The 57,671-nt window shown below is 67.3% G+C and carries 48 protein-coding genes and 1 pseudogene (2 of these 49 cut by a window edge); 33 read left to right on the top strand and 16 right to left on the bottom strand.

The features are described from left to right. Positions 1–627: the 3' portion of a hypothetical protein gene (locus HGBR_RS09355; RefSeq protein ID WP_019159082.1), read on the top strand. It extends 51 nt beyond the left edge of the window; only the last 627 of its 678 coding nucleotides appear in the window; the start codon falls outside the window, past its left edge; it ends in the stop codon at positions 625–627. Next, positions 627–1,136, top strand: a complete 510-nt coding sequence (locus HGBR_RS09350; RefSeq protein WP_019159081.1) for a DUF4303 domain-containing protein — start codon at positions 627–629, stop codon at positions 1,134–1,136. Before HGBR_RS09355 ends, HGBR_RS09350 begins: the two co-directional genes overlap by 1 nt. Before the next feature lie 29 nt (positions 1,137–1,165). Here HGBR_RS09350 and HGBR_RS09345 read toward each other — a convergent pair whose 3' ends face one another. Together HGBR_RS09345 and HGBR_RS09340 are read right to left on the bottom strand one after the other, a co-directional pair. Continuing rightward, a complete protein-coding gene (locus tag HGBR_RS09345) occupies positions 1,166–1,828 on the bottom strand; it encodes a hypothetical protein (RefSeq protein ID WP_019159080.1) in 663 nt (220 codons plus the stop codon). Positions 1,829–1,854: 26 nt separating this feature from the next. Then, positions 1,855–2,424 (bottom strand): TetR/AcrR family transcriptional regulator, encoded by a 570-nt coding sequence (locus HGBR_RS09340; RefSeq protein WP_019159079.1) that lies wholly within the window; start codon positions 2,422–2,424, stop codon positions 1,855–1,857. Between the two features lie 159 nt (positions 2,425–2,583). Here HGBR_RS09340 and cutA point away from each other — a divergent pair, with 159 nt between their 5' ends. Further along, on the top strand, positions 2,584–3,003 hold the full coding sequence (gene cutA, locus HGBR_RS09335) for a divalent-cation tolerance protein CutA (protein ID WP_019159078.1): 420 nt from the start codon (positions 2,584–2,586) through the stop codon (positions 3,001–3,003). A 31-nt stretch (positions 3,004–3,034) separates the two neighbouring features. Here cutA and HGBR_RS20805 read toward each other — a convergent pair whose 3' ends face one another. Next, positions 3,035–3,430 carry an Ltp family lipoprotein gene (locus HGBR_RS20805; protein ID WP_245533310.1) on the bottom strand — a complete coding sequence of 132 codons (396 nt, stop codon included), beginning with the start codon at positions 3,428–3,430 and terminating at the stop codon, positions 3,035–3,037. Between the two features lie 335 nt (positions 3,431–3,765). Between HGBR_RS20805 and HGBR_RS09325 the strand changes: the two genes are divergently transcribed. Together HGBR_RS09325 and HGBR_RS09320 are read left to right on the top strand one after the other, a co-directional pair. After that, positions 3,766–5,151 (top strand): FAD-binding oxidoreductase, encoded by a 1,386-nt coding sequence (locus HGBR_RS09325; RefSeq protein WP_019159076.1) that lies wholly within the window; start codon positions 3,766–3,768, stop codon positions 5,149–5,151. A 4-nt stretch (positions 5,152–5,155) separates the two neighbouring features. Next, positions 5,156–6,349 carry a benzoate/H(+) symporter BenE family transporter gene (locus HGBR_RS09320; protein WP_019159075.1) on the top strand — a complete coding sequence of 398 codons (1,194 nt, stop codon included), beginning with the start codon at positions 5,156–5,158 and terminating at the stop codon, positions 6,347–6,349. A gap of 96 nt (positions 6,350–6,445) precedes the next feature. On the opposite strand, the gene HGBR_RS17315 is transcribed toward HGBR_RS09320, so the two are convergent. The 3 genes from HGBR_RS17315 to HGBR_RS09305 all read right to left on the bottom strand — a co-directional run bounded on the left by HGBR_RS17315 (position 6,446) and on the right by HGBR_RS09305 (position 10,737). Further along, complete coding sequence (locus HGBR_RS17315) at positions 6,446–8,452, bottom strand: TRAP transporter permease (RefSeq protein ID WP_019159074.1); 2,007 nt, start codon at positions 8,450–8,452, stop codon at positions 6,446–6,448. 75 nt (positions 8,453–8,527) lie between these two features. After that, a complete protein-coding gene (locus HGBR_RS09310; protein ID WP_019159073.1) occupies positions 8,528–9,655 on the bottom strand; it encodes a TAXI family TRAP transporter solute-binding subunit in 1,128 nt (375 codons plus the stop codon). Between the two features lie 215 nt (positions 9,656–9,870). Further along, positions 9,871–10,737 (bottom strand): LysR family transcriptional regulator, encoded by an 867-nt coding sequence (locus tag HGBR_RS09305; protein ID WP_218915959.1) that lies wholly within the window; start codon positions 10,735–10,737, stop codon positions 9,871–9,873. A 151-nt stretch (positions 10,738–10,888) separates the two neighbouring features. Here HGBR_RS09305 and HGBR_RS09300 point away from each other — a divergent pair, with 151 nt between their 5' ends. Then, complete coding sequence (locus HGBR_RS09300) at positions 10,889–11,518, top strand: TetR/AcrR family transcriptional regulator (RefSeq protein ID WP_019159071.1); 630 nt, start codon at positions 10,889–10,891, stop codon at positions 11,516–11,518. Between the two features lie 67 nt (positions 11,519–11,585). On the opposite strand, the gene HGBR_RS09295 is transcribed toward HGBR_RS09300, so the two are convergent. From HGBR_RS09295 to HGBR_RS09285, 3 genes are all read right to left on the bottom strand, one after another. Further along, positions 11,586–12,299: a sulfite exporter TauE/SafE family protein gene (locus HGBR_RS09295; RefSeq protein WP_019159070.1), complete on the bottom strand. Its 714-nt coding sequence runs from the start codon at positions 12,297–12,299 to the stop codon at positions 11,586–11,588. 117 nt (positions 12,300–12,416) lie between these two features. Beyond that, positions 12,417–13,655 (bottom strand): type 2 periplasmic-binding domain-containing protein, encoded by a 1,239-nt coding sequence (locus HGBR_RS09290; protein WP_161601859.1) that lies wholly within the window; start codon positions 13,653–13,655, stop codon positions 12,417–12,419. An 86-nt stretch (positions 13,656–13,741) separates the two neighbouring features. After that, positions 13,742–14,407 (bottom strand): TetR/AcrR family transcriptional regulator, encoded by a 666-nt coding sequence (locus HGBR_RS09285; protein ID WP_019159068.1) that lies wholly within the window; start codon positions 14,405–14,407, stop codon positions 13,742–13,744. 150 nt (positions 14,408–14,557) lie between these two features. Here HGBR_RS09285 and HGBR_RS09280 point away from each other — a divergent pair, with 150 nt between their 5' ends. Continuing rightward, positions 14,558–15,460 carry an NYN domain-containing protein gene (locus HGBR_RS09280; RefSeq protein WP_019159067.1) on the top strand — a complete coding sequence of 301 codons (903 nt, stop codon included), beginning with the start codon at positions 14,558–14,560 and terminating at the stop codon, positions 15,458–15,460. Between the two features lie 74 nt (positions 15,461–15,534). Here HGBR_RS09280 and HGBR_RS09275 read toward each other — a convergent pair whose 3' ends face one another. The 3 genes from HGBR_RS09275 to HGBR_RS17310 all read right to left on the bottom strand — a co-directional run bounded on the left by HGBR_RS09275 (position 15,535) and on the right by HGBR_RS17310 (position 18,254). After that, a complete protein-coding gene (locus HGBR_RS09275) occupies positions 15,535–16,275 on the bottom strand; it encodes a 3-hydroxyacyl-CoA dehydrogenase (protein ID WP_019159066.1) in 741 nt (246 codons plus the stop codon). A gap of 112 nt (positions 16,276–16,387) precedes the next feature. Continuing rightward, on the bottom strand, positions 16,388–17,173 hold the full coding sequence (locus HGBR_RS09270; protein ID WP_019159065.1) for an SDR family NAD(P)-dependent oxidoreductase: 786 nt from the start codon (positions 17,171–17,173) through the stop codon (positions 16,388–16,390). A gap of 67 nt (positions 17,174–17,240) precedes the next feature. After that, a complete protein-coding gene (locus HGBR_RS17310; protein WP_019159064.1) occupies positions 17,241–18,254 on the bottom strand; it encodes a 3-hydroxyacyl-CoA dehydrogenase family protein in 1,014 nt (337 codons plus the stop codon). 194 nt (positions 18,255–18,448) lie between these two features. Between HGBR_RS17310 and HGBR_RS09260 the strand changes: the two genes are divergently transcribed. From HGBR_RS09260 to HGBR_RS09235, 6 genes are read left to right on the top strand one after another with little or no spacing between them, the layout of a single operon-like run. Next, entirely contained in the window at positions 18,449–19,525 is a 1,077-nt protein-coding gene (locus tag HGBR_RS09260; protein WP_161601858.1) for a LacI family DNA-binding transcriptional regulator, read from the top strand. 1 nt (position 19,526) lies between these two features. After that, complete coding sequence (locus HGBR_RS09255) at positions 19,527–20,285, top strand: SDR family oxidoreductase (RefSeq protein ID WP_019159062.1); 759 nt, start codon at positions 19,527–19,529, stop codon at positions 20,283–20,285. Positions 20,286–20,327: 42 nt separating this feature from the next. Continuing rightward, a complete protein-coding gene (gene kce / locus HGBR_RS09250) occupies positions 20,328–21,260 on the top strand; it encodes a 3,5-dioxohexanoate:acetyl-CoA acetone transferase (RefSeq protein ID WP_019159061.1) in 933 nt (310 codons plus the stop codon). 57 nt (positions 21,261–21,317) lie between these two features. Then, positions 21,318–22,352 (top strand): TRAP transporter substrate-binding protein DctP, encoded by a 1,035-nt coding sequence (gene dctP / locus HGBR_RS09245; RefSeq protein WP_019159060.1) that lies wholly within the window; start codon positions 21,318–21,320, stop codon positions 22,350–22,352. Next, the gene (locus tag HGBR_RS09240; protein ID WP_019159059.1) at positions 22,349–22,969 is read left to right on the top strand and encodes a TRAP transporter small permease; all 621 of its coding nucleotides are present in this window, start codon (positions 22,349–22,351) and stop codon (positions 22,967–22,969) included. The genes dctP and HGBR_RS09240 overlap by 4 nt, the downstream gene beginning before the upstream one ends. Further along, positions 22,966–24,240, top strand: a complete 1,275-nt coding sequence (locus HGBR_RS09235) for a TRAP transporter large permease (RefSeq protein WP_019159058.1) — start codon at positions 22,966–22,968, stop codon at positions 24,238–24,240. The genes HGBR_RS09240 and HGBR_RS09235 overlap by 4 nt, the downstream gene beginning before the upstream one ends. Positions 24,241–24,342: 102 nt before the next feature. On the opposite strand, the gene HGBR_RS09230 is transcribed toward HGBR_RS09235, so the two are convergent. Next, the gene (locus HGBR_RS09230; protein WP_019159057.1) at positions 24,343–25,341 is read right to left on the bottom strand and encodes a LacI family DNA-binding transcriptional regulator; all 999 of its coding nucleotides are present in this window, start codon (positions 25,339–25,341) and stop codon (positions 24,343–24,345) included. A gap of 101 nt (positions 25,342–25,442) precedes the next feature. Between HGBR_RS09230 and hisD the strand changes: the two genes are divergently transcribed. Further along, positions 25,443–26,762: a histidinol dehydrogenase gene (hisD, locus tag HGBR_RS09225; protein ID WP_019159056.1), complete on the top strand. Its 1,320-nt coding sequence runs from the start codon at positions 25,443–25,445 to the stop codon at positions 26,760–26,762. 104 nt (positions 26,763–26,866) lie between these two features. Here hisD and HGBR_RS09220 read toward each other — a convergent pair whose 3' ends face one another. Next, on the bottom strand, positions 26,867–27,913 hold the full coding sequence (locus HGBR_RS09220; RefSeq protein ID WP_019159055.1) for an NAD(P)-dependent alcohol dehydrogenase: 1,047 nt from the start codon (positions 27,911–27,913) through the stop codon (positions 26,867–26,869). 167 nt (positions 27,914–28,080) lie between these two features. Beyond that, positions 28,081–29,262 (bottom strand): ABC transporter ATP-binding protein, encoded by a 1,182-nt coding sequence (locus HGBR_RS09215; RefSeq protein ID WP_019159054.1) that lies wholly within the window; start codon positions 29,260–29,262, stop codon positions 28,081–28,083. A gap of 244 nt (positions 29,263–29,506) precedes the next feature. Here HGBR_RS09215 and HGBR_RS09210 point away from each other — a divergent pair, with 244 nt between their 5' ends. From HGBR_RS09210 to HGBR_RS09180, 7 genes are all read left to right on the top strand, one after another. Beyond that, entirely contained in the window at positions 29,507–30,742 is a 1,236-nt protein-coding gene (locus tag HGBR_RS09210; RefSeq protein ID WP_019159053.1) for an acyl-CoA dehydrogenase family protein, read from the top strand. A gap of 147 nt (positions 30,743–30,889) precedes the next feature. Further along, positions 30,890–31,942, top strand: coding sequence for an aldo/keto reductase (locus HGBR_RS09205; protein WP_026077468.1), 1,053 nt, complete (start codon positions 30,890–30,892; stop codon positions 31,940–31,942). A gap of 93 nt (positions 31,943–32,035) precedes the next feature. Beyond that, positions 32,036–33,496, top strand: coding sequence for an NtaA/DmoA family FMN-dependent monooxygenase (locus HGBR_RS09200; RefSeq protein WP_019159051.1), 1,461 nt, complete (start codon positions 32,036–32,038; stop codon positions 33,494–33,496). A 67-nt stretch (positions 33,497–33,563) separates the two neighbouring features. Beyond that, entirely contained in the window at positions 33,564–34,931 is a 1,368-nt protein-coding gene (locus tag HGBR_RS09195) for an ABC transporter substrate-binding protein (protein ID WP_019159050.1), read from the top strand. Positions 34,932–34,956: 25 nt separating this feature from the next. Then, positions 34,957–35,805: a carbohydrate ABC transporter permease gene (locus tag HGBR_RS09190; RefSeq protein ID WP_019159049.1), complete on the top strand. Its 849-nt coding sequence runs from the start codon at positions 34,957–34,959 to the stop codon at positions 35,803–35,805. After that, positions 35,798–36,613: a carbohydrate ABC transporter permease gene (locus HGBR_RS09185; RefSeq protein ID WP_019159048.1), complete on the top strand. Its 816-nt coding sequence runs from the start codon at positions 35,798–35,800 to the stop codon at positions 36,611–36,613. The genes HGBR_RS09190 and HGBR_RS09185 overlap by 8 nt, the downstream gene beginning before the upstream one ends. Positions 36,614–37,071: 458 nt before the next feature. After that, positions 37,072–38,415, top strand: a complete 1,344-nt coding sequence (locus HGBR_RS09180) for an SIR2 family protein (RefSeq protein ID WP_161601857.1) — start codon at positions 37,072–37,074, stop codon at positions 38,413–38,415. A 38-nt stretch (positions 38,416–38,453) separates the two neighbouring features. Here the strand turns inward: HGBR_RS09180 and HGBR_RS09175 are convergent, their stop codons facing one another. Further along, positions 38,454–39,047: an NUDIX hydrolase gene (locus HGBR_RS09175; protein WP_019159046.1), complete on the bottom strand. Its 594-nt coding sequence runs from the start codon at positions 39,045–39,047 to the stop codon at positions 38,454–38,456. A gap of 108 nt (positions 39,048–39,155) precedes the next feature. On the opposite strand from HGBR_RS09175, the gene HGBR_RS17305 reads away from it, so the two are divergent. The 12 genes and pseudogenes from HGBR_RS17305 to HGBR_RS09120 all read left to right on the top strand — a co-directional run. Continuing rightward, a complete protein-coding gene (locus tag HGBR_RS17305) occupies positions 39,156–40,757 on the top strand; it encodes an ADP-ribosylglycohydrolase family protein (RefSeq protein ID WP_040364934.1) in 1,602 nt (533 codons plus the stop codon). After that, complete coding sequence (locus tag HGBR_RS09165; RefSeq protein ID WP_019159044.1) at positions 40,750–41,529, top strand: hypothetical protein; 780 nt, start codon at positions 40,750–40,752, stop codon at positions 41,527–41,529. The genes HGBR_RS17305 and HGBR_RS09165 overlap by 8 nt, the downstream gene beginning before the upstream one ends. A gap of 128 nt (positions 41,530–41,657) precedes the next feature. Next, the gene (locus tag HGBR_RS09160; RefSeq protein WP_019159043.1) at positions 41,658–44,555 is read left to right on the top strand and encodes a PD-(D/E)XK nuclease family protein; all 2,898 of its coding nucleotides are present in this window, start codon (positions 41,658–41,660) and stop codon (positions 44,553–44,555) included. Then, positions 44,552–47,956, top strand: coding sequence for a UvrD-helicase domain-containing protein (locus HGBR_RS09155; protein ID WP_019159042.1), 3,405 nt, complete (start codon positions 44,552–44,554; stop codon positions 47,954–47,956). The genes HGBR_RS09160 and HGBR_RS09155 overlap by 4 nt, the downstream gene beginning before the upstream one ends. Then, a complete protein-coding gene (locus HGBR_RS18865; protein ID WP_019159041.1) occupies positions 47,953–48,606 on the top strand; it encodes a DUF6308 family protein in 654 nt (217 codons plus the stop codon). Before HGBR_RS09155 ends, HGBR_RS18865 begins: the two co-directional genes overlap by 4 nt. A gap of 124 nt (positions 48,607–48,730) precedes the next feature. Continuing rightward, positions 48,731–49,575 (top strand): annotated as a pseudogene (locus HGBR_RS17295) (IS5 family transposase). A 295-nt stretch (positions 49,576–49,870) separates the two neighbouring features. Then, on the top strand, positions 49,871–50,110 hold the full coding sequence (locus tag HGBR_RS20800) for a hypothetical protein (protein ID WP_019159038.1): 240 nt from the start codon (positions 49,871–49,873) through the stop codon (positions 50,108–50,110). 24 nt (positions 50,111–50,134) lie between these two features. Beyond that, complete coding sequence (locus HGBR_RS17290; protein ID WP_390620765.1) at positions 50,135–52,756, top strand: SNF2-related protein; 2,622 nt, start codon at positions 50,135–50,137, stop codon at positions 52,754–52,756. A gap of 57 nt (positions 52,757–52,813) precedes the next feature. After that, positions 52,814–53,272, top strand: coding sequence for a hypothetical protein (locus HGBR_RS09135; protein ID WP_019159036.1), 459 nt, complete (start codon positions 52,814–52,816; stop codon positions 53,270–53,272). A gap of 25 nt (positions 53,273–53,297) precedes the next feature. Then, complete coding sequence (locus HGBR_RS09130; protein WP_245533309.1) at positions 53,298–54,695, top strand: tyrosine-type recombinase/integrase; 1,398 nt, start codon at positions 53,298–53,300, stop codon at positions 54,693–54,695. An 11-nt stretch (positions 54,696–54,706) separates the two neighbouring features. Continuing rightward, positions 54,707–56,455 (top strand): hypothetical protein, encoded by a 1,749-nt coding sequence (locus HGBR_RS09125; RefSeq protein ID WP_019159034.1) that lies wholly within the window; start codon positions 54,707–54,709, stop codon positions 56,453–56,455. Further along, a protein-coding gene (locus HGBR_RS09120; protein ID WP_083882821.1) for a site-specific integrase crosses the window boundary here: on the top strand, positions 56,452–57,671 show its 5' portion. Its footprint extends 628 nt past the window's final position; the window shows 1,220 of its 1,848 coding nt (coding positions 1–1,220); the start codon lies at positions 56,452–56,454; its stop codon lies beyond the right edge, outside the window. Before HGBR_RS09125 ends, HGBR_RS09120 begins: the two co-directional genes overlap by 4 nt.

The following is a 57,671-nucleotide window of genomic DNA, read 5'->3' as shown; positions in this document are numbered from 1 at the left end:
GTGCGGGCGAGCATCGCAGAGGCTTTCGCCTATCAGCTTGAGGAGATCCTCTACTCGTTTGAGCAGCACAGCGACCGGTTGTACGACGGCTACACCATGCAGTACGGGTGGGGTCCGATTTTCGTCGAGGACCTCCCGGGCGAGGAGAACGCCGGCGTCATGACGCTGCGCACCCCCGACTATCAGGGGGACGCCGCGAACGAGCGCACACAGGACCTCACCATGGCGATCTACACGTACGCGCAGCAGATGAGCTTCGCCCGGAACTGCGGGGAGCCTGCGGAAGAGGTGCACTTCTGGCAGGACGTGCTGGCGGCCCCGGGGTGGGAGGACTTCGAGGACTTCAGGATCCAGCGGCTGGACACCGGCGTGGAGCAGTTCTCGGGCTGGATGATGATCCCCGTCGACTGGGACTTCGGCGACATGGTCCCCAAGGAGGAGGTCGCGTTCGTGCCCGCGTGGAAGGTGGCGCAGGTGCACCCCTCGGCCGCCCGGGCTCTCATGATGCCGACGTGGTCGGGGGTGGAGATGCGCGGCGGTGACGTGACGCGGATCGTCGAATGGGGCGACACGGATGGCTCAGAGCGGCTCATCTTCTCCACGGATGAGAAGGAAGGAGACGACTGATGACACTGACCACCACCCTGCACGAGGCGTTCGCCGCAGGCTTCACCCCGCTGATCGCCGGGCGCGACGCCGGTGAGATCGTCGGGTACGGCGTCTGCAGTGACAGTGACGCGAGCTCGCTCTACCTGGCGGCGCACACGCGCTCCGCGCGAGACGAGCAGGTCGCGGAAGACCCGAAGTACGCCTCTAGCTACGTCTGGAACCCGGACGAGTGGGACCTGCCGGATGAAGACGACATCGACAGCGACCTCGTGCCCGCCGCGAACCAGGCGATCGAAGCACTGGACGACAGCGACATCGCCGCTCACCGCGAGACGGTCTGGTCTGCAGTCGTCGATGCGATGGCACAGCTTGTCGATGAGGGATTCTTCGCGCGCTCGCCCCAGGCGATCCGCGTCGTCCTCGTGACGGATGGCGGCGACGAAGCCACGCAGTGCGACTGGAACGTCCGGCTCAACGGCGAGGACTGCCGCCCCGAACTCGTCGAGTTCTTAGGCCTCGAGGAGTAGGCACAGTCCTGACCGGACTGCGTCACGGCCTACCCGCTGACGCGTGCCTCGCGTCCGCTGCGCAGGACTGCGACTGCCATCCACACCGCCGAGGTCGCCAAGACGATTCCGTGCGCCACCCGCACTCCTGGGGTTGCGAAGAACTGCGGGAGGTAGAGCGCCACAACGATGGCCAGTGGGACGGCGCTCCAGCGGGGGAGCGCGCCGCCGCGCTGTACGGCGAGCGCCAGCAGGGTCGCACCGGCGGCGACGAGGAGGAGCCCCACGCCGAAGAGGGTGAGCTGGGTGGTGCCTTCGCGGACGGCGGCGATGAGTGCCTCCGTCTGATCCGTGGGGGAGGCGGCGAGGGCGTGGAGGGCGAAGGTCTCCGCGCCGTAGTACAGAAGCGTGCCTCCGGACCCCACGGCCAGCACGAGTGCGCCGATCCTCGCACCCCGCTGGCCGGGAGTGCCGCGATGGAGATCGCGCAGACCGACCGCGGCGAGAGTCAGGGCGACGAAGCCGAAGGCGCCTGCACAGTGCGCGACGACCCACAGAGGTGAGGCCATCGCGTCGATCAGGCCGGCGCTCGTGCCGTCCTTGTCACCCCAGGGGCGCAGCAGCGGGAACGCGGCGAAGAGGAGTGCGGCGATGAGGAGGCACGCGGACGTGAAGCGGGCGACGGATCCGTGGGTGGCGGTGGGACTGACCATGATGACTCCTCAGGGGTCTGTGGTCCTCAGGCGGTGTGCTGATCCTCAGGCAGTGCCGCGGTGAACGTTCGGACGAGTCGGTCGAAGCTCTCGTCCACGTCCTCGGACAGGCCGAACCCGCCTGCGGCCTCGATGTGGGCGAACCCGTGCACCACGGCGCGCAGGCCGCGGATGGTGTGGACGGCCTCTGCGCCGGTGATCCCGCACCCCTGCAGCACCGTCTGGATGACGGCCAGCTGCCGGCCGGCGGCCTCCGCGAGAGCGGGGTCGTGCAGGGGGTCCGCGGGGACGGCGGCGTAGCGGGCGGGATGGGCGACCGCGTACGCGCGGTAGGCGTGCAGGAGCGCGGCGACGGCGGTGGGCCCGCTGCGACCGATCGCAGCCTGCGTGAGCGCGGCGGTGAGCTCGTCCAGGACGCGGATCGACACCTGTGTGCGCAAGGCCGGGAGTCCCGCGATGTGCTTGTAGAGAGACGGCGGGGCCACGCGTGCGTGCTCGGCGACGGCGCGGAGCGACAACGCGTCCGAGCCGTCGGAGTCCACGATCGTGAGCGCGATGTCGACGACCGCGTCGCGCGTGAGTCCGGCGCGAGCCATCAGTTGGCCGACCGAGTGCGACTGTTCATAGCTTCAAAGCTAATGGCGTTAGCCGCAATGCGCAAGAGCCAATCACTACACTGCAGGCGAGGCCCTGCCCGGGCGCGGACGCGTTGCGGGCTGCCTGATCGAATCGGACCTCGGCGAACAGGATCAGTGATGTCGATGAACCCCTCCACCCCGGAACCGCAGGCCCAGCAGGATGCTGCCGCTCCCGTCGACGGGAGCGCGCGGGAGGCCTCGAGTCGCGATCTGCCGGACTGCGTGACGGCGCAGACGACCGTCGCTTCGGCTGAGGCCGCGGAGGCGCTCGCCTCCGCCCTCATCGAACAGGGCCTGGCCGCGTGCGTGCAGGTCGCCCAGGTCCGCAGCTACTACCGCTGGCAGGGCCAGGTGCACAACGTTCCGGAGTGGCTGCTGACCGTCAAGACCACCGCCGAGGCCGCCGCCGGCCCCCTGCGCGACCACATCGCCCAGCGCCACCCGTACGACGAGCCGGAGTTCATCGTCCAGCCGATCGTCGACGGCAGCGAGGACTACCTCACTTGGATCCGGGAGTCGGTCCAGCCGCAGGTGTGAGACGGTGCGAGCGCGTCAGCAGGCAGGGTGCTCAGTAGGCCTGGTTCGCTCCGTACTCGGCCTGTGACGGGGTGAAGCCCTCGTACTCCAACTGATCGATGAGCCCGCTCAGCGAGAAGGAGCTGTATTCGAGGTACGACTCCGCAGACTTGACGGCCTGCTCGTTCCAGTCTGCGTTGACGGCGTCGACCGCGTACTCGGCATCAGCCCGGCTGAACTCCTCGTACTCGAGCTGCTCGATGAGCCCCTCGCGCGAGAAGGCGCTGTATTCGAGGTAGGACTCCGCGGACTTCCGCGCGTTGCGCTGTCCGGACGTCTCGTCGCTCTGCACTGACGACCGGGCCCCGCCTGCGGAATCTGCGCTCTCCGCAGACACATCCTGCGCCTCGACGTCATCGTCCGGATCAGCAGTGACTGTGACCGTCACGGTGGGAGCGGGCTCTGCCTCCGCAGTCACGGTGACCGTCTCGACGGGAACGGGCAGCTGTGAGCTCGAGTCGGCGGCGCCGCAGCCTGCGAGAGTGAGGAGGGCAAGAGAGCTGAGCGCAACGAGGGGACGGTATGTCACTGCGGGGTTCCTGGTCCAGGAGGATCGGCGCGACATATGCGCCGATTTTCGAGAGAGATCCCGATGATCATACAGCAGAAGTTGAACCTTCAAGTTCATCGGGCAGAAGCACCGTTCGCCACCTCATTCGCCCCGCGCACCCCGCCTGACCAGCGCGGTGGAACAATGGCCCCAGCCCCACGCGAAGGAGATCCATGGACCTGCAGACGCTCGCAGCGCAGCTGACCGACGGCGCCCTGACGACCGACCCGGACGTCGTCGCCGCGCACTCGAAGGACGAGGCGCTCTTCTGCCCGCACGACGGTGCGATCGCGCTGGTGCGGGCGAAGACGGTCGAGGACGTCCAGGCCACGGTCCGCTTCGCCCATGAGCACCGCATCCCGGTCGTCCCGCAGGGTGCCCGCAGCGGCATCTCCGGGGGAGCGAACGCCACGGAGGGCTCGATCCTCCTGAGCGTTGCGGGTATGAAGGACGTCCTGGAGGTCAACACCTCCGAGCGCACCGTCCGCGTCCAGCCGGGCATCATCAACCAGGACCTCAAGGACCACCTGCGGTCGTTCGGCCTGTCGTACCCGCCGGATCCGGGCTCCGTGGGGATCTCGTCGATCGGCGGCAACATCGCGACGAACGCGGGCGGTCTGTGCTGCGTGAAGTACGGGGTGACCCGCGATTTCGTCCGCAGCATCGACGTCGTCCTGGCCGACGGCACTCTCACCACCTTCGGCCCCCGCACCGCGAAGGGTGTGGCGGGCCTCGACATGCGCGGCCTGTTCATCGGATCCGAGGGCACCCTGGGCATCGTCGTCGAGGCCACCCTCCGCCTCATCCCGCTCATCCCCGACCCGGTCACGGCGGTCGCCGTCTTCCCGGACGAGCGCTCCGGCCTGCAGACGGTCGCGGACTTCATGGCCGCCGGCGGCCAGCCCAGCCTCTTCGAGTTTCTCGACCGCGCCAGCATCCAGATGCTCAACGCGTACGGCGACTTCGGCCTGGACGCGGACGCGAGTTCGATGCTGCTGGTCCAGTTCGACCAGCCGGCCCAGGCTGCGGACATGCTCGCCTCCTTCCAGGCCGTCGCCGAGGCCGCGGGCGCCCTGGACGTCGCCGTCTCCGACGATCCCGCGGACTCCGCCGCTCTGGTCGCGGCCCGCAGGTCGATCCAGCCGGCGTACGAGAAGTTCGCACACGCCCACGGCGGCGGTCAGCTGCTGGACGACGTGTGCGTGCCGCGTGCGGCGATGCCGGAGTTCTGCGATCGGCTGGACGCACTGCGGGACTCGACCGGGCTGACGATCGCGCTCGTCGCGCACGCGGGGGACGGCAACACCCACCCGTCCGTCTTCTTCGACGCGCAGGATGAGCAGCAGACCGCGACGGCGGAGCAGGCGTTCGAGGAGATCATGCAGATCGGCCTGGACCTAGGCGGCACGATCACCGGCGAGCACGGCGTGGGCTATCTCAAGAAGGGCTGGCTGGCGCAGGAGCTCGACGAGGGCTCCCGCTGGGCGCAGCGTGCGGTCAAGGAGGCCCTGGATCCGCGCGGCATCCTCAACCCGGGCAAGATGCTCGCAGACATCTGACCCCGTGGACCAGCCCGCTCAACCCACGCAACCCTCCCTCGCCCAACCCCTGACCGCCGGGGTCGTCTCCGCGCTCGTCGCGTTCACCAGCTCGTTCGTCGTCGTCCTCACGGGCCTCGTGGCAGTGGGCGCCACGCCCCAGCACGCGTCCAGCGGCCTCATGGCCGTCACCGTCCTCATGGGTGTGGGCACGGTCATCCTGGCGGGGTGGACGCGCATCCCCATCACGGTCGCGTGGTCGACGCCGGGTGCCGCACTCCTCGTGACGACCGGTGCGGTCGAGGGCGGCTGGCCCGCAGCGGTCGGTGCCTTCCTCGTGGCCGGTCTGCTCATCGTCCTCACGGGCCTCATCCCGCCGCTGGGCGCGCTCATCGCCCGCATCCCCACCTCGGTCGCGCAGGCGATGCTCGCCGGCGTGCTCCTCCAGCTGTGCCTGGCCCCCATCACCGGGGCGGTCGAGAATCCCGCCGGAGTCCTCCCCGTCATCGCCGTCTGGCTGCTGGGCATGCGGTTCTTCCCGCGCTGGGCCGTGCCCGCCGCCTTCCTCGTCGCGGCCGCGGTCGTCGTCATCCACGTCGTGACCACCGACGCCGAGGTCGAAGTCGCCTCCCTCGTCCCGCGGCTCGACTTCGTCGTCCCCCAGTTCACACTGTCGGCCGTCGTGGGCCTGGGCCTTCCGCTCTACCTCGTGACGATGGCATCCCAGAACGTACCCGGCATGGCGGTCATGAAAGGTCTGGGCTGGGACGTGCCATGGCGGCCCGCCATCGTCCTCACCGGCGTGGGCTCGGTTCTCGCGGCACCTGCCGGCGGGCACGGCATCAACCTCGCTGCGATCAGTGCGGCTCTGACCGCCGGGCCCGAGGCCGGCCCCCACCGCGACCGCCGCTGGATCGCGAGCCTCACCTCCGGCGTCCTCGCGATCCTCATCGGGATCGGCGCCGCCGCGTTCGGAGCACTCGTGACACTCGCACCCGAGGGCGTCATCCTCGCCGTCGCGGGCCTCGCCCTGCTGGGCACGTTCGCCTCCTCGCTCAAAGCGTCTCTTGAGAACACCGAGGATCTTCTGCCTGCCGTCGTCACGTTCGCGGTGGTGGCGTCCGGCATCACGATCGGCGGCATCAGCTCCACCTTCTGGGCGCTGCTGGCTGGACTGGTGGTCCGCGGCGTGCTGCGCCTGGGTCGTCGCGAGGTTTGACGTACGCGACTCCGCGGGGTGCGAGTACGCGGTGTGCCCACCTGCTACAAGCAGGTGGGCACACCGCGCGGAAGACCCCCTGACGGGGAGCGGAGCTCAGATGGGCTGGGGCTTCGCCTCGTCCGTCTCGGCGAGGTCGTCGTCGGGGTGGGACAGAGCCTCGGCGACCTGCGTGTCGTCGAAGGAGACGGCCTCGCTGGGTGCCCCACCCGCGTTGACGAACCGGGTGAGCACCATGACCGCTGCGCCGACGGCCAGGCCGGTGAGGCTGGAGACGAGTTCCGGAGCGAGAGACGCGAGGCCCGCCGCAGCCAGAACGACCCGGGTGATCGCGTGCATCCGTCGCTCGACACCGATGAACCAGCCCTCGAACGCGCAGCCCAGGAAGAAAACTCCGATGATCGCGAACACGAACGTGTACGCGATCTCCAGGCCGCTCGCGTCCTGTGCCAGCAGTGCCGGGTTGAAGACGAACGCGAACGGGATGATGTACTTGACCGCCCCCAAGCGCATCGCGATCAGCGATGTCGACATGGGCGGTGTCTTCGCGATGTTCGCCGCGGCGAACGACGCCAGGGCCACCGGCGGCGTGATGTAGGAGACGGTCGCCCAGTAGATGACAAAGAGGTGTGCGGCGATCGGGTTGATGCCCAACTGCACGAGCGCCGGAGCCATGACGATCGCCAGGAAGACATAGACCGCGGACACGGTCATGCCCATGCCCAGGACGAACGATGTGATGGCGCCCGCGATGAGGATGAGGATCATGCTGCCGCCCACGGCGGCGACGAGCTCGCGGGCCAGCGACAGGGACACGCCCGTCATCGACAGCCCGCCCACGATGAGGCCCACTCCGGCGATGATGCCGATGATCTCTCCGATCGTCTTGCCGGAGGAGAAGAGGAACTCATAGATGAGTCCCGGCGTCTTCCGCAGATCGTGGCTCAACGCGAATTTCACGATCTCGACGAACAGCAGGAACGCGATGACGAAGTACGGTGCCTGGACTTCGTTCTGGTAAACCATGAGGATCGCGATGAGTCCCACCAGCGCGGCCAGGTACGGCCAGCCGGTCAGGAGCACCCTGCCGATCCGTGGCAGCAGGGACTGCTGCAGACCGCGCAGGCCGGACTTCGCGGAGTAGGCGTCGATCTGCACGAAGATGCCCAGGAAGTACAGGGCTGCCGGAATGGCCGCGGCCAGTGCGATCTCCGCATAAGGCACACCCACGAAGGACACCATGAGGAACGCAGCGGTACCCATGATGGGCGGCGTGATCGTGCCGCCGGTCGACGCGGTCGCCTCGATGCCGGCGGAGTACTTCCCGCTGAACCCGGAGCGCTTCATCGCGGGGATCGTCATGGGGCCGGTCGTCAGCACGTTCGAGACGGCGGAGCCGGACATCATTCCCATGAAGCCGGACGAGATGACGGACACCTTCGCGGAGCCGCCGCGGAAGCGGCCGAACGCCGCCTGCGCCAGATCGAAGAAGAAGCCCGCCCCGCCGGTCCGTTGGAGCGCGACGCCGAACATGAGGAACCCCACCAGGATGGAACCGCCCACCTGGAGCGGCAGCCCCAGGATCGAATCAGCACCCAGAGCGTGGATCTGTGCGGTCGTCTTCAGGTCGAACGACAGTCCGCGCATGAAGCTGATCGGGATACTCGCTGCGAAGAGCGGGTAGAGCGAGAAGAGCAGTGCGATGATCGTGACGACCAGTCCGGCGGTACGACGCAGCCCCTCCAGCACGGTCGCCCACAGGACGAATGAGGCGACCGTTGCCAGCGTCGGTGCGGAATAGTCCCATCCCATCGTGATGATCGTCTCGCCGTTGTAGCCCAGGTAGGCGCACGTGGCGAAGACGAGTGCCGCAAGGGCCGAGTCGTAGAAGGGCAACGGCTTGTCCTCGAGCGACTTCGCGATCGGATAGCAGAGGAAGACGATCGGCAGGAAGCACGCGAGGATGTAGTAGAGGTACGAGTTCTGCATGAGGGAGAATCCGCCGGGATTCCAGAAGAACGCCTGGTTGAGGGCGATGAGCACTCCCGCCACCGTCAGGACGATGACGACGACCTTCGTGCCGCGATTCACGCGCTGAGACATGGGGTATCCATTCCGTGAGGGTCGGAAGCCGGTGCCCGACCGGAGAGCGGTCGAGCACCGGCTTCCGCAGTTACGTCAGTCGGAGAGGTTCTCGTCCTTCCAGGAGTTCCAGTCCTCGTGGCTGATCTCGTCAGCCTGCTCGACGTACTCCTCCCATTCGGCGCGCAGTGCTTCCCCGCGCTCAATGAGCTCGTCATTCTTCTCCTGAGCCTCCTGGGTCCACACGCCCTGCTCGTCGAGGAAGCGGACCAGCCCCTCGTGGAACGGAACCTCGGTCGGCTCGACCTGCGCCTCGTCGATGCTCCACCCCTTCGTGGTCTGCGTGACATCCTTGTAGGCGTCGAAGTTCTCATGAAGCGCGCTGACCACTTCGTAAACTGTGTCCGCGTCTGTGCTGGTCTTCGTGATCATGGGGACGGAGTAGTAGACGGCATTGTCCTCCTCGCCGTCCTCCTGGCCGGGCCCGTTCGAGAATGAATCGATGAAAGTCGACGGCGCGACCTCCTCGACGGCATCCGCTTTCTCGCCCTCCGTCTCCGACATGTCGACCCACTGCACGTCGGTCGTCGCCTCGAGTTCGAACAGCGAGGAACCGTACACCTGCTGGTAGACCGCATCGATCTGGCCGTTCTTCAGACCATCCGCCTGATCCCCGTAGCTGATGTCGACCAATTCGACGTCATCCTTGGTCAGACCGCCGTAGGCCAGGATGGCCTCTGTCTTGTTCTGCACGGAGGGGTTCGCCGTGGCCCACGGGACCTTCTTGCCCTCGAGGTCTGCCGGTGTCTCGATGCCGGAGTCCGCTTTGACGAGGAGGCTGTGCGGGGCCGTGGGCGCCCACGTCACCTGCACGTCCTGCGGGCCCCAGTTCTCGACCGCGAAGTCGTGGTCGGCCTCGAACGCGTAGATGTACGCGTCTCCCGTGCGGGTGAACATCGCCTGGTCCTCGCGCAGCGGGGTCAGCTGACCGATCGCCGTGTCCGAGGGGATGATGCGGATGTTCGCGCCCTCACCGGACGTCAGCGCCTCGGCCACGGCTGCGGTGTCCGCATATGTGGAGGTGCCCGTTCCGTACGTCGACCACGCCATCTGAGCGGGGAGTCCACCTTCGGTCGTCGCGGTCTCGCCGCCACCACCGCCGCAGGCGGAGAGGACGAGCCCGGAGGCGAGGATGGCAGAGCTGATTCCCAGGAGCTTCTTCATTGATCGTTCCTTCGAGTTTCTGTGAGGGACACGCTCCGGTCGTGTGCTTCCTCGCACACGCGGCTTATGAGCGCTGTCACAAACCATAGGTCGGAATGAACGACCCGCGGATCACGGTCACGCGTCGAATTGCGCCAATCGATCGGCTCTGCTTATCGCGAGATTGCGCCGCCCAATCAGTCGGAAGACCGACTATCGTTCGTCTTCGATGTCGCTCACTGGCCCCCGAATGCATCGTGGAGGCTGTCGAACACCTGCCCCACCGCGCTCGTCGAGTCCGACTCCCGCATGACGATCCACGAACGAGACCGCACGTCATCGGACACATGCGCCGCCGCGACGAGATCGGGATTCTGATCGGCGATGATCGCAGGCAACAGGGAGTAGCCCAGGCCGCTGCGGACCAGCGACACCACCGCGGCCCATGTCATCGTCTCGTAGCGGACCTGGGGCACGAAGTCTGCGATGCCGCAGACGGTGACGGCCTTCTCCCAGTAGTCCGGCGATACATCCCGCCTAACTGTCACGAAGGGCAGATCCCGCGCGTCCGCCAGGCTGCGCACCAACTTGTCCGGTGCCGCGCACAGGCGTAATTCCTCGTTCGCAACGCGCACGCGCCGTAGCTCCGAGCCCTGGCCCGGCGCGTGGGAGCACGCAATGTCGATCGCGCCGACGGACAGCTGCTCCATCTGCGTCGTCGTGTTGAGCTCGACGAGGTGGATGGCGATGCCCGGCCACGTCTCCTCGAACGCCGCGACGACGTCCAGCAGGCCCCGCAGGAAGAAGCTGGGCACGCAGCCGATCGTCACGCTGCCCTGCACGCCTTGAGACAGCTGCTGTGCCTCGACTTCGAATCGTTCGACGGCCGCCATGAGCGTCCGTGCCCGATTGACGAGCGCCTTCCCCTCGCGGGTGAGAGCAGGCCGAGGCTTGCGCGTGAAGAGCATGATCCCCAGCTCCTCCTCCAGCTTCTTGATCTCACCGCTGAGCGCCGGCTGCGACACACCCATCGCCTCGGCGGCTCCGCCGAAGTGCAGGGTGTCGGCCAGCGCCACGAAATACGACAGGCGCTTCAGGCTCATCTGTGACATGCGCCATCATAGGCACGGTTCGAAGGACAACGTGTCCTTTCGAACGCTGCACCCTGAACATCCGTCCAGCCGCTTCCCCGCCAAACGCCCCCACCCGTGGAAGAATCACGGGAAGCATCCGGACCGGCAGGAGGGACACGCAGTGGAGGGCACGCACACGGAGGAGCCGCCGCCCGTCAGCGACTTGGCGAGCGTCGAGCGGATCCGCGCCGCAGCGCTCCACCTGTTCGCGGCCCAGGGGGTCGCCGCGACCCCGCTGCGGGCCATCGCCGCCGAGGCCAGGGTCACCGTCGGCCTCATCCCGCACCACTTCGGGTCCAAGACGGGTCTGCGCGACGAGCTGGAGCGCTGGATCGCCCGCCAGTTCGTCGATGCGATGCAGCGTGCCAACGAGAAGAAGGGCGGAGCCGGAGCGAATGCGGCGGATCGCCAGGTGGCCGTCCGCGAGCTGGTCGACGAATACCCGGACATCCGCGACTACATGCGCCGCGAACTCCTCCACCCGTTCCCCGGCGGCCGCCTGCTGGTGCTGCTCACCCAGATGGCGACGGAGAGCGTCGACGACATGCGCGAGCGCGGTCTGGTCTCCACGGACCGCGACCGCTCCGACCAGATCCTCCTGACGATGGTGCGCCAGCTGGGCTCGCTGTTCGTCCAGCCCCTCGTCGATCAGGTCATCGAGGCCCTGCCGGAGGGCGAACGCCCCGCCGTCACGCCCGCACTCCTCGTCGACATGCGCTACCCGGAGGACCGGCCGACCTCCGCGGACTGATCGCCCCGCAGGCAAGACCGCCGCACCGCGGATCGCCCGCAGTCTCACCGGCAGACCACACCGGCCCTCACCCCAGCAGCGCCTGCCCGATGACGATGAGGGCGCCCAGGACGGAGATGCCCGCCGCGAGCGCCTGCAGCACCGGAGTGCTCGCCCGCTTGATGACGAACCCGGACAGCAGGATTCCCACGACCATGAACGGTGCCCACCCCGCCGCGTAGAGGAGGTGGGTGAGCGACAGCTGCCCGCCCACCGCCAGACCGGTGAGCGACAGCACGCTGCCCACCACGAAGTAGGCGCTGATCGTGGCCCGCGCGGTCGACCCGTCCGCGGACCGCATGATGAGCGCGATGGGCGGACCGCCGATGCCCGTCGACGTGCCGAACAGGCCCGAGGCCGCCCCGGCGATCATCATGTTCGGCCGGCTGGGCGCGGGCTTCCACCCCACGAGGGTGAACGCCACACCGATGAGCACGGCGGTCGCGAGTGTGAGCGACAGGCCGGTATGGGAGAACGTCGCGACGGCGATCGTCGCGGCGACGATGCCGGGGATCCGCCCGATCGACGCCCACAGCACGACCGACCAGTCCACCAGCCGCCGTTCGCGCAGGAACGCGGCGATGGAGATGTTGATCGCCAGCAGGATGATCGTCGCCGGTACAAGATCCGGCCGCACGATGACGAGCAGGGGAGAGGCGATCATGCCCAGGCCGAACCCGATCGACCCCTGCATGCACGAGGCGAACAGCACGACGAGTCCGATGACGACGAACTCGATCACAGTGCGGTCTCCTGGAGGGTGCGCACGCTCATCGTGCGGGACCCTCCCACCCTACGCCGAGGCCGTGGTCGGCTCGTCCGCCGCCCTCACCAGGACGCCGACGCAGGTACCTGCGACTCACTCCGGCCGGTGGTCCACGAACACGTCCTCGTAGAGGGTCGTCGTGTACGGGAGGAAGTTCGCGTCGTCGTTCGAGTACCAGGAGCTGATCGACTGGAGGTCGCCGCCGTCGGTGAAGCCCAGCTCGTTCGCCCGCTCCACCCACGCTTCCCCCAGAGCAGCAGGATCCTGCTCGAGCGCCTGCGCGATCGCGGGCGACTCGCCGTCGTCCTCGAGCAGCGCCCCCTGCGATTCGAGGATCCGCTCCTGCACCTCCTCCGGCAGAGCGGAGATCGTCCCGCCCTCGTCGTTCGCCTGATCGATCGCCAGGACATTCGAGTCCGCCAAGTGCTGGGTCCACAGCGCGAAGTACTCCGGCTGCGCGTCGAAGATGATCTGCTGATAGGCCAGCGGCAGGTTCGCATACCCGGTCCCGCCCACGTGCGCAGCAGGGGAGCGGCCGGCGAACGATCCTTCCGTCAGATAGCTGATGTTGGGCGCGGCGGTGGGCACACCGAAGGAGGCGGCGGAGCCCAGTTGCGTCATCGTGCAGTCGATCGTGCCGCGCTGCAGTCCCTCGAACGCCTCGACGTACTCCAGGGAGACGGGATTCGCGCCCATGTCCCGCACCGCGGACTCGCCGGCCTGGGAGCCGATGCGGACAGATCTGCCTGCCCAGGCCTCGGCGGTGGTGGTGTCGTTGTCCGGGTTGCAGAGGAAGAAGTACTCGCCGCTGTTGGCCTGCGGGGTCAGCGGGGTGAGGCCCGCGTCCTCGAACTCCTGCAGGACGGCCTCGTTGCTCCAGGCGAGCTCGTTGAGCATGGCGCTGGTCGCCATCTCGCCCACCAGTGGGGAGGTGGGGGCCAGCTGCGAGACGGTCATGAGGTCGTTGAAGGCGGGAAACTCCGCGGGCAGGTAGGAGGGGACCAGGTGGGCGATGTCGACGCGGCCGTCGACCAGGGCGTCGGGCAGTTCCGTGTACGTGGCGATGGCCTGGCCGTAGACGATCTCGACCTCGATCTGACCGTTGGAGCGGGACTCGATCGACTCCTTGAAGGCCTGCGCGGACGGGGCGGCGGTGTCGTCTGGCGAGCTGGAGGCCGGCTGGTAGGTGAGGGTGACGGGGTCCAGGCCCTCGATCGCGGCGGTGACCTCCTGCTGGTCGGCGCCGTAGGCGAAGCCCTGGCCCCCGGACTCGCCGGAGGAGCCGGCGATGCTGCCCGCGCAGCCGGTCGTCAGCGCGAGCGTGACGGCCACACAGACAGAGGGCATCAGGGAACGAAGAACGGGCATGGGCGGCTCCTCATCGAGCGGGGGTGACCATCGAGCGGGGTGGGTCCGGATCAGGCGGCGGGGGTGAGGCCCAGGGCGTTGGTCCAGAGGGTGGACAGCGTGCGGCTCAGTTCCTCGCGGCCCTCGTCGGTGAGGTACGCGGGGTCCTTGTCCTGGACGTAGACGCGGTAGCAGAGCCGGCTGACCATGAGCGAGAGTGCGCGGGCGACCAGGTCCGCGTCCAGTGAGGCGTCGACGGCTCCGTCCTGCTGCAGGCGTGCGATCGAGCGGGCGTTGCGCTGGACGAACGCTGTCGACCGGGCCTCCCGCAGCGTCCGGATGTCCGCGTCGACGTGCGCCACCTGCTCCATGACGGCCATGAGGTCCGCGTTGCGGCTGTAGGAGTCGATGTAGTGGCGGTTGGCGCGCTGGATGCGGGTGACGGGGTCCGTGTCCGGTTCCTCCGGTGCCGGTGCGTGCAGGACCGTCTCCTGGTACTCCTGGATGATGGCGGCCAGGATGTCCTCGCGGTTGCGGAAGTACGTGTAGAGGGTGCCGGTCGAGCAGCCCACGCGGTCCGTGATGTCCGTGAGCCGGCACGTGAAGTAGCCCTGCTCCGCGAACACCTCGCGGGCCGCGGCGATGAGCTGGGCGCGGGTCCGCTGCCCCTTGGTGAGCTTGGCGGACGGGTCGTCGGAGGCGCTGGCCTGGGCTGCCGTCGCCGGTCTGGTCGTCACTGGGGTGTCACCTCGCGCAGTCGGGTGGCCGGGGCGCGGCGGGAGAGCCGACTCCGCCGCACCGAACAAATCTGACGTCAATGTCAGAATATTAGTGAGCATGCATCCTCACGAGCGAGGATGTCAAGGCCTCCGCGTACAGTGAGGGGTATGGCGAACCACGGATCCCCTGCCCACGACGATACCCGGATCGCAGTCCTCATCGACTGCGACAATGTCTCGCCCAGTCATGCGGGCGCGATCCTGGAGGAGATGGCCGCGCACGGCACACCCACGATCAAGCGCGCGTACGGCGACTGGACGACCTCTCAGCTGAACGGCTGGAAGAAGGAGCTCAACCGCTGGGCGATCCAGCCCGTGCAGCAGTTCGCGTACACGGTGGGGAAGAACTCGACGGACTCCGCACTCATCATCGACGCGATGGACCTCATGTGGATGGGGAACGTGGAGGCGTTCGCGATCGTGTCCTCCGATTCCGACTTCACGCGCCTGGCCACCCGCCTGCGCGAGTCCGGCAAGCGCGTCATCGGCCTGGGCCGTCGCAAGACACCCGTGTCCCTGCGCAACGCGGTCGACCAGTTCATCTACCTCGAGCTGCTGGGGGAGGGCGACTCCCACGACGACGAAGCTCAGCAGGAGCCTGCGGCCCGGCAGGAGCCGAAGAAGTCCTCCGGCCGCGGGTCCAAGACGCAGGACACCAAGCCCGAGGCCGCAGAGGCGTCCAGCACGTCGGACCCGGACGCGAGCTCGGGGGCGGGGTCCGGGCTCACCCTGGTGCCCACGTTCAGCAGCGCACCGGAGCCCCAGTCCGGCATCAATCTGCAGAGCGCGCTCACGAAGGCCGTGAACGCGACCAGTGGCGATGACGGCTGGGCGAGCATCAGCCTGCTGGGGCAGCACTTGAACAGGGCGCACGCGGACTTCGACTCCCGCGACTTCGGTCATCGTAAGCTCAGCGACCTCGTGACCGAGCAGTCGTACCTGGACCACCGGACCGACGGCGGCCAGATGTGGGTGCGCCTCCGCGGCGGGTCCCGAGGTCGGAAGGGCTGAGCGGCGGAACGACTGAGCGGTCGCGGGTTCCTGACCCGCGACCGCTCAGTCGTTCCAGTGTCCCGGCTGGTTGATCAGCGCGGTGCCATGCGGATCGCACCGTCCAGGCGGATGACCTCACCGTTGAGCATGCGGTTCGTGACGATGCTGGAGGTGAGCGCCGCGTACTCGCTGGGGTCGCCCAGGCGGGAGGGGAAGGGCACCTGCTGGCCCAGCGAGTCCTGCGCGGCCTGGGGGAGTCCCGCCATCATCGGCGTGAGGAAGAGGCCTGGTGCGATCGTGACGACGCGGATGCCGGAGCTCGCCAGGTCGCGAGCGATCGGCAGGGTCATGCCCACGACGCCGCCCTTGGATGCGGAGTAGGCGGCTTGGCCGATCTGGCCGTCGTAGGCGGCGACGGAGGCGGTGTTGATGATGACGCCGCGCTCGCCGTCCTCACCGGGCTCGTTGTTCTGCATCGCGGCGGCTGCCAGGCGGATGACGTTGAAGGTGCCGATGAGGTTGACCTGGATGACCTTGGTGTAGGCGGCGAGGTCGTGGGGACCGCTCTTGCCCACGGTCTTCTGCGCGACGCCGATGCCCGCGCAGTTGACGACGCCCGCCAGCGTGCCCTCCGCGTTCGCCTGCTCGACGAGGGCGGTGACGCTCGCTTCGTCCGTGACATCGGTCTGGACGAAGGTGGCGCCTTCAGGCGCCTCGCCCTTGACGTCTGCGACGAACACTGTCGCGCCCTGCTCGATGAAGGCGGCGGTGGTCGCGGCACCCAGGCCGGATGCTCCGCCCGTGACGATGAAGGTCTTTCCCTGGAACTGCATGCGTAGTCCTCGATCCCGGCTGGCGCCATTGGAAGTGGTGGCAGTCACAGTTCTATCGCAGGCTCTACAAGTGTTCAAAATCTCCCTGTGACGGGGGAAGTGCTGAGGGAAATCACGACCCCAGCCAGCCGCCGTCCACGTTGAGGATCTGGCCGGACACGTAGGACGAGGCATCGGAGAGGAGGAACGCGATGGTGCCGCCCAGCTCTTCCGGCAGTCCGAACCGCTTCATCGGGATCCGCGCCATGATCCGGTCGTGGTCCGCGGGGTTGTTCAGCAGGGTCTCCGTCAGGGCGGTCCGGTAGTAGCCGGGGCCCACCGCGTTGGCGCGGATGCCGCGGCCGGACCATTCGGTCGACAGCGCGCGGGTCACGCCCACCAGTCCCGTTTTCGATGTCACATACGGGACATTGCGCGGCAGGCCGATGCTGCTGTTGAGGGACCCGATGAAGACATGCGATCCGGCGAGCCCGTCTGCCAGCTGCCGCTTGGCGATGGCCTGACTGAGGAAGAACGGTGCGTCCAGGTTGAGTGTCATGACCTCCCGCCAGATCTGCGGAGTCACGTCCTCTGCATCGAGGCGGCGCTGCACGCCCGCCGCATGGATGACCCCATAGAGGGGAGCGTGCGCGTGCGCATCCGAGGCCAGGGTGTCCAAGCTGTCGAGGTCCGCGACGTCTGCGGGCGCGATCCGGACCTCACCGGGCAGGCCGGCTGCGGCCTCGGCTGTGGTGTCCAGCTGGTCAGCGGACCGGGACACGGCGGTGACCGTCGCACCGAAGGCGGCGGCGGTGAGGGCCATGGACTGGCCCAGCCCGCGGCCGGCACCGGTGACCAGCACATGGCGACCGGTCAGATCGAATGACTGCGGGGAGGCGTGGCCGGGGGTGGGGTTCATGGGGATCCTTCGAGTCGGAGGGTCAAGGGAGAAGGCTGGAAAGTACTGGGAGCGTGCGGCGGCGGGCTCAGGCGCTGGTGTCGTCCGTGGCCGGAGTCGGCGCGGATTTCGCCGGCGCACTGCGGAGGTCCTCGAGTCCGTCGATCGAGTCGAGCAGTGCGGTGAGACCGCGGAAGTACTGGTTGCGGATCGCGCTGACCCGCTGCGGGTCGTGGGAGGCCAGCGGGGTGATGCCGCTGCCATTCTTCAGTCCCAGGTCGCCCGCGTCGACCCGTTCCTCCAGCAGTGGGGTGGAGGCGAAGCGGTCGCCGTAAGCGGCGGACTCCGTCTGCAGGCACGCCTGGTAGACGTCCAGTCCTGCCATGTCCGCGACCTCGAACGGGCCGAACGCGGCCAGGCGGTAGCCGAAGGAGTTGCGGGAGACCTCGTCGACGACCTCGGGGGTGGCGACGCCCTCGTCGACCAGCTTGAGCGCCTCCGCGAACAGGGCGTGCTGCAGGCGGTTCGCGATGAAGGCGGGGACATCGCTGATCGTGGTGGGCCGCTTGCCCACGTGGCGGTGGAAGTCGGTGGCCGCAGCAGTCGCGGACTCCACGGTGTGCACGCTGGGGATGATCTCCACGCCCGGGATCAGCCGGGACGGGTTCATCCAGTGGCAGCCCAGGAAGCGCTCCGGCCCGGTGACGGACTCCGCGAGCGTGCCGATGGGCAGGGTGGATGTGTTCGAGGCGATGATCGCCTCCGGGTGCGCGGCGGCGGAGACGCGGGCCAGCGTCGAATGCTTGAGCTCGAGCACCTCCGGCACCGCCTCGATGATGAAGTTCACGCCGTCCAGCGACTCCTCGATGCCGTCGCCCGCGATCAGGTTGGCGGCGACGACGTCCGCCTCCGCGGCGTCGAGAAGGCCCTTGTCCACCCAGTCGCGGGACTCCGCGAGGAGCTCGCCCACGCGGCGCCGGCTGGTCGCCGGATCGATGTCGATGAGCACGCAGGGCACTCCCGCTCCCGCGATCGTCGCGGCGATCCCGCCGCCCATGTATCCCCCGCCCACGACGGCGGCGCGTGTGATCGATCCAGTCATCCTCGACTCCTCCGGGTGTCGCATCATCGGCGGTCTGCGCTTCGAATGATCGCCGGTGGTCAACATCTGTGCCGCTTCGCGGCGGCCGTGTTAAGTAACAGTAGCGATTCGACTTAACATCACTTAACCCGAGACTCAGGGTCTAGATTCATCAGCATTCACGAGTTTCGGGAGCACGAGGAGGTGACCCAGTGGTGCAACAGCGCCTGGATGACGCTGATCCTTCAGATCCGACGCAGGTTTCGGCAGCGAGCATCGCGCGCGAGCTGGGTGTGTCCGCCGCCACTGTCTCGTACGCGCTCAACGGGAAGTCCGGGGTTTCCGACCAGATGCGGCGGCGGATCCTTAAGCTCGCCAATGCTCGGGGGCTGCGCCCAAGCGCGACCGGGTCCGCAGCCTCCGCGTTGACGCGAGTGATCGCGCTGATCGTCCCGAATCTCACCAACCCCATGTTTCCGTACTGGTCGCACGAGATCCTCGAGGTCGCGGCGGCAGAAGGGTTCGAAGTCCTCGTCGTCGCGACGGACGACGACCCGGCGCGGCTGGAAGCCGCGGCACGGACCCTTGTGAACCGGAACATCGACGGCGCGATCGTCCTTGCGTCCCACCGCGAGGATGCGACGGCGCTCCTGACGCTGCGAGAAGAGCGGATCCCCTTCACGTTCCTGTCGCGTCGTTCCGAGTACGTGTCTGCCGACTTCGTGGGGATCGACGACTACACGGCCTCGCGACAGGTTGCGCAGCACGTCGTGAGTCATCATCCGCGGCGCCCCGCAACAGTCGTCGGCCCGCGATTCAGCACTGCGTCTGCTCAGAGGGAGAAGGGCATGAACGACGCGCTGTCGAATGCGCGTCTGCACGTCCCGACCGAGAGGAGGATCGCCACCGACCTCTCACGCGCTGGCGGTCACCGCGCCGCCCGGCACCTCATGGAACTTCCAGAGCGTCCGGACGCGATCTTGTGCGGGAGTGACGAGATCAGTCTGGGCGTCATGGAAGCGCTCGCCGAGGACGGGATCGAAGCAGGCCGCGACATGATCGTCACCGGGTTCGACGGGCTCCGGCACACCACGTCACCCCTCATCGGACTGACGACCGTCATCCAGCCGCTCAAGGAGATGGGCAGCACTGCCGCCCACCAGCTCCTCCACCGTCTCCGTTCAGGCACGCACGACGAACACCGCACGGTGATCGTTCCGCACACGCTGCATATCGGCCGCACGTGCGGCTGCCCCCGCACCACCACGCACTTCACTCGAAAGGACACCTGACATGGGTCAGCGCATCGCAGTCGTCACCGCCGGAGCCGCAGGGATCGGCCGCGCCATCGCGGACCGGCTGGTCGCAGACGGCTTCACCGTTCTGGTGACGGACGTGTCCGCCGAGGCCGTCGAGGACGCCCAGCGCGCCGGACTGCACGCTGTGGTCGCCGATGCGTCCAAGCCCGAGGACGCGGCCGCCCTGGCAGAGCAGGTGCGGGAGACGTTCGGCCGGCTCGACGTGCTGGTGAACAACGCGGGTGTCGCCGGCCCCACCGCCCGTGTCGAGGACATCGAGCTGACGGACTGGGAGCGGACCGTGTCCATCAACCTCACCGCGCAGTTCCTCCACGTCAAGGCGCTGCTGCCGCTGCTGCGGGAGTCCGAGGCGGGTCGCATCGTCAACATGTCGTCCGCCGCCGGCGTGTTGGGCATGTTCGGCCGGTCCGTGTACTCCGCCTCGAAGTCCGCCGTCTTCGGGTTCACGAAGTCCCTGGCGATCGAACTGGGACCGGAGGGCATCACGACGAACGCGATCTGCCCCGGCGCGGTGGGCGGCCCCCGGATCGAGGGCGTCATCGAGGCGAAGGCCGCAGTCCTGGGCTCCTCGGTGGAGGAGGTCGCCGCCGACTACCGCAACCAGAGCGCGATCGGCGAGTTCATCGATCCCGCATCCGTTGCGGGGATGGTCAGCTTCCTGGTGGGCCCCGACGCTCGCCAGATCAACGGCCAGATGCTCTCCGTCGACGGCTTCACCCAGAAGCTCTACTGACCCGCACCGCACGTACTGCCCGCACCCCGAAAGGAACGCACCATGGCATCCAAGCGCAAGATCATCATCACCTGTGCTGTCACCGGATCGATCCACACTCCCAGCATGTCCCCGCACCTGCCGGCGACCTCGGATGAGATCTCAGACGCGTCGATCCAGGCGGCGCAGGCCGGCGCGTCGATCGTCCACCTGCACGCGCGCAAGCCGGAAGACGGTCGTCCGTCGCAGGATCCCGATGACTTCGCGCCCATGATCGAGAAGATCAATGCGTCGACCGATGCAGTCATCAACCTCACCAGCGGCGGATCGCCGCACATGAGCGTCGAGGAGCGCATGCAGCCGGCGATGACGTTCGAGCCGGAACTCGCGTCCCTCAACATGGGGTCGATGAACTTCGGCCTGTTCCCCATGCTCAAGCGCTTCACGGAGTTCGAGCACCAGTGGGAACGCGACCACTTGGAGAACAGTCGCGACCTGATCTTCAAGAACACATACTCGGACATCGAGACGATCCTGACGCGCGGTACGGGCAACGGCACGAAGTTCGAGTTCGAGTGCTACGACACCTCGCACCTCTACAACCTCAAGCACTTCGTCGACGAGGGGCTGGCACCGGATCGTCCGTTCGTCCAGACGGTGCTGGGGCTGCTGGGCGGAACCGGCGCATCGACGGAGAACCTCATGCACATGCGCCGCATCGCGAATGAGCTGCTGGGCTCGGATTACGAGTGGTCGGTGCTGGGGGCGGGCCGCCACCAGATGCCGCTGGGCGCGGTCGCCCTGGCATCCGGCGGCCACATCCGTGTGGGTCTCGAGGACTCGCTGTGGATCGGTCGCGGCGAGCTCGCGCAGTCGAACGCGCAGCAGGTGGAGCGCGCCGTCCAGCTCGTGGAAGCGCTGGGCATGGAGGTCGCGACTCCGGACGAGGCGCGGGAGATCCTGGGCCTCAAGGGCAAGGAGAACATCTCGATCTGAGATTCCTCGCCACGAGGACGTGGCGACGGACTACCGATTCAGAAAGGAGGGGCCGCAATGCGGGGATGGAAGAAGCTGAGAGTCATCGCGATGGCTGCGGCTGCGAGTCTGCTGCTGTCATCGTGCGGTGCGATCGTCAGCAAGGATGACGACTACGAGGGCACCATCAACTTCAGCCTGGCGCTGGGTCCGGATTCTCACCATCACGAGGGTGGGAAGGCGTTCGCGGAGAAGCTCTCCGAGCTCACGGACGGCCGCATCGGAGTGAAGTTCTACTACAACAACGCGCTGGGCGGTGAGCGCGAGGTCGTCGAGGGCATGTCGATCAACTCGATCCAGATGGGCATGGCGTCGACCGGCCCTATGGGCGGTTTCGTCCGCTCGTTCATGCTCTTCGACATGCCGTACCTCTTCGAGGATCTGGACCACGTCTACGGCGTGCTGGACGGCGAGATCGGACAGGAGCTCGCGGACGAGTTCCTGGAGACGACGAATGTCCGCATCCTGTCGTGGACGGAGAACGGCTTCCGCTACGAGACGAACTCGAAGCGTCCTATCGAGACGCCCGAGGACCTGCAGGGCATCAAGCACCGGACGCAGGAGAGCACGGCTCAGATCCAGACGTGGTCCGCGTTGGGCACGGACGCGATCCCGATGGCATGGCCGGAGGTGTACACAGCTCTGCAGCAGGGTGTCATCGACAGCCAGGAGAACCCCATCGCGACGATCGCGGACGTGCGCTTCTTCGAAGTGCAGGACTACGTCGCGATGACGCAGCACGTGTACTCGCCCGCTCCGATGATGATCTCCGAGAAGTACTTCCAGTCGTTCTCCGAGGCTGACCAGCAGGCCATCCTGGAGGCCGGTGAGTATGCGACTGACATCCAGCGGGAGGCCAGCGCCATCCAGGAGGACGAGGCACTTCAGCTCATGCTCGACGAGGGCATGGAGAAGACGGAGATCGACCGCGATGCATTCGTGGACGCGACCCGCCCTGTTCTGGATGCCTGGCAGGACGAGATCCCTCGCGATCTCATCGGTCGGGTCTTGGAAGAAGCCCCCAGCACCCGGTCCGAGGAGGCAGACGGATGACTGCGTTCATGGAGCAGTACAGGCGAGTGGTGGACGGGCTCAATATCGCCGTCCGGTGGATACTCGCGGCACTCATGCTCGTCATGACGGTGCTGATCGGATGGCAGGTGATCGCCCGTTTCATCGTGGGAGAGTCTCTCACCTTCTCCGAGGAGGTGTCCCGCTTCGTCATGGTGTGGCTGGTCATCGTCGGAGCCGCTTACGCGGCGAAGAACGGCCGTCTCATGAAGGTCGACCTCGTCGAGCACATATTGAGCGGCCGGGCGAAGACCACCGTGATCATGATCGCCGGGATGCTGTCGATCGTGTTCTACCTGGTGCTGGTCGTCTTCGGGTTCTTCATCGTCAACGCGGTGTCGTACCAGCTGACCCCGGCGACCGAGGTGAGCATGAGCATTCCGATGGCGGCGCTGCCGGTGGGTGGACTCCTCCTCATCATCAACACGATCCACCAGATGTTCGGTGTGGCGCTGGGTGTCGAAGAGGAGTCGGGGGTCGAGGAGCTCGTGGCTGAAGCGGAAGCCGACGCACATGCCGATGCGACACGGCTGAGCGAGGCGGATGACGCGGATGCGACCGATTCGAACGGTTCGCAGAAGGGCGGTGATCGCTCATGATGGTCCTCATCATCTGTGCTGTCATCCTGCTGTTCGTCGGCGCACCGATTGCCGTCGCGATCGCGGGATCCACGACGGTGGCCATCGGCACGTCGGGCATCTTCGGGCTGGAGGTCGTTCCCCAGCAGATGTTCATCGCCCTCAACTCGTTCCCCCTCATGGCGATCCCGTTCTTCATCCTCGCGGGGCACCTCATGCAGGTGGGCGGGATCTCCGAGCGCCTCATCGACTTCGGCAGTGCGCTCATCGGTCACCTGACCGGTGGTCTCGCCATGGCGGCGGTCCTCACCTCGATGTTCTTCGCCGCGATCTCCGGATCCGGTGCGGCGACGGTGGCTGCGATCGGATCGATCCTCATCCCGGCCATGCTGGCGCACGGCTACGGGCGGGGCTTCACCGCCGCGAATCAGGCGGTCTCCGGTGCGCTGGGTGTCATCATCCCGCCCAGCATCCCGCTCATCCTCTTCGCCGTCGCAGCTAATGAGTCCGCGGGTGACATGTTCATGGCCGGCATCCTGCCCGGTGTCGTCGTGACGATGTCGCTGCTACTCATGGCGTACTTCTCCTCACGCAAGCGGGGGTACAAGGGTGTGCAGAAGGCGACCGGCAGAGAGTTGCTGGTCGCATTCCGCAGGGCGATCCTGGCACTGCTGATGCCGGTGCTGGTGCTGGGTGGAATCTACGGCGGAATCTTCACACCCACGGAAGCCGCGGTGGTGGCCGTGCTGTACGCGCTCATCGTCGGCTTCGTCTACAAGCGATTCACGCTGAAGAAACTGGCGGATGCCTTCGCGGATTCAGCGGTGACGTCTGCGATCGTCATGATCGTCATCGCGGCGGCAGGCCTCTTCGCGTTCTACATCAACGTGTTGGGTTTCCCGGATCAGGTCCTCGGCTTCATGGAATCGATCAACTTGGGTGTCATCGGCTTCCTGATCCTGGCGAACGTGCTGCTGCTCATCGCGGGCATGTTCGTCGAGGCTGCGGCCGCAATCCTGATCTTCGTCCCGATCCTGCTGCCGATGGCGGTGGGTCTGGGGATCGACCCGGTGCACTTCGGCATGATCATGGTGGTCAACCTGTCCGTCGGAATGGTGACACCGCCGGTGGGCTTGAACCTGTTCGTCGCATCCGATCTGGCGAAGCTGTCGCTGTCCGCACTGTCGAAGGCGGTCATCCCGTTCATCCTGGTGCTTCTCATCAGCATCGCGATCGTGTCCGGTGTCCCGCAGCTGTCGCTCTGGCTGCCGAACCTGGTCTCCGGAGGCTGATCAAGTGCCCGTGCTGTCCCGTGGGTGGGACTGCACGGGCACACCGCCACCGAGGCGCCGCTGCCATGGACTGGCAGCGGCGCCTTCCGCGTGCGGCCGGGTTCAGGAACCCTGGGCGGGGACGCCAGCCGTGCTGGTGCGGACGACGAGCTGCGCCGGGAACGTGCGGTGCTCGCAGTCGGAGCCGCCTTCAGTGATGCGCCGCAGCAGCATGTCCGCGCCGGCGCGCGCCATGTCACGGCTGTGCTGGCTCACGGTGGTGAGCCCGATGACCGGCCAGCCGGCCATCGCGACATCGTCGAAGCCCACGACCCAGGTGTCGTCGGGGACGCGGACGCCGTCGACGGCCAGAGCGTTGAGTGCGCCGAACGCCATGAGGTCGTTCGCGCAGAACACGGAGCGCGGCACGCCGTGGTCGGCGATGTGCGCGCGGACCGCCTGCTGCGCGGTCTCCGCGCTGTAGTCCCCGTCGACGATGGCCGGGGGCGGGGCTCCCGCTTCGGAGAGGCCCGCGAGGAACCCCTCCGCCCGGTCGTGGGCGGTGCTGGTCCCCAGGCGCCCCGCGACGAAGAGCGCCGGCCCGGGCCGATGCGCAGCGAGGTAGTGGGCGACCAGGCGGCCGCCGGCGCGGTTCTCACTGGTGACGGAATCGAAGCCGGTGCCCGTGGGACGGCGGTTGAGCATGACCACGGGGCGGCCGGAGGCCAGCGCCGCCTGCATCGCGGGGGAGTCGTCCTGCCAGGCTGCGATGACAACGCCGTCCACCGTCCGATCACGCAGGGCGTGGATCGCGGCGTCCTCGTGGTGGGAGGGGTCCCAGACCAGGACGCGCTGCCCGGCATCCGCGAAGACCTGCGCCAGAGACTCGAGGACCTCGACGAAGAACGGGTTGCTCAACTGGTCGATGATGATGCCGATCGTGCTCGTGCGACGGGTCTTCATCGAGGCCGCGGCCGCGTTCGGGTGGTAGTCCAGCGCGGCGATCGCGTCCTGGACCCGGGCGACCGTCGCGGCGGATACGCGGGGGGAGCCATTGAGGACGCGGGACACCGTCGCCTGGGATACCCCGGCGTGCTGGGCGACGTCTCTGCTCGTGACCATCCCACCATCCTGTCACCTCGTGCGGCCGTTGCGGACACACATGTATACGTATACATTCAGGGTATCCCACCACCCCGGAATGCTTTGTCGAAGGAGAGATCATGACCGCAGTCCCGTACACCGTCTTGAAGGCGCGCACCCAGACGGAGGTCCAGCGCAGTGCAGATCCCACCGTCCAGCAGGCGGTCGCGGATGTGATCGCGGACGTCCGCGACCGCGGCGATGAGGCGGTGCGCGAGTACTCGCTGAAATTCGATGACTACGGGCCAGATTCCTTCCTGCTCACCGCGGAGCAGATCGCGGAGGTCATGGCGCGGGTGCCGCAGCAGGTGATCGACGACATCCGCTTCGTGCAGGATCAGGTGCGCAGGATGGCGGAGGCGCAGCTGGCGTCCCTGGGCGAGTTCGAGATCGAGACGCTGCCGGGTGTGAAGCTGGGGCAGAAGAACGTGCCGATCAATGCGGTGGGCGCGTACGTGCCTGGTGGCAAGTACCCGCTGCTGGCCAGCGCGCACATGACGATCCTCACCGCCAAGGTGGCCGGGGTGAGGCGCGTCGCCGCGTGCACTCCGCTGATCCAGGGGGAGATGCCGGACGCGACGATCGTGGCGATGCATCTGGCGGGAGCGGATGAGATCTACCTGTTGGGCGGCATCCAGGCGATCGCTGCGATGGCGGTCGGCACGGAGACGATCGAACCGGTCGCGATGGTGGCGGGCCCCGGCAACGCGTTCGTCGCGGAGGCGAAGCGGCAGCTGTTCGGCGAGGTCGGGATCGACCTGGTTGCGGGTCCCACGGAGGTGCTCATCGTCGCGGATGAGACGGCGGATCCGTTCATCGTCGCAGTGGACCTGCTGTCGCAGGCGGAGCACGGGCCGGAGTCGCCGGCGGTGCTCATTGCCACGGATGAGGCGGTGGCGCGGAAGACGATGGAGCACATCGAGGAGCTCCTGCCGGGGATGCCGACGCGGGATTACGCGGAGCAGTCGTGGCGCGAGTGGGGCGAGGTGCACGTCGTCCGCACGATCGACGATGCTTTCGCGTTGGCGGATGAGTACGCGTTCGAGCACGTGCAGATCCTCACCGCGGAGCCGCGCCGGGCGCTCACGGAGATGACGCACTATGGCGCGCTGTTCTTGGGGGAGGGGACCTGTGTCTCCTACGGTGACAAGTCGATCGGCACCAACCACGTGTTGCCCACCCGCGGCGCCGCCCGCTACACCGGCGGGCTGTGGGTGGGGAAGTTCCTGCGCACCGTCACGTATCAGGAGGTCACGGACACGGAGTCGTCCGCGTTCTTCGGCAAGCTGACCGGACGCGCGGCGCGGGTCGAGCGGTTCGAGGGCCACGCGCGCTCCGGTGATGTCCGAGCTGCGAAGTGCCGAGGTGAGTCGCTCAGCTGGACCAGCCACACGTTCTGACAGCAGAACGGACGTGTGGGGCCATGATCGATGCGGATCATGGCCCCACGTTCGTCCACTCACGCTGAGAGCTCAGGCGGCTCGCGCTTGTGTGCGGTGCACTGTCACTCCCCGTGCGGAACCACCACGGCGCGGGCGGACAGATCGCCGGCCTGCAGCTTGCGGTACGCCTCGAGTCCGGCTTCCAGCGAGTAGCGCTCGACCTCGGGCGTGATCTGACCCGCCCGGTACATGTCGACGACCTCGTGGAGCTCCTCGATCGTGCCCCAGTAGGTGTTCGTGATCGTCGCTTCGTAGGGGTTGGTGAAGAACGACCATTCGAAGGAACCGCCGGCGATGCCGACGATCGTGCAGCGGCCCTTGACTGCCATGGACTCCATCGCGACCTTGACGGTGCCAGCGGCTCCCACGAAGTCGAAAGCCGCGTCGACGCCCTTGCCGCCGGTGATCTCGCGGATGCGGGCGACCTGATCGGGTCCGCCGGGGACGGTGATGGCGCCGGCGGCCTCGGCCTTCGCCATCGCGTCCTCCTTCATGTCCGTCGCGATGACGGTGGCGCCGGTGAGGGCAGTGAGGATCTGAACGCCCAACTGGCCAAGCCCTCCCAGTCCGATGACCAGCGCGAAGCGTCCGCCGCCAGCCAAGTTGGGCAACGCCAACTTGATCGCGTGGTACGGGGTGAGACCCGCATCCGACAGGGGCGCCGCATCGATGGGATCAGCGTCACCCAGCGGCACGAGGTTGCGAGCCGGAACGGTCACGTACTCCGCCATGCCGCCATCGCGACCCAGACCGATGCCCATGTACGGGTTGGTCGCAGCGTTCTCGCAGTAGGTGTCCTGCCCGCGGGAGCAGGCGCGGCAGTGCTGGCAGCCGATGGGGCCGTAGACGAGGTAGGCGTCGCCCTTCGTGAAACCGTCGACGCCGTCGCCCACCTCTTCGACCCAGCCGGAGTTCTCATGGCCCAGCACGAACGGGGGCTTCTGTGCGCCGGGAGCGCCCTCGTCGAAGTCGTCATAGATCGCGACGTCGGAGTGGCAGGCGCCGGCTCCCGCGACCTTGAGGAGGACCTCGCCGGGTCCGGGGGTGGGCTTCTGGACGTCAGTGAGGGTGGGGAAGGTCTTGAAGTTCTCGAACACGATTGCGCGCATGGCACGTCCTTTCGACGAGAGATCCGGCGGAAGCCCGCCGTGCACCTCTCACTCTAGGAACATCGCCCCATGCGCATAAGGACATGTGATGGAGGTCTCTGTGCGTGCCGCTGGCTGGCGTTCTCGTGCCTCGCTGCGAGCCCATTCGGACCGACCCGGCCGGCCGATCACACTGCGCTGGCTGATACCGCCACGTTCGCCTCCATGCGCTGACCGGTCGCGCGGTCGAAGGTGTGGACGCGCTCGGGGTCGGCAACGACACGGACCGTATCGCCCAGCGCGGGCCGCGCATCGGTGCGCAGGCGAGTGATGACCCGCTCCGTGTGTGCGGAATCGACCAGGTGTCCGTGGGCGTATGCCTCCGCGCCGAACTCCTCGACGTGATCGATGTGCAGGAGCAGCCCGGCATCGTCAGCGGTGATGGCAAGGTGCTCCGGCCGAACGCCGAAGACCACATCATCCGCACGGACGTCGCCACTCGAGCCGCCGCGCACCAACCCGTCGAACTCGTCGTCCGTGATGGTGAGCAGGTTCATCGCGGGGGAGCCGATGAACTCTGCCACGAAGATGTCCGCAGGCCGATCGTAGAGCTCGCGCGGCGGGGCGACCTGATGGAGCACGCCCTCATCGAGCACCGCCACCCGATCGCCCAGGGTCATCGCCTCGGACTGGTCGTGGGTGACATAGACGGTCGTCGTGCCCAGACGGTTCTGCAGCTCGGCGATCTGGGCCCGGGTCTGCACCCGCAGGCGGGCATCGAGGTTCGACAGCGGCTCGTCCATGAGGAAGACGGTGGGTTCGCGCACGATCGCCCGTCCCATCGCCACACGCTGCCGCTGGCCTCCGGAGAGCTGTCGGGGTCGGCGATCCAGCAATTCTGTGAGTCCCAGCTGCTCGGCGGCCCGGCGCACGCGACGGCTGATCTCCTCACGCGGCACCTTGGCCAGCTGGAGCGCGAAGCTCATGTTCTGTTCGACAGTCTTGTGCGGGTACAGGGCGTAGGTCTGGAAGACCATCGCGACATCGCGCTCAGCCGGGTCGACCCCGGTGATGTCGTCTCCGTCGATGAGGACGGCGCCAGACGTCGGCTGCTCGAGTCCGGCGAGGATCCGCAGAGCGGTCGACTTGCCAGACCCGGATGGTCCGACGAGAACGAGGAACTCACCGTCGGCGATCTCCAGGTTCAGCCCTGCCAGCGCCGGCCGCTCAGCCGCAGACGCACTCTGAGCACCTGCACTCTCAGTAGCCGCAATAGCCACCTCCGCACCACCTCGTGCTGCACGCCGACGGCGCCGCCGCCCAGTGCCTGCGTATCGCAGCGTCACGTCCTTGAAGCTGACCGCGCCCATTCCCTGACCTCCTTCGTCGTAGCGCACTGAACCTATAGCGACCGCACGATTCATCGACAATCCCTGTGACCAGGGATGACGGTGCATGACGACGCATGACGCTGCGTAATCATTCGTGACGATCTCGCCCGTCTCATGACGCTCGTCACTGCACAGTGAGGCCCGAACAGCGCGGTCAACGAACCGCACGCAGACGCAGAACCGCTTGCACACGCAGAGCCGCACACAGACGGAGGACGACACCATGACGATCAGCAGCATCGGCACCGCCCCCGGCCGGACGCACTGGACACCCACCGCCCCGGCCGAGGAGCGCAGCCACTGGTCGCAGATCGCCCAGGACGTCGCACAGACCCTGGCCGCTGATGCCCTTGAGCGGGACCGCGCGAACGCCGTGCCCCACGCCGAGGCACGACTGCTCAAGGACTCGGGTCTCGTCACCCTCCTCGAACCGGCAGAGCTGGGCGGGGGAGGAGGCCACTGGAGCACGGCATTCGAGGCCGTGCGCATCATCGCTCGTGCCGACGCCTCGATCGCCCAGGTCCTCGCCTACCACTACATCAACTCGACGAACATCGTCTTCTCCGTCGTCGATCCCTCAGAGCGCGAGCGCTGGCACCGGGCCACCATCGACGGTCGCTGGATCTGGGGAGACTCCGTCAACCCCACAGACCCCGACCTCGTCCTCACGCCCGTCGACGGCGGCTATCGGCTCACCGGCACCAAGCGCTACTCCACGGGCTCGGCTGTGGGCGATGTGCTCGTCGTCAACGCGACGATCGCTGAAGGCCCGGAGGCGGGCACCGTGCTCGCCTTCGTGCTGGAGAACGGACGGAAGGGCGTCGAGTACGTCGACGACTGGGACTTCCTCGGGCAGCGCCTGTCGTCGTCGAACACGGTGAAGTACCACGAGGTGCTCGTCCGGCCCGAGGACGTGCTGGGAGCCCTGGGTGACGAGCCGTTCTCCACACTCGTGACGCCGGGCATCCAGCTGTCGTTCGGCCACCTCTACCTGGGGATCGCGGAGGGCGCACTGGCGCGAGGCCGCGAGCTGACGAACCGGCGACCGAACGCCTGGTTCCTCTCGCAGGCAGAGCAGTACCGGCACGACCCCTTCGTCCAGCGCCTCTACGGCGAGCTCAAGGCCCGCACCACGGCGGTCGCCGCGCTCGCAGAGAAGGTCGGCCAGCGCTTCGACGAGGTCGTCGCACTCGGTGCCGACGTCACCACGGAGATCCGGGGAGAGCTGGCCGTCGAGATCGCCGAGCTCAAGGTCGTCTCCTCGGACGTCGCCACCGACCTCACCCACCGCATATTCGAGGCGACTGGCACCTCGTCGACCGCGTCCGGGATCGGCTTCGACCTGTACTGGCGCAACATCCGCACGCACTCCCTCCACGATCCGGTCGACTACAAGAAGCTCGAGGTCGGAGCCCACTTCCTCAACGGCGAGACCCAGCCCCTCTCGCTCTACACCTGACCCCCGCCCGAGGCCCCCACCCGCCCGCGCACCGCCCGGACTCTCACACCGCCCGGGACCCATGCACCAGACCCCGAAGGACCCACCGTGCCCACGAACCAGCCCGCCCAGGATTCCCCCAGCCCGCAGAGCACCCGCCCCGTCGACGTGTCCGCCTGGGGCACGGAGACCCACACCCCGTACGCGGCCTCCGCGGATCGCTACGACCGGTTCGGCTACCGCCGGCTGGGCCGCAGCGGCCTCCTCCTGCCCCCGATCTCACTGGGCCTGTGGTGGAACTTCGGGGACACCACGCCCTTCGCGTCCCAGCGCGAGATCATCCGCCACGCCTTCGACTCCGGCATCACGCACTTCGACCTGGCCAACAACTACGGCCCTCCCGCCGGCGCAGCGGAGGAGAACTTCGGCCGTGTCCTCACCAAGGACCTCCGGCCCTACCGCGATGAGCTCATCATCTCCTCGAAGGCCGGCTGGGATCAGTGGCGCGGACCCTACGGGAACTTCGGCTCCCGTCAGTACCTGCTCGCCAGCCTCGACGAGTCCCTGGGCCGCCTGGGCGTCGACCACGTCGACATCTTCTACTCCCACCGCGTGGACCCGGACACTCCCCTCGAGGAGACGATCGGGGCGCTTGACACCGCAGTCCGCTCGGGCCGCGCACGCTATGTGGGGATCTCCTCCTACTCCGCGGAGCGGACCCAGCAGGCGGCGAGCATTGCGCAGGACCTCGGCACGCCGCTGGTCATCCACCAGCCCGCCTACTCGCTCCTCAACCGCTGGGTCGAGGACGGCCTGCTCGACACGCTGACGGAGACCGGCCTCGGCTCCATCGCCTTCACCCCGCTGGCGCAGGGACTGCTGACCGACAAGTACCTCGGCGACCCGAAGGCCCGCCCGTCCGGCGGTCGCTCCTCGTTGCTCGACCACCACCTGAGCGAGGACAACCTCGACCGCCTCCGCCGCCTCAACGCGGTCGCGCAGCGTCGCGGACAGACACTCGCGCAGCTCGCCATCGCCTGGCTGCTGCGCGAGGGCGGAGTGACATCGGTCCTGCTCGGAGCCTCCTCGACCGCCCAGCTGGACGAGAACCTCGGCGCGCTGTCCTCGACCGCGTTCGACGACGCGGAGCTCGCGGAGATCGACGAGATCACCCAGGGCGAGTCCGGCATCAACATCTGGTCCGTGTCCTCCGACCTCTGACCCGCGCCCGAGGCCCCCACCCGGGGACGGCCCGCCCGCAGCACCCAGCCCACCTCAGTCAGCCACCGACACTGCCGCACACCTGGGAGAACCATGACCCGCAAGCCGCTGATCCTCTCGGCCTTCCTCATGAACACGACGAGCCACATCATCGGCGGCGCCTGGCGCCGCCCGGAGGCCCAGCAGCACCGCTTCAACGAGCTCGGTCACTGGGTGTCCCTCGTCCAGAAGCTCGAATCCGAGAGCTTCGACATCGCGTTCTTCGCGGACGTCGTCGGTCTCTACGGCAACCACGAGGGCGGCTGGGCCTCCCACGTGCGGCGCGGGCTGCAGATCCCGGCCAATGATCCGCTCGTCCTCGTCTCCGCCCTCGCGGCGGTGACGGATCGGATCGGTCTGGCACTGACTTCGTCGGTCATCCAGGCGCACCCCTTCGCCTTCGCCCGCCAGCTGTCCACGCTCGACCACCTCTCCGGCGGCCGGGTCGGATGGAACGTGGTGACGAGTGCCTCGGCGAACGCGCACCGGAACTTCGGCGGTGAGGACCTGGCCCTCCACTCCGACCGGTACGACTGGGCGGAGGAGTACCTCGACGTCTGCTACAAGCTGTGGGAGGGCTCGTGGGACGACGACGCGCTGCTCCAGGACAAGACCCGGGACCATGACCGCGGCACCGGCCTGCACGGCGACCCGGCCGGGGTGGCGAAGATCAACCACGTGGGCCCGCGGTACAGCGTCGAGGGGCCGCACCTGTCCTCGCCGTCGCCGCAACGCACGCCGTACCTGTTCCAGGCGGGATCGTCGGATCGCGGACGCGAGGTCGCAGCCCGCCATGCCGAGGCCACCTTCTCGATGGCTCCCCGCCGCGACATCGCAGCCGCTCATGCCCGGGACGTCCGCGACCGCGCGGAGCGCCTGGGCAGGCGCCGGGAGGACGTGGCCTTCATCCAGGGGCTGTCCTTCGTCATCGGCTCGACCGAGGCCGAGGCGCGGGCCCGTGCGGCGGACCTCGACGAATCCCTCGACGTCCACGCGCTCATCGCCCACACCGCCGGCAGCCTGGGCGTCGACGTCGGTCACCTGCCGATCGACACGCCGCTCGACGAGCTGGAGCACACCGAGGGCGCCCAGGGGCACCTCTCCGAGTTGCGCGCGATGGCGCCGAACGGGCAGGTCACGCTCCGCGACCTCGCGCACTTCCGCGCACAGGCGACCCGCATCGTCGGGACTCCGGAGCAGATCGCGGACGAGCTCGAGGCATGGCAGGACGCAGGGATCGACGGCGTCAACGTCATCAACGCGACGCTGCCGGGCAGCTACGACGAGTTCATCGACTACGTGCTGCCGGTTCTGCGCGAACGCGGCTTGGCCCGCTCCCCGGAGGAGCCCCCGGCAGGCGGTGACGGCCCGGCCACGCTGCGGGGCCGGCTCACGGGTGCCGACCGGCTGCCCGCCACCCATCCGGCCGCATCCCACCGCGGCGCCTTCACCCACCTGAGCGCGGAAGCCACTGAGACGCCCCGCGCCGAGCTGCTCGCCTCCCGCAGCGCATGACCACCCACACCACTCTCCATCCATCACAGACCGGCGAAAGACGCCGGCCACACCCGAGGACACTCACATGACCAGCACGCCACCCTCCCGCACTCGCCGACTCACCCGCACCCGCGGTCGTTCCGTGCTCGCCCTGGCCGCCGTCGCCGCGCTCACCCTATCCGCGTGCGGTCAGGGCGGCTCGGGAGGGTCCGGCGGCGACGCCTTTGCCTCGGACTTCGAGGGGGAGGAGCTCAACCTCCTCATGAACGCCTCGCACGAGGGCGCTGGCGAATGGCTGTCCGAGCAGTTCGAGGAGGAGACCGGCGTGACCGTCAACGTCACGACGGTGCCGTATGACGAGATCGCCTCGCAGCTCACCCTCGACCAGCAGTCCGGCGCCAACGTCTACGACGTCTCGGCGCCCTGGTACGTGTCGCTGGGCGACCTCGCGGCAGACGGCACCATCCAGCCGCTCACCGAGTACGTCGAAGCGAACGACGATGTCGACGTCGACGACTTCATCCCCTCGATCTGGGAGCCGTACTCCCAGGTGGACGGCGAGACCTACGGGCTGCCGTTCGACGGTGACATCCACGCGCTCTTCTACAACACGGAGATCCTCGAGCGGAACGGCTTCGATGCACCACCGGAGACGTGGGATGAGTACGCGGAGCAGGTCGCGACGATCACAGAGAACGAGTCGTCGGACGGCGTCTACGGCGCCGCGGTCTTCGGCGAGCAGTCGCCCATGATCCTGGGTGCGAGCTTCGCGAACCGTCTCGCCGGCTTCGGCGGGGAGTTCCTCGACGAGAACGGCGCACCGGCGGTCAACTCCCCGGAGGCCGTCGCCTCGCTCGAGGCACTCGAGGACATCTGGGACGACGCTCTCCCCACGCCCGCTGAGACGGACTTCGGCGCCGGCAACTCCGCGTGGTTCGCCGGGAATGTCGCCTTCATCGAGAACTGGACGGACCTGGGCGTCCGGTCGCAGGACCCGGAGTCCGGGTCCGAGGTCGTCGACAACTGGGGTGTGACCTACCTTCCGCGGGCGGAGGCGGGCGAGGACCCGCGGGCCTCCCTCGTCGCCGGGTTCAGCTGGGTCGTCACCGGCAACACGGAGAAAACCGAGCTCGCGCAGCAGTTCATCGAATGGGCGGCCTCGAGCGACGTGAATTCCGATCTGCTCACCGCACTGCCGCCCACGGGGATCGACCCCAACCGCGTGTCCTCGCTCGAGGACGAGACCTACGGCGACGAGTTCCCGGAGCTCCAGGAGGTCAACCGCTCCACCCTCGACGGTGCGCTCGCCTGGCCGACGGGAGAGAACGCGACCGAGGCCGCCCAGATCCTCACAGACGAGCTCGCCGCCTACCTCGCCGGCCAGCGCGGCACGGCCCAGGAGACGCTCGACGGGGTGCAGCACGAATGGGAGAGCCTCCTTGGCGACGGCTGATCGGGCATCCCGCCGGCTGACACGAGTGCTCTTCGTCAGTCCCAGCGTGCTCACCCTGCTGGTGCTGGCCGCATACCCGCTCGTCTTCATCGCCTCGGCGGCCTTCACCGAGTCGAGTCTGGGCCTGCCGTTCCAGGAGTTCGTCGGGACGGCGAATCTCGAGGCCACACTCGGCTCCGCAGGAGTCCGTGGCTCACTGACGCTGGGGACCGGCTACGCCTTCGCCGTGGCTCTGGCGAGCACCCTGCTGGGCGTCATCACCGCGGTCGCGCTCCACCGGTCCCTGCACGCAGGGCCGGTGGTGCGCACGGCGCTCCTCCTGCCGATGATCATCCCGCCCGTGGTCGTGGGCATCCTCTTCGGCTTCGTCTTCAGTCCCTCGGGCGGGCTGCTCGACACGCTCATCAGCAGGTTCACGCCCGCCTCGGGAACGTACGCGATCCTCTCGGACACGACGTGGGCGATCGTGGGCGTGGGGATCGCAGATGTCTGGGAGTGGACACCGCTGGTGGTCCTCCTCGTGTTCACCGCTCTTCTGGGACAGGACCCGGAGATCACCGAGGCCGCCCGGCTCGACGGTGCCCGCGGGTTCCGCCTGTTCGGGCACATCACCCTGCCTGCTGTCGCTGGCACGATCGCCGCGGCGTTCCTCATCCGGCTCATCCTCGCCTTCAAGGTCTTCGACCTCGTGTACGTCATGACATCGGGAGGTCCCGGTTCGTCGACGCTCGTGCCCGCCTACCTCATCTGGCGGACCGCGCTCCAGAGCTTCGACGTGGGCATGGCTGCCACGATCACACTGCTCCTGGCCGTCATCGTCACGGTCGTCACCCTTCCCGTGTTCCTCATCGTCAGGAGGCTGCGCCATGGCTGAACCCCCGAAGAGGTCCTGGCTCGCGGAGGGCTGGGTCCTCCTGAACATCGCCGTCGTGCTCGTGCCCCTGCTCTACCTCGTGTCGATCTCCTTCATGAAGCAGGCGCAGATCTCCGCCGGCATCCTCGTCCCCACGGAGCCTGCGTGGGGCAACTGGGCGAAGGCCTGGAACTCGCCGGTCCCGCAGGGCGTGGTCAACTCGCTCCTCGCGGCGACCTCGGGAGCGGTGCTCACTCTGGTGTTCGCGCTGCCCGGCGCGTGGGCGATCGCACGCTTCCGCACCGGGGGCAGGGCGCTGAACGGGCTCATCCTCAGCCCGTGGCTGCTGCCGCCGGTCGTCGCGATCATTCCGCTCCTCACGCTCCTGCGGATGCTGGGCCTCACGAACACCCTCGTGGGCCTCACGATCGTCTATGCGCTCGTCAACATCCCGGTCGCGATCTGGCTGCTGGACGGATTCATCCGTCGCATTCCGGTGGATATCGAGGAGGCCGGACGGCTCGATGGGGCAGGGGACTTCCAACTGCTCGTCCGTGTGGTGGCCCCGATGCTGGCCCCGGCGCTCATCGCGGTGGGCGTCATCGTCGCGATCCTCAACTACAACGAGTTCCTCTTCGCGACGTTCCTCACCCAGAGCGTGGACGTGCAGACCGTCCCAGTGCTGCTGGCGGGAATGCTCAGCGAGCGGATCCAGGACTTCGGCCGGATCGCGGCGTCCTCACTGGTCGCGGTCTTCCCGGTCTTCACCATCGCGGTGCTGCTCCAGCGCTACCTGGTCGACGGGCTGACGACGGGCGCAGTGAAGTGACGGTGTCGGCAGGCGCCGCCTGACACTCAAGACGGTGCGCCTGCTGATTCTCGCGACGCGGTAGATGGAAAGTGGCCGATCGCGTGTGAGTTCATCCGCCGAGTGGCTCCGTCCCGGTGCACTGTGAGCCATCCTGTGAGCAGACGCCAGGAACCTGTATAAAGAAGGCCTGGCAAGCCACCCCGGCGGCCCGCGGCGAGAAGGATCACCGGATGCAGAATATCGATCACGACCATGCGACGAGTGGTCCTTCTGCGCAGCAGTCACACGTCTTCGTGACACGTGGGGACCTCACACACGTCGCGTGCGACGCCTGGATGTGTCCCACGGACAAGACGCTGTCCGTCAGGCGGCAGTGGCGAGTGGGTTCCCCATACCTCGAGGCCGCAATCGCACGATTCTCCGACCCGGCGTTCTCCCGGGGCGACGTGCATGCATCCGCTGCGCAGGACTGGGCTGTGGACGCTCCGCTCCCCGTCTTCACGGCCGTGCCATACGCGGGAGTGACGTCGGGCGACGACATCGTGCCCGCAGTCGATCAGTTCGTGCGGGCCGCGGCGACTGCCGTGCGGCAGCGGATTCCGGAGGGCAGCTACATCGGTCGCAGGCCGGTTCCGCTGCTGGCGCTGCCGGTTTTCGGAGCCTCGGGCGGGGGAGGGGCAGACCTGCTGGGTGACATCATCCGCACGCTGCTCACTGTCGTCTCCCGCGCGGCCGCTGAGGAAGGCGTGGACGTCGTCCTGGTCGTGCGGACGGCGGCCCAGCTGGCGCTGGCGCAACGGATCCGTCGCGAGTCCCAGGACACGATCTGGGCGGGGTTGACTCCCGCACTCCGGTCGGAAGCGCAGCGACTCGCAGCCGATGCGCGGGGCGGCCGGATCGTGCCGTTCATGGGTGCCGGAGTGAGCATGTCCGCGGGTGCGCCCAGCTGGAGCGCTCTCGTCGCACGACTGGCGGAGTGCATCTCCCTGACGGAGGCGGAAGCGAAGGCGCTGTCCGAGAAGAACGTCCTCGACCAGGCGGAGATCCTCAAGGGGATCTACGACGAGGAGGGCAAGGACTTCAACGGGACCGTTGCCGCAATCGTCGATGTCGAGCGCTACGGTCTGGCACCCACTCTGCTCGCCTCGCTCCCGCTGGAGCAGGCGATCACGCTCAACTACGACGGGCTGTTCGAGAGGGCGAGTGAGGACGCGGGCGCCGCGTGCGCTGTGATCCCCGGGCCCGAAGTCGTCGACGCCGACCGCTGGCTGCTCAAGATGCACGGATCCGCAGACGACGCGGCCTCGATCGTCCTGACTCGCGACGACTACCTGGGCTTCGACAAGAACAAGAGTGTCCTGTCCGCACTCGTGAAGGCGAGCCTCGTCACGAAGCGCATCGTGTTCGTTGGATTCGGACTCACCGACGACCACTTCCACCAGATCGTGCATGACGTCCGCGCGATCTCACCCGCACGTATGGATCAGAATGCGGTTGCACTGACGCTCACGCGTGACTCCTTGGACGAGCGGGCGTGGAAGGACAAGATCCGCCTGCTTCCGATGACGGAGGCAGGGACCTCGAGCGGAGTTGCGGGCAGGTCGTTGGAGATCTTCCTCGACTACGTGCTGGCGCTCGCCACTGACAGCCGGGCCTACATCCTGGACGACGCATTCGAATCACAGCTCACGGAACACGAGAAGACGATCAAGACGGGGCTCCTAGAGCTCCACGTACGACTGGCTGCAGTGCCCGATGATGAGGGTGCCAAGCAGAGTGCGCTCACGGCCGTCCGGGACTTCGGAGTTCCCCAGCGCTGAACAGCAGTGCGGTGCGTCGGAGCGCAATGAAGCGCTACTCACCTCCGCCGGAACAGCTTCGCGGGTTTCCCCACGCTGCCTTCTTGCATGCTGCCGGTCTCCTCAAGGCGCGGTAGCATCGCGCGTCGGAAGGTGTCTCTCTGGGCCGTTCGCGGATCCACTGCGCAGTGCAGGCGGTGCAGCTCGAGGATCGTGAACTCCTCAGGCAACAGGCCATGGGGATCGGGTCGATCAGCGTAGTCATCGCGCAGCCCGTGAACCGCGAGCTCGACGATCGCGTCGTGGTCGAAAGCGAGCCCGTGCGCACGGTCGATCGGCACAGGCGCCAAGTCGCCCAATCGATTCTGGGGGAGTGCTAGCAGATGGGCGACGGACAGCACTCGGCCCCGGTCGTCGCGGTCGAGCGCATCGAACACGTGCAGCTGCGTGGGCGTCACACCTCTCAGCCCCGTCCGCTCCTTCAATGAGCGGGCGACAGCGTCCGCCAGGAGCTCGCCTTCGTGCAGGAATGTGCCCGGAAGCCGGAGACCTCCGTCTCGCTCTACCAGGGCCACGCACAGCTGGTCGTCCACGACAGAGAGAACGGCGGTATCAACCGCGACCGACGGGCGGGGATAGTCCTCAAGACTCACGGGTCACCTCGTTGTCGGAATCTATGGGGGCGCTCATGTAGACATTAAAGCAGATGTGCTCTAATGTATCGAGTGTTAGAGCAAACATGAGCTAAAGGGGTGGTCGGCATGGCGAAGCCGGGACGACTGGACAGGGCCGCGGGCGCGATCGTGGGAATGGCGTGCGGAGACGCACTGGGTGCGCCGTACGAGTTCGGCGGTCCCTACCCTGCGGACATGCGAGTGGAGATGAAGGGCGGTGGACCGTTCGGCTGGGCACCCGGCGAGTGGACGGATGACACCTCGATGGCGATCCCCCTCCTCGAACTCGCAACGAGCGGCGACCGCATGCGCGACGCGCGCCTGGGGCCGGTGGTCCTCGCGTGGCTCGACTGGATGCGCGATGCGAAGGACGTCGGCAACCAGACCTCGGCTGTTCTGGGCGAGGTCGAGCGCCGCCGTGACGCAGAGACGGACAGGTCTGTCACCGGCCGATATGACTGGTCGGCGCCGGCGGGCCGCGTGTTTGAGCCGTTCGTGAACGACAGTGTGCGTGACGTGTACGAGGAGGCGCATCGGTTCAACGACGAGTTCCCGGACCGCGCAGGCAATGGCTCTCTCATGCGCACGGCACCGGTGGCCCTCGGAGGCGACGGGTATGTCATGTACGCCCACAGCCAGAGCGCACTCACCCACATGAACCGAGACGCGATGGAAGCATGCCTCATCTGGTCGGCTGCCGTCGCGCACGCGGTGGAGACAGGTGAGCTCGACCTGCGACGCGCGCTGTGGGCACTCGACGAGTTCGGCGGGGTTGCGATCAGCGACGCCCCTGCGTCGAGCAATGACGAGAACACTCGACGGGCCCGGCTCGACCTGTGGACTGCCCGGATCGACGAGGCGGAGTCCCACGCTCCGGAGCACTTCACCGACACCAACGGGTGGGTCGTCGCCGCGTTCCAGGCGGCCTGGTCCGCGATCACGCACGCGGGTTCCCGGTCGGACAATGACCCGGCGCACGTGCGCCGCACGCTCGAGTCGGCCGTGCGCGCCGGCGGCGACACGGACACGGTCGCGGCGATCGCCGGGGCGCTGGTCGGCGCGGCGTACGGCGTGAGCGCCATTCCCCTGGAGTGGCAGCGCGCCATCCACGGCTGGCCGGGGTGGCGGGTCGGCGAGCTCATCGAACGTGCGGTCGTCGCCGCGCAGGCGGGACAGGCTCGACAGGGGTGGCCCACCGCCGAGTACCTCGACTACGAGGAGTGGGGTCACCTCGACACCTGCGTCCGCCATCCGCACGATCCGGGCGTGTACCTGGGCGCGATCGGTAGTCTCGACCGGCTCCCGGACGACGTGGATGCGGTCGTCTCGCTCTGCCGGGTCGGCCGGTCGCAGGTGCCGGCGGTCCGGATCGCCGCAGAGAACCACGTCCGTGTCTGGCTCGTGGATTCGGACGCTGCCGCGGACAACCACCACGTCGACTTCGTCCTCACGGAGGCTGCGGACATGGTGGCCCGCCTGCGTGCGGAGGGTCGCGTGGTGCTCCTGCACTGCGTGCAGGCCCACAGCCGAACCCCGTCCGTCGGGGCTCTGTACGCAGGCCGCCACAGGGGCATCCCTGTCGCCGAGGCCGTGGACCAGGTGGTCTCCGCTCTCCCGATGGCGTACCCGAACGTCGCATTCCAGCAGTCGATCCACCGGATCATGGCGAAGGAGGAAGCGCATGAGTGAGGACGAGATGCTGATCCCGATCCTGGGACTGGACTCTGCGGACCAGCTCGACCGGCAGTTCCGCCCTGGCGGCGGCTTCATCGCGCGCGGACCGTTCCGGGTGTACTCGCCCGATTGGGACCACTGGACGTTCGGGTATGACCTCGAGCAGGTGGGGCCGCACTTGATCTTCCAGGATGGGACCGGGGTTGGCCGTCCCATCCCGGTCGATGACTACTCCCGCACGGCTGCGTGCGAGGGCTCGATGATCTGGTTCCATGGGTACGACGGGGACCTGCTGTCGACCTTCCTCCTGACTCCCGCGACGCTGGAGGATTTCACGACCTGCATGAAGAAGAAGATCAGGTTCTCCAGCTGGGAGGACGGAGCGAAGGTCGTACGACAGATGCTGGAGGCCGACCGGTGGGAGTCGTTCGGCATCTCCTGGGAGGCCCCACTGGTCACGCCGCACGGCCTGGTCTGCTGGGTGGAGAAGAGCCTGCCGGTCGTGGGGCTCTACTCGGTGAACGGCACCTCTCTGCTGCGGCGGGTGGAGGGGGATTGGGTTGCGGTCGACTCGCGGGCGCAGCCGTGGAGGTCCGAAGGCGCACCCGAGGCCGTGTGGTTCCCGCTCCTCGACTCGGGCGTCGAGCGATTCGACCACCTGGCTGACTACGACGGGCTGACGATCAACACTGCACAGATGGGTACGTACGTCTTCCCGCACGTCATGCTCAAGCGCCCCTTGACGTGGGTGAGCCAGGTGCGCCAGCGCCTGCTGACAACCGCCTGACGGGCGTGTACGCGCAGACTTCCGGAAGTCTTGAAATCTCTCGCTCACACCCGCTGTCACCTGGGCTACCGTGAGCCTCAGTGTCGTCGTGCGATTCCGCACGCGCGTTTCCTCAGGGGAAGGACGCCATGCGCATCAGTCTCAGCCACGGAGTCGGGCATGCGGCGGCCCCGAACGCCGCATCCCACCCGGATCAGACCGTACTCTCCTCAGCCGCCTTCCTCGCCCTGCTCCGCACACGGCTGGGCCTCACCGGACCTGACGCCGCCAGTCCCCAACGCACCGCGCAGTTCCGCGCGCTCATGGCCACAGTGGGGCACCCGTGGTACCGCAACTCCTTCGCCCTGGACCCCTGGAACACCGCCCGCACGGTCCTGAACCTGCGCGACGACGCGATCGCCGCCGGCTGGACCCACGACTCCAGCGCTGCATCCGCAGACAGTGCCGCCGCGCAGCCCCGGCTCGCGGCACTCGCAGCGATCGAAGACCTCGTGACCGTCGGGTCCCCGCGCCAGGCTCGCGCAACGCTTGCTCCTGGTCCGGCCGATCACCTCCGCGACGTCCTCGACCACCTCCGCAGACTCGTCGACGGGGGACACACCGCATCCTGGCCGCTGGGGATCGAGCGCGTCGACGTCGCCGATGCCCGCGACGACCTTCCCCCGCTCTGGCGCACGCTCCTCGACCTGCTCGCCGACTGCGGCGTCGACATCTCCTGGACGGAGGAGGCCCCCTTCGCCCTCGCTGACCTGACCGTCTCCCGCGGCCGGGACGAGTGGTCGACGGCCGAATCCGCCGCCCGCTTCCTCGCGACGGCCCCGGACCCCAGCGCCGTCGTCATCATCGCGGGCGACGACACCGCCGTCCTCGACCAGCAGCTCCGCCGCCGAGGCCTCCCCACCGTGGGCGCCGCTCCCACCACCGCGGCCGACCCCGCCGCGCAGCTGCTCCCGCTGTTCCTCACCGCCCTCATCCCGCCCCTGGACGTCCACCGCATCGCAGAGCTCCTCGCGCTGCGCATCACCACCGACGCCGAGGCCGCCGCCGGCACCCAGCCCACCGCCACCCGGTCGGTGGGCCTGGTCCCGTCCGCGGCCCGGTCCGCGCTCCTCCACGCTCTCGGCCAGGAGGCGGGGATCTCCAGCGACCCGGAGTCCGCGTGGGTGCGCGCCCTCGACGACCTGCGCACCGCTGCCGAGGCCCCGCTCACCTCCGACCCGACGGAGACTGTGCCGCTGGTGGCCTCAGCCACCGTCCCGGATCCCCGCGCGCAGTCCGCGTGGGCCATCGCCCAGACGCTCGACGAGTTCCTCCGCGCGGACCCGGTGCGCGTCACCGACGCGGGCGTGCACCTCGACCGGCTCGTCACCGCCGTCGACTGGCTGGGCGATCGCCTGCGCCGCCTGGGCGGCGCACGACCGTCGCGCTACCTCACGGCGGCGGCCGCTCACGTGTCTTCGTTCCTCCAGACCATCGACCTGGTCGGCACCGACACACTCGTCGTGCGCGAGCTCGTCGACATCGTCGACGCCTGCGCCCCTGCCGCGACGGCAGCCGCTGCCCCCGCCGAGGCCGCCCCCTGGACCGTCGTCACCGCACCCTCGCAGGTGCCCGAAGGAGCAGACACCGTCCTGTGGTGGTCGGCCCACAACAGCGGAGCATCTGCGCGGGAGCTCTGGGACCCCCACGAGGTCGCAGCCCTCGCGGCCGCCGGTGCCACCATCACGCCCGCCGCGCAGCACGAGCGCCTCGCCCAGGCAGCAGACCTGCGCGGCCTATCTCGCGCCACGCACGTGTACGCGTTCCACGCTGAGACCGTCGGCGGTGAGGAACGCCACCTCCACCCCGCCCTCGTGCACCTGGCCGGCCGCTTCGCGAAGACCCGCACCGACCTCTTCGGCGAGGCCGCCCATGCTGTCGACGACGTGCTCTCCTCACCCGCGCTCGCCCACCCGGTCCCGGCACAGACCCAGGGACAGACGTGGTCTCTGCGGGACCAGAGCCAGGACGTCTCGGTCATCCCGCAGCAGATCCCGGCTCCTCCCACCCGTGTCTCCCGTTCACTGAGCGGGGACTTCACGCACCTGCTGCCGGAACGCTTGTCGTTCACGCAGATCGACCGGCTGCTCCGTGACCCCTTGAGCTGGACGCTGAGGTACGGACTGAATCTCTCCGCCGGACTGGGCGCACTGGTGCCCACAGACAACAGGATGCTGGGTCTGCTGGTCCATGCGGTCGTCGAACACCTCGTGGTCTCCGGTGCCGCAGATGACGGTGCTGTCCCCACCCGGTCGGACATCCAGGAGGTCTTCGATCGCTTCGTCCCCCGCTTCGCGTCCGAACTCCTGCTGCCGGGCTCGCGCGCCCGGCTGGAGTCCGTCCGCACGACGACGCTGGACTCACTCACGGAGCTGTTCCGCACGCTCGCCAGTCGCGGCCTGCACGTCACCGGCGCCGAGACGGAGTTCCACTCAGAGATCACCCTCGACATCGCCGGCGTTCCGCTGACGATCGGGCTCACGGGCTTCCGGGACCTGGACGCACAGCTGCCCGATGGCCGTCCCGCCGTCATCGACCTCAAGTGGACCTACTCGCCGCGCACCTACCGGGAAGCTGTGAACGAGGGCGAGGCCGTCCAGCTGAGCATCTACAGCCAGGCCCTCGACCGGCTGGACACCGCGCCTCTGACCGCCTACTACATGCTCAAGCAGGGAGTGTTCGTCTCGGCAGACCAGGACCTGGACCGCGAATCGCGGGTACCGGGCGACCCGGCACACCTCTGGCCGCGCATCCAGAGGTCGGTGCAGCAGACGCTCACGCAGATCGCCCGCGGCACGTTCGACGCGCCGGCGGCGGACACGTACCTGGCGACGGACACGGGCGTGGGACACGAGAAGAAGCCCTTCAACGACGCACTCGCAGCCCTGCGCGAGGCGGCTCAGGCGGATGGCCGGCTGCTCATCCAGGAGAAACAGCAGTACAGCGACGTCACCGGACTCTACGGACTGCTGGGGGACTACTCATGACCGTCACGATCATCACGGCCTCGGCAGGCTCCGGGAAGACCCACCGCCTCACCGAGGAACTCTCGCGCCGCCTGTCCGCCACCGCCCAGATACCGCTGCGCGCCAACCAGATCATCGCGACGACCTTCACGGTCCGCGCCGCAGCCGACCTCGTCGAGAAGACCCAGCAGCGCCTCCTGGACGACGGGAACATCGTCGCCGCCGAGGAGATCCGCACCGCCCTCATCGGCACCGTCAACTCGGTGGCCGGCCGCATCGTCACCGACTACGCGATCGACGCGGGCTTCTCCCCGCAGGTGCGCGTGCTCGACGAGGAGGAGCAGCAGCGAGTGTTCCGCACGGCCGCAGACCATGTCATCGCCCAGGCCGAGGCCACCCACCGCGACCTCCTCCTGCGCACCGGCCACAACGGAGACGCCGGAGGAGGACCGGCGTGGGGCGGTCCGACCGCGTGGGCGGACCTCGTTAACGGCGTCGTGACGGCCGCCCGCACGAACCTCCTGGACGCGGCGGACCTCCGAACCTCCGCCGAGGCCTCGGTGCGCGAGTTCCTCCGCCTCGTCCCCGAAACCGGCAGTGACGACCGCAGCCGGTGGCGCGACCTGCTGGTCGAGGACGTCGCCGTGCTGCGGCACGCACTGCGGATGCTGGACGGGGACCGGGGCACGGACTCACCCGGCGAACGCATCGAGACCCGCGCGCAGACCGTGTCCATCAACGGTCGCAGCCGCGGCAATGTGGACGGCAGCATCCTCACACTGGACGCCTTCGTGCGGAAGCTGGGCGGGGCCTCGGGCACGGCGGAGGACCTCGCAGCGGTGCCGTGGGACGACTGGGCGAGGATCGCCACCGGCACGATCGGAGCCGCCGGCGGCGGCAAGGCGCCCGGCACGGTGCCGAAGGCGGTGCTCGCAGACTCCAGCGGCGCATCCGTCACGCGCGGGCTGCTGGCGAACCCCGCATTCCAGGACGACGTCGTGGGCCTCATCCGGCTGGTCTTCGACACGGCGGCGCGGACACTGGACGCCTACCGGGACTACAAGGAGCAGCTGGGCGTCATGGACTTCGTCGACCAGGAGGTCCGGGCGCTGGACCTGCTGCGGACGGATGTGCGGGTGCGGGAATCCGTCGCGGCCCGGTACCGCCTGCTGGCCGTCGACGAGTTCCAGGACACCTCGCCGCTCCAGCTGGCACTCTTCATGGAACTGGCCCAGTTGGTCGACGACGTCATCTGGGTGGGCGACCGGAAGCAGGCGATCTACAGCTTCCGCGGCGCGGACCCGCAGCTCATGGACGACGTCTTCGACGCGATGCTCGCGGGCACGGACACACTGGCGCCGGCGCAGACCGATACCCTGGGATTCTCGTGGCGGTCCTCGCTGCCTCCGCTGGAACTGAGCAACACGGTGTTCCGCTCCGTGTTCGCGGATCAGCCGGAGGACCAGGTCGTCCTGTCCATCCCGCCGCAGCGTCAGCACCTGCGGGATGAGGGCAGCCGCGAACTGTGGGTGGCCGACAGCGCGAAGGGCGGTGCCCCTCAGGCCGGCTCCAGGTTGGCAACCACGATCGCGCAGGGGATCGTCGACTTCCTGGAGCGAGAGCCGCAGATCCCCGTGTCGGGTGGAGGGCATCGGGCGGTGGTGCCCGGTGACATCGCAGTCCTCGTCCGGTCGAACACCGAGGTCACGAGAGTTGTGAGTGAGCTCCGGGACCGCGGGGTGCCCGCCACGGGTGCCGCTGTGCCGCTGCTGGAGACGCGCGAGGGACAGCTGGTCCGGGCGGGGCTGGCGGCCGTCGTGGATCCGGCAGACACGGTGTCCCTCGCCGAGCTCGTCACCCTGCTGCCGGACCACGCCGCACACACCTCGTGGTTCGAGAACGCCGCACGGATCGTCGACGCGGAGCAGCGGCACGCGCACTCCCGGACGTGGTGGGACGACGAGACTCTGCGAGCGCTGTCGGATCTGCGCGGGCGGGTCTCCGACCTGGCGCCCACGCAGCTGCTGCTCGAGGTGATCGATGCTCTGGACCTGCCCCAGCGGATCAAGGGCTGGACTGCGCCCGAGGCCCGGCTCGCCACCCTGGACGGGCTGCGGCAGCTGGCAGTCGAGTACGAGGAGCGCGCCCGGTCGACGCGCACCCCGATGAGTGCGAGGGGCATGCTCACCCACATCGTCGACGAGGCCGGCACGAGCACGGGCGCGCAGCCGCACGACGAGGTGATGGTCTTGACGCTGCACGGGTCGAAGGGCCTCCAGTGGCCTGTCGTCGTGGCCGGCATCCCGCAGGCGAAGGACCGGAGGCACCGGGCCGTGAGCGTGCAGAAGGCCGCGGACTTCCGGGTGGAGGAGCCGCTCGCCGGTCGGAACATCAGCTTCCTGCCGCACGTGCTCGCGTCCTTCCCTGCGATGCAGGAGGCCTGGCAGAGCAGTCGTGTGGTGGCCGCAGGGACCGAGGTCGAGAAGCGGGAGACAGCCAGACTGCTGTACGTGGGCCTCACCCGGGCTCGGTTCCACGGGATCATCGCAGCATCCAGCCCGGATGGGCAGGGCAATGCGCTCAACGATGCGGTCGCAGCCGATTTCCCGGTCATCGAATGGGACGAGCCGGCGGAGGACGGGCCCGGCATCGTCCGCGTGCACGACCTGCGCCGGGGTGATGACGGGTCGGCTTTCACCGATCTGCCCATCACGATGCGGACCTACGCGACCGCTGGAGACTCGAGTGCGTGGGATCGGGAAATTCCACGCTCGTTCTACGCACGGACCGACGTGCCGATGCGCCGGCCGCAGAATGATGCCGAACGCGTGCCCGCACGGTTCACGGCCAGCAGTGCTGCCTCCGAGGGCATCGATGCAGACATTCGGGTCGTCGCGACGCTGGGGGAGCCACTCATCGCACGCGGGGGCGTGGACTGGGACATCGTGGGCGATGCGGTGCACGCGTACCTGGCGATCCCGCACCAGGCGATGCCGGAGTCGATGGCACGGGAGGCCGCGGCCCGGATCATCGACCGCTGGGGCGTGGGCGATGTGCTCGAGCCGGACGTGCTGTGTGAGGCTGGCGCGCGCTGGGGGCGGTGGGTGGAGGAGACCTATCCAGGTTCCAAGATCCTGACGGAGCAGCAGATCGCCTGGCGCAACGAGCGGCATCAGGTCATGGACGGCTGGATCGATGCGCGGATCCTGCTGGCGGATGGCGGTCACGTCCTGGTCGACCACAAGTCGTACCCGGGAGCAGATTCGCTGGGACATGTGCGGGAGAACTACGTGGGGCAGCTGGCCGTGTACGCCGCTGCGCTCGAGTCGACGACGGGGGAGGCGCCTCAGGAGATCCTGGTGCACCTTCCGCTGCGAGGAGAAGTGGTGGGCGTGACACTGACAACGGAGGTAGTGCGATGACGATTCTGGAAGCGGCAAAGACGATCACCCGTGATCAGGTGCAGGAATGGACGGAAACGTACTTCGGTCTGCGAGACGACCTCGAACCGTACACTGGCGCGTACTTCAACACCCTCGCTGCAGAAGAAACCGATCCGAACAGATTCACAGCTGGCGATCTGTACGCATTGCGATGCCTCGCTGTTGACGTGCCGGTGAAGGTAGGAATCTGCATCCTCGAGACGCACGCAGATGACGTGAACGCGTTACTCCGGCAGATCCCGTCGGACATTGCCCTTGCCGACGTGACGGATGAGGAGTACGACAGCCTCCTCGGAATAGATTCGCCAGCGTGGCAGCTGTGGAGGAGGCTGCGGGCAGGCGATGAAGGCATGACGCGCTGGGGGATGGGCCCAACCCGCGTCAGCAAGCTCATGGCGCGCAAGCGACCGCACCTCATCCCGATCGAAGTCAGCGTCGTCAACCGTGTCATCGGCTCCAATGCCAGAAACTCGTGGCATGAGTGGCGTACCGCCCTGCACTCCGATCGAGAAGCACTCCACGAACTGGCGGATGAAGTTCGATCTGCGGCGAAACGGCCCGACCTGTCGACGCTGCGTGCACTGGACATCGTCCAGTGGATGAAGGGGAAGTCTGATCAAGGCGCTTAAGAGTTTGCGCGGATAGGGCGGTGGTCCTCGTACCCCGCCCCCGGCGTGTCGCTGCAGACTGACACGGGGAGCCTCACGTTTCGATGGAAGTGCAACCTACCCAATCGAGACGAGGGACTTCCCCGTGCCAGCACTTCCATCTTCAGTCATCGACCCCCTCTGGAGCCAGTTCGAAGCACTCCTGCCGCCCACACCGGACCGTCATCCGCTTGGATGCCACCGCCCCCGTGTCGCCGATCGGATCGTGTTCGACAAGCTCGTAACCCGACTCGCCCTCGGTGGCGCCTACATCAAGCATGCGATGAGCACGTCTCAGCCACGACGCTGCGCACGCGTCGAGACGAGTGGGTCAGCGCGGGAGTGTTCTCCCGGCTGGAACAGATCGTGCTGGAGACCTTCGACCAGACCATCGGCCTCGACCTGGAGCACCTCACCGTCGATGGGTGCTGCGTGAAAGCACCCTGCGGGGGTGAGAACACCGGCCCCAACCCCACCGATCGTGGCACGTCCGGGCAGAAGCGCTCCGTGTTGGCCGATGGCCACGGTCTACCGCTGGGTGTGGTCCTCGCCGGCGCCAACCGGCACGACTCACGACTGCTGGAACCGAGCCTGGAGTGCCTGTCCCGATTCGAGTTCTTCCTGCCCGAGACGATCCAGGTGGATCTCGATGCCGGCTACGACTCGCACGTCACGCGCGCACTGCTCGCCGAGAAAGGCTGCCAGTGGAAGATCTCGCCGAAAGGCACCTATATCGAGATCAACCACACCCGCCGGTGGAAAGTCGAGCGGACGAACTCCTGGCACACTCGCGGGTTCAGGCTTCTGCAGGTCGTTCTCGATCGCAGAGATCAGGTGCAGCAGGCGTGGACGTGTCTGGCGAACGCGATCATCGTTCTGCGCCGACTCCTGGCTGAGTCCTGGATACGCTTCCGGTGGGCTACCAGACCCGTCAAGCGATACCAGTGGTGATGAACACCTATCCGCGCAATCTCTAAGACGTCGTCATTGGAATGTTGGGGACGTGCACGTGAACGTGGCCAGCAGCTGCGTGGGTACCGTCGGGTGGGAGCCTGGCACGGCCGCTCACGATGCCGTACTACCCAGGTAATGTACGAGATGGTGGCGTGAGCATACGTTCTGGAAGCGTATTCGGCGTGGAGGAGGCTGACCTGGTGGAGGGGAAAGTGACTGGGGCGACCCGCTGGGGCGAGTGCTTAGACGTAGAAAAGTCGTTGCGCCTGCACACCATGTTTTGGGGGAGCCGATGACGTTGCCCCTCACTGATTACCAATCAAAGTACTTTGCGCACGAGTTGCAGCGTAGCTACGCCAATGATCACGTCGGCAAGCTCGCTGGGCTCCTGTTTGACGCGCAGGTCGAACCGAAGCCGCATCAGATCGACGCGGCACTTTTCGCTCTGCAGACTCCGTTCCTTCCGGGTGTCATCCTCGCTGACGAAGTGGGCCTCGGCAAGACGATCGAGGCCGGGATCGTCATCTCGTAGTACTGGGCGGAGCGCAAGCGGCGGATCTTGATCATCGTGCCATCCAGCCTGCGTCAGCAGTGGAAGCAAGAGCTGTACGAGAAGTTCCTCATTCCGTCTTCGATCCTTGACGTGAAGTCGAAGGACTCGCTGCTCGCGAAGCTCGATGCCCGGTCACCAGAGGTCCTGATCTGCTCGTACGAGTTCGTGTACCGTCATGAGCACTCCCTGCTGAAGTCATGGGATCTAGTGGTGGCCGACGAGGCACACCGGTTGCGCAGCTACTGGAATGGTAGAGCGAAGACGGCAGAAGCAATCGCGCAGGTCGCCCGCAACGCTCACAAGACAGTACTCATGACAGCAACGCCTCTGCAGAACCGGCTTGAGGAGCTGTACGGCCTCGTCTCGATCTTCGATCCCGAGTACTTCTACTCGCTCGAAGCGTTCCGTGAGCGTTATATAAAGAACCGTGACATGCTCGGCGACGACGACCTGGTCGAGCGTGTGGCCGCAATCTCGAAGCGTACTCTGCGCAAGGACGCCAACAAGTACATTCACTTCACCAAGCGAATGCCGTTGACGGTCGAGTTCACTCCATCGCCAGACGAAGTGCTCCTATATGACCTCGTCAACGAGTATCTGCAGCGCGATGAATTGTTTGCATTCGCTGGCTCGCAACGCCACCTATCGGCACTCATCATCCGCAAGCGTCTCGGTTCTTCGACGTATGCAGTCGCGAGCACGCTGGAAAACATCGCCAACCGTCTGGCGGACGAGGTGGCAGCCGGCAAGCTCAGGGACAACCGTGGCGGGATGTTCTTGGCTGACTTTCGGGCCGGTGACGAACTCGAGGAAGAGATTGTCGAGGAGGCTGAGGAAGCGAAGGCTCAGACCCCGAGCGTGCAAGTCGATGACGAAACCCTCAAGCGCATGCGCGCCGAGGTTGACGAGCTCCGCGAGTACGCCGCTCTGGCCCGTTCAATCACGGTCAACCAGAAGGCGGTCAAGTTGCACGAGGCTCTCGACATGGGCTTCGAGAGGCTCCGCGAACTGGGCGCCGCCGAGAAGGCAATCATCTTCACCGACTCGACCAAAACGCAGGAGTACATTGCGCGAACTCTCTGCGAAGCCGGGCGAGGCGAGGGAGTTGTGCTATTCAACGGTTCGAACACCTCGCCTGAGCAGACGGCGATCTACCAGGCGTGGTTGACGGCCAACAAGGACAGCGACTTCGTCACGGGCATTCCGACTGTCGATCGCCGCAAGGCACTCGTGGAGTACTTCCGCGAGCATGGCACGATCATGGTTGCAACCGAGGCGGCAGCTGAGGGCATCAATCTGCAGTTCTGCTCGATGCTCGTGAACTATGACCTTCCGTGGAACCCGCAACGCGTCGAGCAGCGCATCGGTCGAGTTCACAGGTTCGGCCAGAAGCACGACGTCGTTGTGGTGAACTTCAGCAACAAGGGCAACGTTGCTGAGCAGCGCATCCTGGAGTTGCTGACCAACAAGTTCCAACTGTTCTCGAGCGTCTTCGGAGCATCTGACGAAGTGCTCGGTGCGGTGGAGGATGGTCTTGATTTCGAGAATCGCATCAGCGACATTCTCACTCGTTGTAAGACGGCAGGCGAGATCAATGCAGCGTTCAAACAACTTGAGGACCAGTACACAGGCGAGATCTCGAAGGAGATGGCCAGCACGAAGGCGAAGGTCTTCGACAACCTCGACCCACACGTCCAGGATCGTCTCAAAGCATATGATGAGCAGTCGGGCGATGTACTCAACAAGTTCGAGCGTCTCCTCCTGGCGATCACGCAACATGAGCTCCGTGAGGTCGCCACATTCGAGGATGACGGCCGGACGTTCATCCTGAACCAGGCTCCGATCAAGGACGCACCGACGGGGCGGTACTTCTTTAAATCAAAGCCTCTTCCGAATGCTCACCAGTACCGATACGCCAGCCCGCTCGCGCAATACGTCGCAGATTCCGCGAAGGCGCACAAGACTCCGCAGCGTGAGCTGACTTTCTCGCTCAACCAGTCGAAGCGTGCTAGCAATGCCGTCAAGGCATTGGAGGGCAAGAGCGGTTACCTAACGGTCAATCTGCTGACCTTCACAATGCGAGCGCGTGACGAGGACATCTCCGAGTCGTACATGCTTGCCGGTGGTATGGCTGACGACGGCCAGTACCTGGATGACGAGTACGTCACCGACATACTCGACCTCGCCTGCCTGGATGTGAGCGAAGACCCTGTCGAAGTCGACGCTGCGAAAGTTGAGACCCAACTCAAAGCACGGCTCGGCGAGCTGGAGAAAGAAGTCCAGGGGCGCAACTCCCGCTACTACGACCAGCAAGAGGAACTGCTGTACCGCAACCAGCAGGATCGCAAAGCGGAGCATGAGGCAAGGATTCGTGAGTACCGCGCCAAAGAGAAGGAATCCCGCAAGGCAGCGAAGCACGCGGACGATCCTATGGAGCAACTCAAGCTCAAGCGCGAGGCCCGCAAGTGGGAGCGTCGGGCTGATGAGGCTGATGACGGCTTCCGCGATGCACGCCGCAAGTTGCAAGCGGAGATCGACGAGAAGCTCGACATGATTGAGCAATCCCTGCAAGGGACCCAGGACAGCGAACACCTGTTCGCGATCCGTTGGCGCATCCTCGCGTAACGGTCAGCGCTATTAGACAAACTTGGCAGTACTGAAACAAGGAGAGCGGAAAAACCGATGAGCGAAGAACTTCACGAAACGCCATCCACTACCCCGAACTTCCGGACCGAACTGGCAACCCAGCTTGCCGAACTGATGCCGGAGGTTATCGCCGATGGCAAAGTGGATGTAGAGAAGCTCAAGGAACTGCTGGACGGCGACGTCGCCGACACTAGCGAGCGGTTCGGTTTGTTCTGGCCAGGTAAGAAGCGCGCGCTACGCGCGGCGCAGGAGCCCACGACAGCGACACTGCGACCTGACTTCGAGAACTCGAAGGACTGGGATACGACTAAGAACGTCTTCATCGAGGGAGACAACCTCGAAGTATTGAAGATCCTTCAGAAGCACTACCATGCCAAGATCAAGATGATCTACATCGATCCGCCCTTCCCCCGAAAGTGGGGGTGTTGCGGTGTAGTGTGTGGCCATGTCGAGCCCGGCCCCGGTGATGTGGAGACTTGGTCGCTCGCTGCCTGAGGGGCAAGGGGTGGGTCTTCCAGGAGTGGATGAGCTCGTCGCCAGGCAGCGCTCGGCTGGGTTCGGCCCAGGACAGCCTTTCCTGCTCCGACCGGACGGTGCTCCCGATGTCGATGTGCTGGCCTTCTTCACGTCAGCGACCTTCAAGCTGCTCTCGGAGCAGACGCAGCTGTCCTACGCCAAGGACCTCCGACTCTTCCTGAGTTTTCTGGAGTCGCAGGGAAAGTCGTGGCGAGATGCGACAGCGTCGGATCTTCTGGATCTTGAGTACTGGCGTCGACGGGACCCGGACAACGAGCATCGAGTCTCGGGAGCCAAGTTCAGTCGCGAGCTGGCGGCGTGCAAGAAGTTCTTCGCCTGGCAGCACAAGCGGGGCGTGCTCGCCAATGACCCGGCCGCCGACGAAGTCGCTTCTGCTGGAGGTGGGGGTCTGCGGTCGCTCCGTCCCCGGGACGCTCGCCCGGTCCGGGTGAAGTGGCTGACTCCTGGCGCGTACCAGCAGTGGCGGGACGTGGGGCTTGCGGGCCGGCTTCCTGATGGCACCGCCGACCGTTCCTGGCGCGGGCGCAACGACGGCCGCAGCCGGGCCTTCGCCGACCTGCTCTGGTCCAGCGGGTTGAGGTTGAGTGAGGCTGGCACGCTGCTGGGGCAGGAGCTGCCCGCAGTCGACGGGCAGGGCCAGTTCTTGAGGACTCGACTCGGGGCTGGCGTTGCCAAGGGGCGGGGCCGGGATTTCTGGATGTCCACGTCGGCACGGCGACAGCTGGAGGCTTACATGGCCTCCACCCGGGCTGAGGCTGTGTCCCGTGCTCGCCGTGAGGGACGGTACGACGACTTGTCCGGCGCTCTGGTCGTGGTGGGCCAGGACAGGTCCGGTCTGCGGGTCCGGGACGGGGATGGGCGGGTGCGAACCGTCACCTTGGACCACCTGGACTGGCGTGACCGCGCCAGTCTGTTCGTGCAGGAGGATGGGGGCCTCGCGCCGGCGATGGTGTTCTTGGGCGACTCGGGGTTGCCGATGCGGTACGAGTCGTGGGAGGCGGTCTTCGCGGCCGCGAACCGGCGCTGCGCCCGGCTGGGGGTTTCGGTCTCCTGCTACCCGCACATGCTCCGTCATTCGTTCGCGCTGCGGATGCTGGTCACCTTGCTGCACGCGTTCGACCGGCGGATGGGTCTGACACCGGAGGAACGCAGGGACTACCGGATGCTCTTCGGGGACCCCTGGACGCTGGTGCAGACCTTGCTGGGACACACGAATCCTCAGACGACCCGGGACATCTACTTGGAGCCGGTCTCCGGTCTGCAGGTCGACCTGTTCCTCAACGCCGACGACGCCACGACCGGCGAGCAGGAGTTCACCGACTTCGTGCAGCGCCATCTGGCCGCCACCGGCCTGGTCAACGACGGCGGTGGTGCACCGTGACGCCGGTGTCAATGCCAGCAGCGGGATACCGCCGCCCCGACCGGCTGGACGCGACCGGGCTGGTGGTCTCGGTCATCGGCACGGACGGGCAGGAGGCCGGCCCGTTCGACTTCAGCCAGGCACCGGCCCACGGGCGGGTGCGTCAGCAGCTGATCGACGCGTTCATCGCGGCCGCCGGGCCGGAGGGCAGGTGGCGCTCAGCCGCGTCGATGGGCACCGCGCACCGGACCGCGGTGGCGTTCCTGCGCAGCCTGGACCGGCTGGGGATTGGCATCGACACACTGAGTCATTTCGGTCCCGAGCAGTGGTGGATCTGGCGAAGCGACCGGGAGGAACGCAATCGCTGGCCCGGGCAGGTGAACATCATGCGGGTCCTTCTGAAGGAGATCCCTGAGGTCGGTCCTCTGACGAGGCGTGCTCTGTCTCAGCGGACCCATAAACCCCGAAAGAGGCTGTACGACTCGTACTCGGTGACCGAGTTCGAGGCCATCCGTCGCCGAGCCGGCGAGCTCGTCCGGGCGTGCGAGGCGAGGATCTCGGCGAACGTCGCCGCGCTCGAGCATCATCGTGACGTCCGGCACGACGACGGGCCTCTTGTTCCGTATGAGGAGACCGCCCTGTCTCGGGGCGCTCTTCTTGAGCGGCGCGTGCAGGACGGGCGGTTGCGGTTCGGCCGCGGCGCGGGCGAGGCCGCTGAACAGTCAGCCGTGGTCCTGGGTACTGGCGGCCTGCACCCCACCTACGCGCTGTTCCCGAGCCGGATGGAGCTGCTGTCGCTCATGGCGGCCCTGGTGTGCGACCGCGGGTACAACCTGTCGACCCTGGAGTCGATGGTGGTCCCCGACCTGGCTTCCGAGCCCGGACGGGACGAGGTGCTTGTCTCTCACCTGGACAAGCCACGACGGGGGCACCGCAGGTACTTCACCAACTCCTTCTCAGGTCCCCACGCCCGCACCTTGCGCACCGCTCTGACGATCACCGCTCCCGCCCGGGAGTGCCTAGCGCACCAGGGGCATCCCACGGATCGCCTGCTGATCGCCGGGACCTCCTGTGGGGTCACCGACCACCCCACCACGTTGTTCGTGACCGGCGGGTTCACCAACGGCGGTGCTGCTCGCCGTTGGGACAAGGTCGCCGACCTGCGCGACGACGACGGGCAGCTGCTGCACGTGCACTTCGGGCGGCTTCGGCTGTCCGAGCAGGTCATCAACCGCAAGTCCAGCCAGAACTCTGCGGCGGTCAGCGAGGACATCTACCGCCGCCCCGACGCCCTGACAGCGCGCCTGCACCAGGACGTGATCCTGGACGGGCAAGCCGAAGCTGCCGGGCACGCCAGAGACACGGTGCGCCTGCGATATGCACCTGTGCAGTACCTTGGCCTACCGGTCGGGACGGCCGACGCTGTCCTCTCTGGCAGTCTGGACACCGCGGCGACAGCGTGCCTGGACTTCAACCACAGCCCGTACAGCGCCGACGGAGATCCCTGTACGGCTTCCTTCCTGATGTGTCTGGCCTGCCCGAACGCGGTCGCCACTCCCGCGCACCTGCCACTCTTGGTCCTGCTGGACGAGGCGCTGAACAACCTCGCCTCGGTCGACCCTGCCCGCTTTGAGGTCCGTTACCGGAAGCACGGGGACCGGCTGGGCCACCTCCTCGAGTCCAGCACCACCCCGGCCGAACGGGCTGGTGCCCGTGACCAGGCCACCGAAGCCGACCGAGAAGTCATCGAACGCCTCCTGCGACGGGACCTGGACGCATGACGACACCAGCGGCGCGCGAAGGCGGGTTTCCGGCATCCCCAAGCACCAGGATCCCGTCTGCCGGGACCGTCGTCGTGCCCGGCGGCTCTGTCTTCGGGGACGACATCTGGGACCTGAGCCCGTTGTGCCCGCGACCGACCACGCGGTGGATCCGCCTGGACTTCGAGCGGTGTCCGGCCAGCCTCCGGGACGACATCAAGCACTTCTTCTACCTGACCCTGACCCAGGACACCCCGTTGGAGCAGCTCGACCGGCTGGCCAGTGTCCGCCGCCGGCTGGCCCCTTCCACGTTGAAGACCCTGCGGGCCGACATGCAGCCGTTCCTGGACTGGCTGGCGGCGCGAGGCACAGCCCAACTGTCCCAGCTCGCCGAGGAGGACCTGCGCGAGTACGCCACCGAGGTGGCCGCCACACCGGTCGGGCAGAACCCCAAGTCCCGACGGCTCTTTGCGCTCAGCCGGCTGTGGCTGCTCAGCCCCTACATGCGCCCGAACGCCCGGCTGGTGCAACCCTTCTGGGAACGCGAGGGCATGGAGCAGGTCATCGGCAAGAGCGAATGGACCGCGGAGAACAAGTCCATCCCGGTCCACCCGGCCACCATGTCAGCACTGCTCATCTGGTGCCTGCGCCTAGTCGAAGGAGCTCCCCGACTGCGCCACCGGATCAGTCTGGACCCGAACGCTGCCCGGCCCGGACGTACTACCTCCTTGCCGTGGAGCGGCGAGCTCAGCCAGAACCAGGTCGATGCGCATCGGCGCGCCGTCAGCACTGCGTGCCTGATCACCGTGGCCTACCTGACCGGGATGCGAGCCGACGAGGTCCTGGGCCTACGCCGCGGTTGCTGCACACCCACCGCTAGCGGGTCAGCCACCGGCTACGAGATCAGAGGCCGCACCTACAAGGCTGCTGCGGCCGCAGGTCGGAGCCTCCCCGAGGGAATCGAACGAGAGCATCCCTGGGTCGCCATCAAACCTGTCGCCGACGCGATCGCCGTGATGGAGGGACTGCACACCGATGACCTGCTCTTCAGCGACACTCTCTTCAAAGCCCGCCTGGACGTAGGCATCCTCGATCCTGCCGGACCGCCATCCAGGCGCGTCCATGAGGCGATCAAGCACCTGACCAGTTGGTGCAACCAGCGCGCCAACGAGCTGGAACGCCCCCACGACCTGATCCCGGAGGATCCCGACGGGCCGATCAACCTGCGGCGGCTGCG

It is taken from the genome of Brevibacterium senegalense (assembly GCF_000285835.1).
Taxonomy (GTDB): domain Bacteria; phylum Actinomycetota; class Actinomycetes; order Actinomycetales; family Brevibacteriaceae; genus Brevibacterium; species Brevibacterium senegalense.
Note: the sequence above shows the minus strand (reverse complement) of the source record. Positions and strands in the feature narration are given on the sequence as shown.

Excerpts from the sequence above, each read along its gene's own strand:
- HGBR_RS09350 (WP_019159081.1), top strand. The coding sequence starts at position 627 with ATGACACTGACCACCACCCTGCACGAGGCGTTCGCCGCAGGCTTCACC.
- HGBR_RS09345 (WP_019159080.1), bottom strand. The coding sequence starts at position 1,828 with ATGGTCAGTCCCACCGCCACCCACGGATCCGTCGCCCGCTTCACGTCC.
- HGBR_RS09340 (WP_019159079.1), bottom strand. The coding sequence starts at position 2,424 with ATGGCTCGCGCCGGACTCACGCGCGACGCGGTCGTCGACATCGCGCTC.
- cutA (WP_019159078.1), top strand. The coding sequence starts at position 2,584 with ATGTCGATGAACCCCTCCACCCCGGAACCGCAGGCCCAGCAGGATGCT.
- HGBR_RS09325 (WP_019159076.1), top strand. The coding sequence starts at position 3,766 with ATGGACCTGCAGACGCTCGCAGCGCAGCTGACCGACGGCGCCCTGACG.
- HGBR_RS17315 (WP_019159074.1), bottom strand. The coding sequence starts at position 8,452 with ATGTCTCAGCGCGTGAATCGCGGCACGAAGGTCGTCGTCATCGTCCTG.
- HGBR_RS09310 (WP_019159073.1), bottom strand. The coding sequence starts at position 9,655 with ATGAAGAAGCTCCTGGGAATCAGCTCTGCCATCCTCGCCTCCGGGCTC.
- HGBR_RS09305 (WP_218915959.1), bottom strand. The coding sequence starts at position 10,737 with ATGAGCCTGAAGCGCCTGTCGTATTTCGTGGCGCTGGCCGACACCCTG.
- HGBR_RS09280 (WP_019159067.1), top strand. The coding sequence starts at position 14,558 with ATGGCGAACCACGGATCCCCTGCCCACGACGATACCCGGATCGCAGTC.
- HGBR_RS09275 (WP_019159066.1), bottom strand. The coding sequence starts at position 16,275 with ATGCAGTTCCAGGGAAAGACCTTCATCGTCACGGGCGGAGCATCCGGC.
- HGBR_RS09270 (WP_019159065.1), bottom strand. The coding sequence starts at position 17,173 with ATGAACCCCACCCCCGGCCACGCCTCCCCGCAGTCATTCGATCTGACC.
- HGBR_RS17310 (WP_019159064.1), bottom strand. The coding sequence starts at position 18,254 with ATGACTGGATCGATCACACGCGCCGCCGTCGTGGGCGGGGGATACATG.
- HGBR_RS09255 (WP_019159062.1), top strand. The coding sequence starts at position 19,527 with ATGGGTCAGCGCATCGCAGTCGTCACCGCCGGAGCCGCAGGGATCGGC.
- kce (WP_019159061.1), top strand. The coding sequence starts at position 20,328 with ATGGCATCCAAGCGCAAGATCATCATCACCTGTGCTGTCACCGGATCG.
- dctP (WP_019159060.1), top strand. The coding sequence starts at position 21,318 with ATGCGGGGATGGAAGAAGCTGAGAGTCATCGCGATGGCTGCGGCTGCG.
- HGBR_RS09240 (WP_019159059.1), top strand. The coding sequence starts at position 22,349 with ATGACTGCGTTCATGGAGCAGTACAGGCGAGTGGTGGACGGGCTCAAT.
- HGBR_RS09235 (WP_019159058.1), top strand. The coding sequence starts at position 22,966 with ATGATGGTCCTCATCATCTGTGCTGTCATCCTGCTGTTCGTCGGCGCA.
- HGBR_RS09230 (WP_019159057.1), bottom strand. The coding sequence starts at position 25,341 with ATGGTCACGAGCAGAGACGTCGCCCAGCACGCCGGGGTATCCCAGGCG.
- hisD (WP_019159056.1), top strand. The coding sequence starts at position 25,443 with ATGACCGCAGTCCCGTACACCGTCTTGAAGGCGCGCACCCAGACGGAG.
- HGBR_RS09220 (WP_019159055.1), bottom strand. The coding sequence starts at position 27,913 with ATGCGCGCAATCGTGTTCGAGAACTTCAAGACCTTCCCCACCCTCACT.
- HGBR_RS09215 (WP_019159054.1), bottom strand. The coding sequence starts at position 29,262 with ATGGGCGCGGTCAGCTTCAAGGACGTGACGCTGCGATACGCAGGCACT.
- HGBR_RS09210 (WP_019159053.1), top strand. The coding sequence starts at position 29,507 with ATGACGATCAGCAGCATCGGCACCGCCCCCGGCCGGACGCACTGGACA.
- HGBR_RS09200 (WP_019159051.1), top strand. The coding sequence starts at position 32,036 with ATGACCCGCAAGCCGCTGATCCTCTCGGCCTTCCTCATGAACACGACG.
- HGBR_RS09195 (WP_019159050.1), top strand. The coding sequence starts at position 33,564 with ATGACCAGCACGCCACCCTCCCGCACTCGCCGACTCACCCGCACCCGC.
- HGBR_RS09185 (WP_019159048.1), top strand. The coding sequence starts at position 35,798 with ATGGCTGAACCCCCGAAGAGGTCCTGGCTCGCGGAGGGCTGGGTCCTC.
- HGBR_RS17305 (WP_040364934.1), top strand. The coding sequence starts at position 39,156 with ATGGCGAAGCCGGGACGACTGGACAGGGCCGCGGGCGCGATCGTGGGA.
- HGBR_RS09165 (WP_019159044.1), top strand. The coding sequence starts at position 40,750 with ATGAGTGAGGACGAGATGCTGATCCCGATCCTGGGACTGGACTCTGCG.
- HGBR_RS09160 (WP_019159043.1), top strand. The coding sequence starts at position 41,658 with ATGCGCATCAGTCTCAGCCACGGAGTCGGGCATGCGGCGGCCCCGAAC.
- HGBR_RS09155 (WP_019159042.1), top strand. The coding sequence starts at position 44,552 with ATGACCGTCACGATCATCACGGCCTCGGCAGGCTCCGGGAAGACCCAC.
- HGBR_RS18865 (WP_019159041.1), top strand. The coding sequence starts at position 47,953 with ATGACGATTCTGGAAGCGGCAAAGACGATCACCCGTGATCAGGTGCAG.
- HGBR_RS20800 (WP_019159038.1), top strand. The coding sequence starts at position 49,871 with ATGACGTTGCCCCTCACTGATTACCAATCAAAGTACTTTGCGCACGAG.
- HGBR_RS09135 (WP_019159036.1), top strand. The coding sequence starts at position 52,814 with ATGAGCGAAGAACTTCACGAAACGCCATCCACTACCCCGAACTTCCGG.
- HGBR_RS09125 (WP_019159034.1), top strand. The coding sequence starts at position 54,707 with ATGCCAGCAGCGGGATACCGCCGCCCCGACCGGCTGGACGCGACCGGG.